Source organism: Pseudomonas ovata (assembly GCF_003131185.1).
Taxonomy (GTDB): domain Bacteria; phylum Pseudomonadota; class Gammaproteobacteria; order Pseudomonadales; family Pseudomonadaceae; genus Aquipseudomonas; species Aquipseudomonas ovata.
On record NZ_QFFU01000007.1, the window covers coordinates 167890 to 225560 of the forward strand.

Here is a 57671-nt window from a genome sequence, read left to right on the forward strand (position 1 = left end):
ACCGACCTTGCGCAGCATGGCCCAGGCCCGTTCGATATGGCGTGGCTCACTGCTGTGTGAAGCGCACATCAAGGCCAGGTCCGCCTCGTCGAAGCCGAACCGCTCAAGGGCACCGGTTTCAATCACTGCCAGGGCCTGTGCCGGCTTGGCGGCTGAACGCGCCAGCGTCATCCGCTGCGGATCACCAAAGCTGTAAAGCAGGCGCCCTGCTTCATCTACCACGGCCACATGGGCACGATGCACATTTTCCACGCAATGCCCGCGATAGGTCACCAGTGCCACGTTATTGGCTTGCATCGCTTTGCTCTCATCAAATACAAAATAGCTTGTTGATTTTATTGAGCAGGACACGCCCGTTGAACCCTGTTTGAGTTTAGAAGCATTGATCCCTGGCGCAGAGGTCAGGCCATAAAAATCTGTATGGCGCGGGATGCACGGTCAATACGGCAAGTACCAGGGCTACCCTGTCTTACACGCTGGGTATAAAGCGTTCAGGCACTCGGTAACGTTACCGCACCTGCGTGTACAAACGTCGTAACGCAAGCGTATCGTTTACCTCTCTCCAGCCCTGAGGGACATGAGTATGCCAATGGACACCGCCTTGGCGTTTGCAATCGAGACCGCCGAAAAGGAGTACCTGCGTACGCGTGTAGAGAACCTGACGCACATCGCCGGCAATCCTTATGGCGCCTGGGTATTTGCCAGCGGCGGGCTGGAAGGCTTTCATGTCCAGGCCAGCCCCAGCCCGATGCTCAACCGGGTCTACGCCAGCAGCGAGGCAGACGTCGAAGCCCTTGTGGATCGGCTTGTCCGGTCAAGCGCACAGTCAACCGTGACGCCCCTCACAGGTGCACCCAAGTCACTGGCACCCTGTTGCCTGATGGCAGGCCGTCAACTGGAGCGTTTGAAAGGCTGGACGCACTTGCAGCTTGTCTCACCGATCGAACAGGCGGTGGTCAATGCGCACAACGTCGACATTGAACACGCCACGGGGCCGGACCTGACGGCCTTTACGGCGCTGCATGCCAGCGGCTTTCATACCCGGCCTGCCCTGCTGGCCGTCAATCAGGCATCGTTTACCGGCAAAGGGCCCGGCGGCGCCCTGAAAATACTCGTGATCAAGGAGGCCGGAGAGGTCGTGGCGGGCGCGGCACTGTACCTGGCCAGCAACGGCGTGGCCTACCTGGGCACGGCGGTCACTCATAAGCAGGCGCAGGGTCGTGGCTATCATTCGGCCCTGATCGCTCATCGCATAGCGCTGGCCCGGGAGCGGGGAAGCGACTGGGTCGCCGCCACCGCCCTGGCCGGTTCCCGCAGTCGACGCAACCTGCAACGCGCCGGACTGAAGGTTTCCCATGAGCAGGGTCTTTATCGATTGAAGGACCTTTGACATAAGTGTGTTTTACCCGGCATGCCTGCGACGGACAGATGCCGGGAAACACTTGAATCCAGAACCCCCTCAAGACAATGAACATGATCAAGCCAAGCAATGACTTCAGCGGCGCCCTCAGCACCTTCGCGTATTTCATGGCCAGTGGCAGCCACTACATGCTCAAGGGCGTGGAGTACCTCGACCTGTACGGCAATGAGCCGAGCGCCATCGAGATGGTCTTTGCGATTTTCGCCAACGTCATCGAGATGGATGACCAGGGTAACGTGCTCAACTTCACCTACGCGCAGAAACGCGCGACTGACTACCTCAGGTCATACTGCGACCCCTCATTCGAGGTGACGCCGCCGCTCGAAGACTGGGAAACCGAGCTTTACGGGCCGCCTTCGAGCGACCGCTGAGCGACGTGCCTGGCCGGCTGGATGGATCGACAGCCTGTCAAGACAGGCTGTCATCTACCCAAAAGAAGCGCCTCAGATCGGCCTGTCGACCACCCGCGCATTCCACAGCGTCTTGTACTGCTTGCGCCAGCCCGGGCTGTCCCGGTCCAGCCACGTCAAGGTGGCCTCGATGCTGTCAGGGGTCATCATGAAGGTATTGATGTGGTCCTCCACCCGCTCTTCGGACAGGTGCAGCGCCTCCAGGTATTCATTGAAGGACTCGGCCAGCACCACGAACTCATCGCCTTGCTGGCGCCGACCGGTCCAGGCCGGCAGGCCGGCAACCATGGCCGCAACGTCGGTACGACCGTCACGCAGGTCCAGCAGCAGGAAGCTTGCGCCACCATCGCGGCCGATCGGCAGCAGACCGGCCTCGGGGAAGTCGGGATCCAGGCGCAGTTGCTCCAGCTCGTAGGGGTTGAATTCGTAGCCTTCGCCCGGCACCAGTCCGAACAGCGAGAAGCTCAGCACCTCTTCATCTTCGTTGGCCATGACCGCGACCACGTCGTATTCCAGCGTGGCGCCGTTGCAGGTCTTGAGAAACTGCCGGTAGTCGTCCGGCAGGCGTGCGCCGAGCGTGGCTTCCAGTTGCGCGATGTCCGCGTCGCTGGCCGCGGGGCGAGCGTCCTCAAACGTCAATCCACGGTATTCGATCATTGTGGCCTCGCAACAGTGCCGGACGGGATTGGGGTGGGTGAAGTCTGGAGCATTCGTTAGTCCTTCAACGTCATGGGCGCGGGCTTGCGTTTTGGGTCAGACCGTCGTGCGGCACGTTTGTTTACGGTGGGAGGGTGTTTTAAACCCCGATACCGTTTACTCAAGACATAAAGAGCCCTGCGGTAAAGACGAAGATACAGGCCCTGCGTTGCCGCTTTTGCGCTTCAAGCCGACGTCACAGGCTGAGCGAGACGCGCGTCTGTCGTAGCTAAAGACTTTTCAGCACCGCCGCCACAATCGCCTCCGGGCAATCTTCCTGGACCAGGTGACCGGCGTTGTCGATGAGGATGCACTCACGGTCGCTGATCAGCCGGGCCAGCGCCTGGCCCTTGGCGTAGGGAATCCACTGGTCATTGCGACCCCACAACACGGTGACCGGACAATCGAGCCGGCCATACAGCGCCTCGATTTCATCGGTATGGCTCTGGTCCATCTGCGCAATCTGCCGGTAGAAGGCCGGTTGCCCTACCGCTCCGAGCCAGGGCGCACTGTAGATGTCCAGCGCCTGGGCCGACAACGGCTGGTGCGCAGCCGTCTGCAAGTAGGCGTGCAGGAGCGCACGGTGCATGTAGTCGGGCATACCGGCAAAGGCTTGCTCGTGCAGGCGCACATGCTGGACAAACGGCGAGCCCCAGGGCGCCAGCGCCACGGCATCGAAGATCGTCAGCGAGGCATAGCGCAGCCCGTTCAGGTAATAACCGCGCAGTGCGGTGGCGCCGCCGAAGTCATGGGCCAGGACATCGGGACGCTCAAGGCCCCAGGCCTTGAACAGCGCGGTCAGCACACGGTTCTGCACCGCCAGCGAGACGTCCTGGCCAGCGCGTTGTTCGGACTGGCCGTAACCGACCAGGTCGAAATAGTAGACCGTGCGCCGGTCGGCCAGCAGCGGCACGATCCGGCGCCAGACCTGGGATGAAAACGGTGTGCCGTGGATCGCCACCAGCGCCGGTCCCTGGCCCATCTTGCCCCAGCGTACGGCGCTGCCTTCGACCATCAGGGTGTTCGGTAAATCAAGCATGAGGCCTTCTCCATATTGTCATTTAGCTAAATGACGATATGATGCCAGGCATGAACCGATCAAGACAAATCACCGCCATGGCCAGCGAGCAACGCTTGAAGATCCTTCAGTTGCTGGCGCAACCGCAGGTCCACTTCAATCAGCAATGGTCAGCGGACCCGGTGGCATTCGGCGTGTGCATGACGCTGATTGCCGAAGCGCTCGACATCGCCCAGCCCACGGCCAGCCGGCACCTGGCGATCCTCAAGGACGCCGGGTTTCTGACCGTGAAAAAACACCTGAAGTGGTCATATTGCACACGCGACGAGGCGGCTATCAGCGAGTACCTGCAGTGGCTGGGCGAGCATCTGGCGGTGCAGGTGCGAGGCCGTTAGCTGACCCATCCAGGTCATTGTGTGAGGGGGCTCTGGTGCCATGCCGGACCACCACGACCGCGTGCGAAGCGCTCGCAGACACCTGCGAAACGCCACACATTTACGACTGCTACGCAGCCGATCGCCGGCAAGCCGCCTCCCACAGGTCCAGTGTTTGCTGCGCAACAGCGATCCGCCTTGGCTCATACCGTAGGAGCGACCAACGGTCGCGAGTGCAATCTGCCAGCCACTGATACATTGAATGTGCGACCCCATTCGCGACCGCGTGCGAAGCGCTCGCAGACATCTGCGAAACGCCGCACATTTACGACTGCTACGCAGCCGGTCGCCGGCAAGCCGCCTCCCACAGGTCCAGTGTGTGCTGCGCAACAGCGATCCGCCTTGACAGGGTGCCAAGGCGACAGATTATCCCTGCTAATCCGATAGGTAACCTCGATACGGACATTTCCTGAAAATAAACCTTGCGAGCTAAATATAAGCGAGCTAAATTGTTAGCCGCATATTTAGCGCGCAAGTATTTACTACGCATTAATTCAATCAAGGAAATGACCATGAACATCTTTGGCAAAACACTCGCAGGCTCCCTGCTCGCCCTGTCGATGGGTCACGCGTTCGCCGCCGACAGCGGTGTCGAGCACACGACCCAGGCATTCCTCGACGCCTTGAACGCCGGGGGCGGCAAGCCTATCGAGCAGCTTTCGCCAAAAGAGGCACGCGCCGTGCTGACCGGTGCCCAGGCGGGGGTCAAGCTGACCTTGCCCAAGGCCAACATCAGCGAAAAGACCATTTCGGTCGATGGTCAGGACATCAGCCTGACCATCGTGCGGCCCGCTGGCGCCAGGGGCACCCTGCCAGTGTTCATGTATTTCCACGGTGGCGGCTGGGTGCTGGGGGATTTCCCGACCCACGAGCGGCTGGTGCGCGACCTGGTCGAGGGCTCCGGCGCGGTGGCCGTGTTCGTCAATTACACGCCCTCGCCCGAGGCGCACTACCCGACCGCGATCAACCAGGCGTATGCCGCGACCCGCTGGGTGGCCGAGCATGGCCAGGACATCGGCGTGGACGGCAAGCGTCTGGCGGTGGCGGGCAACAGTGTCGGTGGCAACATGGCGGCAGTGGTCAGCCTGATGGCCAAGGACAAGGGGACCCCGGCCATCAAGTACCAGGTGTTGCTATGGCCGGTCACCGATGCCAGTTTCGAGACCGGCTCGTATGAGCAATTTGCCGAAGGCCATTTCCTGACCCGCAACATGATGAAGTGGTTCTGGGACAACTACACCACCGACCCCAAGCAGCGCGCCGAGGTCTATGCCTCACCACTGCGGGCCTCGGTAGAGCAGTTGAAAGGCCTGCCACCGGCCCTGGTGCAGACCGCCAGCGCCGACGTGCTGCGTGACGAAGGCGAGGCCTATGCGCGCAAGCTGGACCAGGCCGGCGTACCGGTCACTTCGGTGCGCTACAACGGCATGATTCACGACTACGGCCTGCTGAACGTGGTCAGCCAGGTGCCGGCCGTGCGTTCGGCCATGCTGCAGGCCTCGCAGGAACTCAAGGTTCACTTGCAGTAATCGACACGCCCGTGTACCAAAGCCCCAAGCCTGAACCGGGCTTTGGTACATCAATCACATAAAGGCGAACGTGCCTGCGCAGCCTGAGTAAAACCGCTCACCCTGCTCTATCTGCCCGCCTATACTCCGCCGTCGCCCTGCGCCGGGGCCTTGGTGCCTGAGAGCATTGGCTATGCATGGTACTGGCCCATAACAGCCGGATCATGCTGTTCGAGTGATACCGGCGGTGTTGTTCAGCGCTGATCCTGCGTGCCCTCGCCGGCCGTGTCGATGCTGATCACCACCGACATTCCCGGGCGCAAGCGCCTGGCCAGTTCCTGTCCGGCGTCCACGCTGATACGCACCGGGATGCGCTGGGCGATCTTGACGAAGTTGCCGGTGGCGTTATCGGCCGGCAGCAGGCTGAACTCGGAGCCGGTGGCCGGCGAGATGCGCTCGACCCGGCCGGTCAGTTTCTGGTGGTTCAGCGCGTCCACGGTAAAACTCACCGGCTGGCCCAGCCGCACGTGGGCCATCTGGGTTTCCTTCATGTTGGCGATCACCCACAGTGTGTCGGGCACCAGAGCCATCAGTTGCGCCCCGGAATTGACATAGGCGCCCAAACGCACGCCAATCTGCCCCAGTTGCCCGTCGCGCGGTGCAGTGATGCGGGTATTGTCCAGGTCGATGCGCGCCAGTTCCACGGCCGCCTGGGCGTTGGCGACCTGCGCAGTCAGCGAGTCGCGGTTGACGATCACGGTCTGCAAGTCTTCTTTGGCGATCTGCACGGCGGCGCGCGCTTCGGCAATGGCGGCCCGGGCCTGCGCATCGGCGGCGCGGGCGACATCCAGTTCGCTGCGTGACACCGAGCCGTCGGTGACCAGCGCCTGGCTGCGCTTGAGGTCGGCGGCGGCTTTCTGGCCTTGGGCAAGGCTGCTTTGCAGGCTGGCTTCGCGCTGGACGATGGTGGCCTGGGCGCTGCGCCGTTGCTGCAGGTTATTGGCCAGCGCCGCCTCCTGCACCCCGACCTGGGCCTGGGCCTGTTCCAGGCGCTGGCGGTAGATGCGGTCATCCAGGCGCACCAGCAGGTCGCCGGCCTTGACGTGCTGGAAGTCCTGCACGGTCACCTCATGCACATAGCCGCTCAGCTGCGGGCCGATCAGGGTGGTCTGGCCGTGCACCTGGGCATTTTCGGTGCTCTGTATCGGGCTGGTGAACGGCGGCAGTTGCCAGGCATACAACACGATCAGGATGCCGCCCAGCGCGATCAGGGCGAACACGGTGGTGGATAGCACCCGGGCGCGGGTCGAGCGCGGCCGGCTGGTGGGTGGCGAGGTCAACGGCGCCGGCGGCGGACTGCCGGACGGAGTCGTCGCCGAGGCCGGAGTGGATGCAGGTGAGTCGTTGCGGGTGATGTCGTTCATGAAGTTTGCGCACTACTTGAAGGTACGGGGGCCGCCGACAGCGGCGCGACAGGTCGGGTGGTCATTTTCAGCCAGAGCACGCGCACGGTGATCCACAGCATGGTCAGGACCGCGATCAGGGCGATGAGCATGAACACATCGTTGTAGGCCAGCACATTGGCCTCGCGGGTGGCGGTGCTCGACAGTGCGCGTATCGCCTGGGCATTGCGCGCCGCCGGGTCGGCAATCACTCCGGCATAGCTGGCTGCGCTGCCTTGCAGACGGGCCTGCACCAAGGGATCGAACAAGGTCAGGTGCTCGACCAATTGGCTGGAATGGAATTTCTCGCGCACCACCTGGAACGTGCCCAGCGCTGCCGAGCCGATCAGGCCGCCCAGGTTCTGGGTGATCCCGAACAGCACCGAAAAGCTGACCATGTTGCGCGGATTGGCCAATACGCCGCTGATGCCCATCACCAGCGTCGGCCCCAGGAAGAAGGTGCCACCGAAGGCCAGCAGGAACTGGCTGAGGTACATGTTTTCCGGGCGCGTCTGGTAGGTCGAACCGCTGTCCATCCACGCCCCGACCGCCATCATCGCCAGTGAAATCAGCAACGGCTTGACCAGGTGCGCAGGGTTGATGGTCAGGGCGCTGACCGCAAGGCCGGCAATGCTGCCGGCCAGCATCACCAGGTACAGGCCGTGCAGTTGTTCACTGCCCAGGTTCAGGGTCTGGAAAAAGCCCACCGCCCCGACCGATTGTTCCGACAGCACCACGCGAAACAGCACCACCGCCAGGCCCAGGCGCAGGATCGCGCCACTGCCCAGCCAGCGGGTGATCAACAGCGGGTTGCGGCGGTTATGCTCGATGGCCAGGCCCGCGCAGATCAGCGCGATGGATGCTGCCGACGCCAGGCCGATCCAGGGTGCTTCCAGCCACCACTCGATGCGCCCCAGCGACAGCACCGCGCACAGCAGCGCCACGCCACTGGCCAGCAGGCCGAAGGTCAGGAAATCCAGTTTCTCGAAAGCCTTGAAGCGATCGCCCGGCGGCAGCTTGAGCATCAGCACGCAACCCAGCGACAGCATGGCCATGCCCAGCTCGAACAGGTATAGGCCGCGCCATTCGGCAATCTGCAACAGGTCTTCGGAAATCAGCCGGGCCATGGGTGTGGCCAGTTGCGCGGTGCCCAGGCCCAGCACCAGGGCCTTGAGCCGCCACTTCTGCGGGAAGGCCTGGATCATGTAGTACAGCCCCAGCGTACTCAGCGCCGCACCGACCATGCCGTGGGCGGCGCGCACGGCAATCGCCGAATCGATGTCATTGACGAACAGGTGCGCCAGGGTCACCAGCGCGTACAGCACCAGGAACAGTTCGGTGAAGGCCCGCAGGCCGTACTGCTGACGGAACTTCACCAGCAGCAGGTTCATCGAAACGTTGGTCATGATGTAGGCGGCCGGCAACCAGGCAATGTCCTGCGAGGTCGCGCCCAGCGCGCCTTGCAGGTACGGCAGGTTGGCGACCACCAGGGCATTGCCCAGCCCGCCGGTCAGCGCCACGATCACGCCCACCAGCGCATAGGCCCAGCGTTTGTGCGTGGGGTGCAAGGGTGTTGAAGGCGAGCCCGGCATGGTCGGGCGCTCGTGGGGCTGCCACTGGCGGGGCGCGTATTTGTCTTTCATGGGCAGGCTTTGTACCAGCAGACCGTGTGGATTCAGGGGTGTGACATTGGCAAGGGCCGGAATACTCAGCCACGCGGGCAAAAACCCGGCACTGAACGCAGTTAAGCCTGACCGGGTGTAAAGCACCAGAGGGTGTCCGGACTTACAGCTATGCTGTGGCTACCCGCTTTAGAAGGCGGCGCGCCCTTCCCGGCTGAAGCGGGTAGCCGCCCGGCCGGTCCTGCAGTCCGGCATCGTAAAACAAACAGAACAAGGAGTTCGTCATGAGTTCACCGGCTTCACCCTCGCGCACTGCGGCGCAGGCCAGCGAGAAATCCGTGTTGATCGATGTGCGCAACCATATCGGCCACCTGGTGCTCAATCGCCCCGCCGGGCTCAACGCCCTGGACCTGCAGATGGTCCGCACGCTGAAGCTGCAGCTCCAGGCCTGGGCCGAGGATGACGACGTGTATGCCGTGGTGCTGCGCGGCGCCGGTGACAAGGCGTTCTGTGCCGGTGGTGACATTCGCGCCCTGTACGACAGCTACACCGGTGGTCATGACCTGCACTTGCGGTTTTTCGAAGAAGAGTACGCGCTGGACCTGGCCATCCATGACTACCGCAAGCCGATAATGGCGCTGATGGACCGGCTGGTGCTTGGCGGTGGCCTGGGGCTGGTGCACAGCGCCGACCTGCGGGTGGTGACCGAGCGCAGTTCACTGGGCATGCCCGAGGTGGCCATCGGTTATTTTCCCGATGTCGGCGCCAGCTATTTCCTGCCGCGCCTGCCCGGTGAGCTGGGCCTGTACCTGGGGATTACCGGCGCCCGCATCGGCGCGGCCGACGCGTTGTATTGCGGGCTGGCCGACTGGCACATGCCCAGCCAGTCGCTGGGGCGCCTGGACCACATGCTCGATCACCTGAAATGGAAATCCACCCCGCTCAAGGACTTGCAGGCGGTCATGGCCCGCCTGGGCAGCCAGCGCTTGCCCGACCCACCGTTGCAGAGGCTGCGGCCGGCCATCGATCATTTTTTCGCCCTGCCCGACATCGCCAGCATCATCGAGCAATTGCAGCAGGTCAGCGTGGCCGACAGCCGGCAATGGGCGCTGGACACGGCCAGAATCATGCAGGGCCGCTCGCCACTGGCCATGGCCGTGACCCTGGAACTGCTGCGCCGGGGTCGACAATTGTCCTTGCAGGAGTGTTTTGCGCTGGAGCTGAGCCTGGACCGCCAGTGGTTCGAACATGGCGACCTGATCGAGGGTGTGCGCGCGCTGATCATCGACAAGGACAAGCAACCGCGCTGGCAGCCGGCCACGGTGCAGGCGCTCAAGGATGAAGATGTGCGGCGTTTTTTCACCGAGTCGGAGAACTGATCATGCATGACCTCGAACTGAGTCAAGAACAGGTGATGATCCGTGACATGGCCCGGGACTTTGCCCGCCATGAAATCGCCCCGCACGCCCGGGCCTGGGAGCAGGCCGGGTGGATCGACGATGAACTGGTGGCGCGCATGGGTGACCTGGGGCTGCTGGGCATGATCGTGCCGGAACAGTGGGGCGGCAGTTATATCGATTACGTGGCCTACGCCCTGGCGGTGGAGGAAATCTCCGCCGCCGATGCGGCCACCGGCACCTTGATGAGCGTGCACAGCTCGGTGGGCTGCGGGCCGATCCTCAATTACGGCAATGACGAGCAGAAAAACACCTGGCTGGCACGGCTGGCCAGCGGCAAGGCCATCGGCTGCTTTTGCCTGACCGAACCGCAGGCCGGCTCCGAGGCGCATAACCTGCGCACCCGGGCCGAAGCGGACGGTGATCACTGGGTGCTCAACGGTGCCAAGCAGTTCGTCAGCAATGGCCAGCGGGCGCAGCTGGCGATTGTCTTTGCAGTGACCGATCCGGCACTGGGCAAGAAGGGCCTGTCGGCGTTCCTGGTGCCCACCGATACGCCAGGATTCAATGTCGAGCGGCGCGAGCACAAGATGGGCATTCGCGCCTCGGACACCTGCGCCATCAGCCTGACCGATTGCCGCATCCCGGCGTCCAGCCTGCTGGGCGAACGCGGCAAGGGCCTGGCCATTGCCTTGTCCAACCTGGAAGGCGGGCGCATCGGCATTGCCGCCCAGGCCCTTGGCATTGCCCGCGCGGCGTTCGAGGCGGCGCTGGTGTATGCCCGCGAGCGGGTGCAGTTCGGCAAGCCGATCATCGAGCACCCCAGCGTGGCCAACCTGCTGGCCGACATGCACACGCGCATCAATGCCAGCCGGCTACTGGTACTGCATGCTGCCCGCCTGCGCAGCGCCGCCCTGCCCTGCTTGTCAGAAGCCTCGCAAGCCAAACTGTTTGCCTCGGAGATGGCCGAGCAGGTGTGCTCCAGTGCGATGCAGGTCCACGGTGGCTATGGCTACCTGGAGGATTACCCGGTGGAGCGTTATTACCGCGATGCGCGCATCACCCAGATCTACGAAGGCACCAGCGAAATCCAGCGCCTGCTGATTGCCCGGGAGCTGCGCCATTACCTGGCGTAGCCACCGAGCGCGCAGCCGATACCGGGCTCACAGGCATGCGGCCCGGTACTGCCAATCGCTACGGCACCTTCTTGTGCCGCCCCAGCACCGTGACCAGCAGGGCCACCGTATCGGCGTTGGCCAGCATGACGTCGGTACGCTTCTCGACATCGGCATAGAACACATCGCGTGCCTGTGACAGGCTCTTTGTACCGGTGATGTCCAGAATCCTGCGCAAGGACTTGCCGTCGCGCTTGCCCAGGTCTTTCCAGGTGCCGTCATGCTGGTGAATGCGAAACAGCCGGTCTGCGGAGGTGCGATGGGACAGGCCGTTCTGGTGCACAACGATGTCCTCCTTCATCGCATGGCGATAGGCCGAGTTGTCTTCGAGCAGGTCGACAAACGGCATGTGCGCCTCGACATAGGCAATGTCTTCGGTGGCGCAATACAAGTGCGACAGTTCATGCAACAGAACCGCCGAGCGAAAATGCGCCCCCAGGTGGAAGCTACCGCGCCTTGTCACACTGGGCTTGAGCCGGCACACCGGCTCGATGAAGAATTTTTCCGTCAGGTAGATGCGCTTTTGCGGCTCGGTCAGAAAGGTGAAGGCCAGCGTATTTTCCCCATTGGTCCTGCGGGTACCGACGATAAAGCGTTGAGAGTTGAACGGTGACAGGGAACTGTCCATCAATTCGCCATACAGCCGCCTGACCACGCTGTCGACAGTGTCGTAGAGACGGGTGTCCGGGTGGGGGGCGCCGAAGAAGTCGGCCAGGAGGGCCGTGACCTGCTCATGATGGCCACCGTCAGCGGTACGATAGGCCAGATTGTCCAGGCAGTTTTCCAGGTACTGGCGCGCCTGCGCATGGCCCTCGACGATATCCTGGGCCCGAGTACGGTATTTCTGACGAATCTCCGCCATGCCGCGCGCCTCGACGAGCAGGGAGTGTTCCACTTCGGCCTCGACCAGGCTGCTCTGTATGCGGGTGACGATCCCGCCGCCGCCTCTGAGCCCGCCTTGCAGATCCAGTTGCCACTGTTGTTGCAAATCGAGGGTAATGCGCGGCCCCGTATTGTCGCCACCGACGATGTACCAGCCATTCTCGTCCTGGGCCACCTCGTAGACCGCGCCGGCCAGGGGCACATACGTTCTGTCATTGGCCGGGTTCAGGTAGACATTGAGCAATGGGTCCTTGGACAGCGTATTGAGGTTCACTTCATGGACCCGAAACGGGCGCAGCCGCGACCATAACTGCGACGTCATGCGGTTATTGCCCCAGCCGAACGACTCGAAGTTCGGCGAAGGCTGCCTGTCGGTGATCACGGGCACGCCTTCAGGGTCCATCACTTCAGGCTCGGCCATCTCTTCTTCCCTGGCACGCCGCGCAGAAATCAGCACGCCAAGGCCGGCCAGCAGCTCGGACGCCGCCTTGCCCCAGTTTTCCTGCACCACGTCGAGGGCCGAAGCGTGCAGTAGGCCCTGGCTCTGCCACACACCGACCAGCGCGCCCAGGCGCCCCGGCAACAAGGCCAGAAGCTGCTCGGCACCCAGTGCCCAGAGAAACTGTGTACGGCTGCGGTCAGCCTCGTGGTTGGTCACACTCAACTGGTCGAACCACCATTGCAGGACCTGCCCGGCACTGTCGAGCAAGGCTTGCAGCGCATTGCCCTGCAGCGGTGCCACGGCCAGTGCAACCGGCTGCGGAGTCGACCAGGGCACATCCAGCGTCGACTCGGTACTGAATGGCACATGCGGTTCCATGAACCCACCATTGTCGTATAACCGACGCCCTGCCGGGTCGAGGCGATCGAGAATGAAGGCCTGCATGGGCGCATGCATGTGAATATCGTTCAGCAAGGCGTCGGCATCAGCGTACTCCTTGAGCAGGAAATCGGCGTTGAACAACGCATACAACAACCACGGGCCCGGCTGCGGTGCACGGGGCGCAATGATGAACGCGCCCAGCACCGGATTTACAGGCAGACCGGGAGCCGCCTGCAACTGCAAGGGGCTGATGATGATGTCGTGCCCCAGCACCGGCAGCCGCCCCGTGCCATCGGGCATGCTCAAGACATTTTCGATGAAGCGATAACCCTGCTCGCTCAGGTCGTCGACGATGCGCATGGCATAGGTACGCAGCAGCTCCAGGGGCGGTATCTGCTCGGCGTAGAACTTCAGGCGCACGGCATAATCGGGATCGCCGGGCGAGAACTTGTCACTCAAGAGCTGCCGGTAATGGGTCGAGATATCCAGGTCGCGGATCAGTTGCTCCAGGTAGGCAGACGTCAGCGCGTCCTGCAGATCGCCTGACTCGTTTGTCGAGACCGAAATCAGGCCACCCTGGCTGGCCGAGAACCGCTCGATGGCGTAGTCGGTCAGGCTGGCGCTCACCTGGGTCGTCGCCGCAGGCAAGCCCTGGGGAACCTCACCAGTCGCCACCGGCGCTGCGGTGTAATGCGTCAGGGTCACCTTGATTCGGTCGGGGCTCAGGGCGTGCCCGGGAAAGTCGGCCTGCAGCCGGGCCAGCAATTTCGTGCGGGCGTACTCACGCGGTTCCGGAATATCAAAGAGAAAATCCTTGCCTGAATGACACGCCACATACCAGTGCTGGACGATGCGCCTGAGTTCGAACAACTGCTCCAGCGTGGCCTGCTTGACCCAGGCCGGCAGCAAGGCATCGGAAAGCAGCACCTGCAGCGTGATCCCGATCCGGTCGAGTAATTGTCGGTTGCCTGTATCGTACTCTCTGGCCTGCAGGGTATTGCGCAGTTCATCGGCTGGCAGCTTCCAGCGCCGGGCCTGGCGCAGGGCATGCGCCACGTCCTGGCATTGCCGATCGATATCGGCCTGCTGCAAGGCCTGGATGAAATGCCCTTCCACCGGCTGCAACAGCACCTTGAGCGATAAGGGGCCCTGCTGGCTGTCCAGGCAAGATTGCAAGCGGGCCCGGTCGGCCTGGCCGAGCTGGCTCATCCAGGCCGCACGCGCCACCGGCCGGGCAAAGTCGGCGACCAGGTGATCCTCTAGCGCCTGCAGCGAAGCATGCGTGGCAAGCCCCGCGCACAACGACCACGCGACGTAATGCCCGGGACTTGCCGCCCGGTGCAGGACCAGCATGTCATGCACCAGCACATCGGGCTGGCCGGGGTCAAAAGAGAGATGAACCTGGTTGACCACGACTCGTTGCTCACCCTGGGCCGCGCGCAGGTAAGCGATCGGTCGATCCAGGGCCTGACGAAAGATCTCCAGGCTCGGCAAGTCGGGATCTTCGACGCGCAGCCCCATGGCCAACTCCAGGTGCAGTGCACAATCACGAATCTGAACGCCCTGCATCGGCAAAGGCAACCGGGTGTCGAGCCAGCGCAGGGGGCGGGAGAAAAAGCGCTGCAGGTGCAGCTTATAACGCTCGGCAAACACTTTGCATGCCTGTGTGAGGATCTGTTCGAGCAGCGCGACGGGCAGCTCCGGCACACGCTGTATCGTATGTTCGGTTGTGCCGCTCAATACCCTGGCATCGCCAGGCAGTGGTTCGGATAAGTGCCCGCTGAGCCGCTCGAGCGCCAGGGAAACAAGCCGGACGTTGCCCATGCCAGCGACTTGAACCCACAGGTCGCGGGCATCCGGGTGCGCGTCGCCCAGCACCGCCAGATAACCATTCAGCACTTCGCGCATGCAGCCACCCACGCCGCTGTAGAACTGGCCCTGGCGCTCGACGAACAGGTCCAGGACCCTTAATTGCTGGCCCCAGGAGTCCGGCGAAATGAGAATGGGCGAGTCGATCAGCCACGGATGGTCGTCGCTGCCGTCCTCCAGATCCGAGGCCCAGCGTTTCTCGAAGCTGCCCTGGCCACCGGCCCAGCGCGTGTTGTCATGCACGCCCATCAGGCGATGATCCAGCAGCGCGCGGATGTCCAGCGCGTCATCCACCCGGACGGCAGCGCGCTTGTGCTCGATGGCCGGTAGATCAAGCACGTGCGCCAGGCTGCGCTTTTGCAAGGCAATGATCGACTCGAGCTGCCGGGTGAACAACGACTCTTCGATCAGGTCCAGGCGCACATGCTCGATTCCCGTTGCCTGCAAGGCACCATGCTCGTTCAACGAAGTGAAATGCACGACCTCGACAAATCCCTGGTCACTGCGAAAGTGTGCTTCGAGTTGCTGGCGATTGGCGAAGCGTCGTATCCCGTAGCGCGAAGAGAACAGGTACAAACCCGGCAGTTCGGTATTGATCAGTTCCAGAAGAAAAAGACCCGACAGCTTTATTGCGCCCTGCCCGCTCACCATGATCGACACCTGCCAGGCCTGACCGGCCTCGCCACCGCTGCGCAATGCGGTGTCACGCAGACGCCGCAGTTCCAGCTCGCTCAATTGCTGGCGAGCACGGGCGTGCAACAGACCGTGACGAAACGCGTCGGCCAGGGCGCTTGTGACGAATTCACGCACCGTCAGGCCATCGGCCCGCAGCGCGTTCCAGTATTCATCCAGCGCGACCTGATAAGGCCGATCCAGGTCGATGCCGGCCGCGGTCAGTGCCGACTGCCAGGGCAAGGCCTGAGCCTCACTCAACAGCTCGCCCCGGGGCCCCAGAAACTGCCGTGGCGTCACGCTGCCAGCCCCATGGTCGACAAACGCCGCCTCGGCCAGGGCTTGCGTACCCACGACCCGAACCCCCTCAAGGCCGGTTTCGCTGAGCAGTTGCAGCGGGTGCTGGAAAACATCGATGTCGATCTGCAGCCGGGACTGGATTTCATCCTGCAACTTGCGGGCGATGACCGTCTGCATTGATGGCAGGTCGTCGAGCTGGCGGTTCAGGGCGTCAAGATGAGCGGCCTGCTGCTCAAGGATCGCCTGCGCCCGGCGCGTAAAGGGATCATCTGGCACATGCTCGACCTCCAGGACCGCCGAACGCCCCCCCAGAAAACGCTGGATGAGCGCTGCGTTCAGTCGGGTACGATCATCGAAGCGTTCGATCCCGAACAGCAGGGTGTGCAGGAAGATGGGCGCCGTCGGCAGCAAGGGATCGCTGATCACCCAGGCTGCGGTCAGTTCGGCGCCCAGTTCAAGGCCTGTTTCGCTGACCAGGCGCTCAACGCGCAGCCTCGGTAACGTGGCATCGTGGTCTGGCGTATCGAGCAGCCCCTGCAGCCAGTCGTGTTGGTCTGCGCTGATCTGTGAAGTACTCAACGCTTGCCTGAGGTGCAGGGAAAAGCGCTTTTTCAGCGCCGGGCCATGAAAATAGGGTGTCTCGACAGCGGACATGCAAGGTTCCTTTTGCAGGGTCTGGCCGGCTCCGGCACCCGCCACAGGCGTGATGACGGAGCCGGCAAAAAGAACCGGGATGCTATCGACAGGTACCGCGCGTGCTGCGCTACATAAGGCAATAATTCAGCGCCAGCGCTGCTGCCCCAGCAGGCTGACCAGCATGGTCAGCGAATCGGCGTTGGCCAGGATGATCCGGCGCCTCGCATGCGGGTTGGCGAAAAACTCCCGACGGGCAGCCGGCAGGTCGGGCTGCCCGGTGAGCAACAGGACAGCCGCAAAGGCCGGTCCATCCTCGACGCGCAGATCGCGCATGCCGCCGGCTTCCCTGACCTGGAACAACTGCCCTGGCGGCGTCCGGTGCGACAGCGAAGACTGGCGCAGTTGCTGCAGACGCTGTTTGTAGTGAGCCAACGCCGGCAGGCTTTCATCGAGCCGCTCCAGCGGCGGTGCGCTGGCATCCAGATAGGCAATGTCATGGGTGTCGAGGACCAGATGGGAGATCTCGTGCAGCAGGGCCATGGCCCGAAAGTGATCGCCCGGATTGAACGCCCGACTGCCAGGCGGGCCCTCCACGAGGCGATAGGGCGGTGTGGCAAAGAACATCGGACCAAGAAAAAACCGCGCCTGTGGATCGCCGACGATCACAAAGGCGGCCAGGGTCTCGCGGCCTGGCTGGAGGGCACCGGTGACGAAACGCATGGAATCCAGGGGCGACAGCGAAGGCTCCGACAGCGCCATGAACAGCTCGCTGACCCGCGCCCTCAGGCTGTCGATCAGCACCATGCCCGGCACCGGTACGCCGAAGAAGTCACGCAATACAGCCTGCACCGGCGCGGACAAGCCTTCGGCGAACGGCACGTTGAGGTTGAACAGCACATTGCGCAGGTACGCCAGGGCCTGGTAGCGCGCCAGGTTGATCTGCCGGGCGTGATCACGGGACCGGCTGCGGATTTCAGTGATGCCACTGGCCTGCACGATCATGAGTTCATCAATGCGGTCCTGCAGCTCCTGATGCTCATCCGTGCGATCCGGCAAACCGCCGCCGCGCAAGCCCTGTCCGAGATCGAGTTCCCATTGCTGGTGACTGTCCAGGCGAATGGCAGGACCGTCGCCGCTACCGCCAGTGATCCGCCAGCCACTGTGCTGCAGGGCGACCTCATAAACCTGCCCGGCCACGGCGGCATACTGGCGTGCAGTGACCGGGTCCTGATAGAGGTTCAACAAGGCATCACGGTGCAGGCTGTTCAACTCGATGTCATGCACCTCGAACGGGCGCAGTCGCTGTTTGAGTTCGGGCGTCAATGCCGAATGGCGCCAGGAAAACTCCGGAAAGTCCAGGGCCGGCTCCCGGCGTGGGTCGCGCAACGCCGGGTCGGCCTCTTCATGACGCGTCGTCACCAGCATGCCCAGTGCCGCCGAGAACTCGGACAGCGCCTCTCCCCAATGCCGCTCGTAGGCAGCACTGGCCGACGCACGGAACAATGCCTGGCTTTGCCAGGCGGCCAACAAGAGGCCCAGCTTGCCGGGCACGAAGGCCAGGATCTGTTCGACCCCCAGCGCCAGCACATGCACGAACGACGCCCAGTCGGCTTCGGCACTGGTGACGCTTTGCTTGCGGCTCAAGTCCTGCAACAACTGCAGGGTGGCCTCGAACAGGTGCCGCAGGGCATTGCCCTCCAGCACCTCGGTGCCCAAGGCGACCTGCGCGGGCCTGACCAGTGGCACGTCGCTGAACGACTCGGTGCTCCAGGGAATGTGCGCCTCATGCAGGCCATCGTTTTCATAGCGTTTGCGCACGACAGGCGCCACCCGGTCCAGTATCAACCGCTGCAAGGGAGCCACCGTGCGCAACTGCGCCAACAGATCGTCCAGGTCACGAAATTCCTTGAAGCAGAACGACGCGTTGAACAGTGCATGCAGCACCACCGGCCCCTTGCGGGTGTCCAGCGGCGCGATCAGGTAGAGGCAGGCCACCGGATCAGGCGCCATGTCGGGGCGTGGCACCAGGGTCAAGGGGCGCAAGACGATGTCACACCCGTGCACCGGCTGACGCGCCTGGCTGTCGGGCATTTCCAGAATGCACTGGATGAAATCGAAGGCGGTCGGGCTGAGCGAGCCCTGCATTTTCATTTCCAGCGCCACCAACGACAGCAGGGTCGGCACCTGACGAATGAAACGTTCCCGGCGCTGCGGGTAGTGCGGATCGGTCGGTGCCAGCCGTTCGGTCAACAGCCTCCGGTAGTGCATGCCCAGGTCCAGTTCATGCACCAGCGCGGCGACATAGCCGGCTGTCAGCCCGGCCGGGTGCGTCATGTCCGGCGGCACACTGACGCTCAGGCTGGCGCCCTGCAGGTGGGCGAAGTGGTTCAGGGCGAAATCCACCAGGCTTTCACTGTCGACCTGCGTGGCGGCCGGGATGGCCGAGGGAATGCTGCCCAGCGGCACCGGGGCCGCAATGTAATGGGTCACGGTCACGATAATGCGCTGCGGGTCCGGCGCCCCATCGGGGAAATCACGGGCCAGGGCGACCAGCAGGTGCTGACGGGCAAAGCCGTGGAGCGACGCGATACCGCTCAGAAAGTCTTCGTTGCGATCTACGTCATGGCCGTAACGGCTCAACAGGTCGGCATAGACGTCCATGTCGGCCATCGAGGCCGAGCGCAACCACGGCGGCAGCATGGCCAGGAGCACTTTGTTCTGGATGCGGAGGGCCAGGTTATCCAGACAGACCAGCAAGCGTCGATCCTCACCGGCCAGGTCGATGTAGCGCCGGCACAGGGGGGCCGCCAGTCGTTGGCTGCGGGCCTGTTGCAGGGCATTGTCGACGCGTTGTTGCTGGCGCTGCTGTTCATCGTGCTGCATGCGGCGAATGAAATGCCCGTTCTCCGGCGCCCGCTGCAAACGGAACGAATGACCTGCCCCCAACTGCTCATCGAGGTGGCGGCGGTCAGGCTCATCAAGCAGCGCCAGCCAGCGTCCCCGTCCGGCCGGGGGCGCCATGCGCCGATTGAGCCATTGTTCAAGCGCGTGCATCGAGGCCAGAGGTTGCAGGCCGGTGATCGATGACCAGAACAACAAGGCCTGTTGTGGCTGACCGGCCAGGCTGATGACCCAGGCATCGGCCATGGCCAGCGGCAGCGCCCGGCCATCGGCCAGCAGGATCAGCGCCCTGGCCTCGACCTGCGCATGCCCCAGGGCCGGACGCGTCGTGGACTGCGGGTGGTCCAGCACATGCTGCAGCCAGTCGGCGTGCAGTAGCGGAAACGACTCGGTACGGCGCGCCACGGCCAGTTCCAGGCGTAACAGGGCTTCACGCAGGGTGCACAAGGTCTGGCCCGGCAGTGTCTGGGTGTGCCCCTGGCGCAACGCATGTGACTGGAAGGCCTCGACACTGTTGGCACACAGTTCGTGCAGACGCCCGGCGGCGCGGGCCAGCAGGTGGTCGAGCAGCGGACGGTTGAAGGCCATCAGGGGTTGCCAGCTGTCATGCACTGGCAACTGGCCAAACGCTGCACTGCCGGTCGGCAAGGGCCCCGGGCGGGCACCGCTCATGTGCTCCAGCAGCAGGTCGATCAGGCCCAGCCGTTGCGCAGTGACCACCGGCGCAGCAGGCTGTACGCCGACGTGGTTGTCTTCGTGATTGTCGCCACCGGTTTCGACCCAGTCGATTTCTATCTGCGCTGCACTTAACGGCTCAGGCGCACCCAGCACCGCCAGCCACGGGCTCAGCGCCTGCCTGGCCAGGCTTTCCAGCCGCGGCCGCCGGTCATCAAGCGCAGCCAGCTGCGTGACCAGTCGGTTGACCTGCTCCAGCCAGATGGCCGCAGGCTCATGCGGGGCAGCGGGTACCTGGGTCTGCGCCGACGGCGGTAGCGGCCAGGTGCTGGCAAAGGAGGAAGGCGCTGCCGCCCAGCGCCGACTGCCTTCGATGAAAGGCAGGCGGCCATCGAGCAGACTGCGTACATCCAGGGCGTCGTCGAGCATGGCCTGTTGTTCCTGCGGCTCACGGCGAGCGCGCCTGAAAGCTTGATCCAGATTGCGCTTTTGCAACGCGACCAGCGCGTCGATGCTGTCCAGGAACAGCGGCGCGCTCAACGGATAGGCCTGCACCTCAAGCCCACCGGTTGCCGGCCACAACGCCTGATCATCCAGGGAAAGATACCCCTGCAACTCTGCGCGCCCGGCCTCGCTGCTGGCCAGCGAAACCAGGGCTGGCCAGTCGCTCAGATAGCGCAATCCCCTGGCGGGGCAGTACAGCACATCGCCCTGTGTGCCGAGATGAATCAGGTACAGGCCGATCAATTTGAACGGTCCCTGCCCGCCCACACTGACCGCCAGCCGACTGATCGGGACCGGCGCGGCAGTATCGAGCAGCCGCGTGCCCACCTGCACCAATGCCTCGGCCCACGAGTGCCCGGCGTGCTGCGCCTCGAAGGCCTGGTGGGTCAAGGCGTCGGCCAGGGCTTGGGCGAAGCGCGTGCGGCGGTTCACCCCATGCGCATCGTGGGCAAGCCAGAAGTCATCGAGTCGGCTGTCGACGTCGTGCTTGAGGTCGGTGGATGCCGGCGCGTCATGCCACTGCGGCAAGTGTTCCAGTTCACGACTGAGTTCGCTCAGCATCTGCGCCTGGTGATCGACGATGCGCAGCATACGCGGTGCCAAGACCTGCGAGCCGAGTACCTGGTACTCGAACACCGGTTCGCGGCCGGCAAGCACGGCAAAGCGCTGCTTCAAGCGCTCTGCAAGCGCTGCCCGGTCAGTGAAGCGCTCAAGGCCCCAGGCCAGGGTGTCCAGATAAAGTGTCTCGGCAGCTTGCTGCCGACGCACGATCAGCAGGGCCGAGGCCAGGCCCAGGGGCACCGGCGAGCCATCCTCGAGCAACAAGGTGTAGACAGCAGGCGCGTCGGCGGCGTCAGGCGCAGCAGCCTTGAGGCCGTCCAGGGACAGCAGCCAGTTCAGCTCAAAGGCATCGAGGGTTCCCTGGTCCCTGGCGTGGCGCAGGTTGTGTGCAAACCTGTCGCGCAGCGACTCGACATGAAAGTAAGGGGTGGGTGACATGGCAGCGTTCCTTTTGCACAAAAGGCCACCGCACACGCACGCAGCGTGTGGATGGCCGAAAAATGAAAAAGGAGCCTAACCAGAGTGTGATGCAAGGCTGCCGTACATATGGCTGCCTTCAGGACTTGCGGTTTTTTTCCACCCAGGCGGCGAAGGTGTCGATGAATGTCTTCAGAAACCCTTGGGTGCGTTCGTTCAGGGTACCGTCTTCATTGAAACCGGCACCGATGTTGCCCAGGTAGGCTTCAGGCTGTTGCAGGCAGGCGACATCGAGAAACACCAGCGACTGGCGCAAGTGGTGGTTGGCGCCAAAGCCGCCGATGGCACCCGGCGAGGCACTGACGACCGCGCCTGGCTTGCCGCTGAAAGCGCTCTTGCCATAGGGGCGCGAGCCGACGTCGATAGCGTTTTTCAGGGCGCCGGGCACCGAGCGGTTGTATTCGGGGGTGACAAACAGCACGCCGTCGGCGCTCGCCAGGTGCTCGCGAAAGGTGCTGTAGGCGGCTGGCGGGTTTTCACCGTCGATGTCTTCGTTATACAGCGGCAAGTCGCCGATTTCGACAATGTTCAGCTTCAGGCTTGCGGGGGCAAGCTCGGCCAGGGCCAAGGCGATTTTGCGGTTGATCGAATCTTTTCTGAGGCTGCCGACCAGAACGGCAATAGAATGCACCTGACTCATGGAAACTCCTGCTGCGAAGGGGGGGTGAAGACTATGAGTTATAGATGAAACGCTGGTTGAGTTGTATGAAGCCTGTGCTTTTCTTTTCAGTCATGAAAAGGACAGCGTGGCTGCCGAACTCAAAGGCCTTTTAGTGGTCTACAGGCGCGATTCACACGCAATGTTCGCGGTTCTTACAGAGGTTCAAGGCAAATGGCTGCAGTTATGGTCGGACAGTTTCAGGCAAGAGATGCCGAAGGGCGCGTCTACCCGATGCATGAATTCCAGGAGGCACGCAGCGATGCCGAAGGTGGCGCGCATGTAGTGACCACCTACCGCCTGGCGATCGGAGACCGCATCAATCACCTGGGGGGTGACGAGTTCGAGCTGGTGCAGAATGGCGTCAAGCTAACCCGTATCCGCTAATAGCCAACAGCGCACTGAGTCGCTGCCGTGACTCAGTTGGACGTGAAGATCAGGTACCAGAAAATGCCGGTTTCACGCGTCTGCGGGTCGATGCCGCGATAACACAGGTGATCGACGCTGCCGACCACAAAGCCGAAGGTCTCGTACAACCGACACGCGGCCAGGTTGTTGTTCTGGGTTTCCAGCACCACCCCTGCCAACTCGCGCGCCTGGCTCCACTGCCGCGCCCTTTCCAGCAACGAGCGCGCCACCCCCAGGCGCCGCGCCGGCCGGTCCACGGCCAACTCGTCGATATAGCCAAAACCGTTCCAGTGCGCGCGCAGCACAATGTGTCCCACGGCGTGCTCGCCCAGCCAGGCGACCAGCACCGTGGCCTGGGTGGACTGGCGCCGGTCACACAATTGCGGGCAGTCGAGGCCGTAGTCCTTCTCGAAGGGCTCGACTGTTTCCAGGGCCCAGGCGGCTACCGGTTCACCGACCCTGGCATCGGCATAGCCGTGCACCATGAAGGCGAACTGGCCGTTGAGCAGATAATCCTCGAACGTCTCGTCCGCCAGACGGATGTCCAGATTGGGCATGGCACAGATGTCGTTCAGGAGACTGCCGACTGACCGGCCTCCTGCATCTGCACCCACAATGCCGGCGCCCCGGCCGCCTTGGCGATGATGGCCAGACGCGCCTCGTGTTCGGCCAGCTCGCTCTCACTGGCGCGAATGACCCGCGAGGCCGGGCGGCTGGCCGGCAAGCGCCGGATTTCACTGGGTCGGCTGGAGTCGCCATCACCACTCTCGGTGCCCTGCCCGGCCAGTAACAAGGTGGTCTGGCCACCGGTCATGGCCAGGTAGACGTCGGCGAGAATCTCCGAGTCGAGCAAGGCGCCGTGCAGCTCACGGCCGGAGTTGTCGACGCCATAGCGCTTGCACAGGGCGTCGAGGCTGTTGCGCTGGCCAGGATGACGCTCACGGGCCATCTGCAAGGTATCGAGGACCGTGCAGTACTGGGTGATGTCGGTCTTGTCGGCCTGGCCGATCAGGGCGAATTCGTTGTTGATGAAGCCAACGTCGAACGCCGCGTTATGAATGATCAGTTGCGCGCCACGAATGAATTCGTAGAACTCGTCGGCGACCTCGGCAAAACGCGGCTTGCCGACCAGGAATTCGTTGGTGATACCGTGCACGCCGATGGCGCCTTCGTCACTCTCGCGATCCGGCTGCAGGTAGACGTGGAAGTGCCGGCCGGTCAGGCGACGACCGATCAGCTCGACGCAACCGATCTCGATGATGCGGTGGCCATCGGTCACCGGCATACCGGTGGTTTCGGTGTCGAGCACGATCGAACGGTTATCGGTATTTTGCAATGTCATGGTTCGTTGCCTCTTGTGCAGGCGGCGATCTTAACATGGGGTTACGAAGCAGTGCGTGGGGTGGGCCGAGTGGCAAGCGGCTTCAGCCGTGCATGTATGGCCTCCAGAGGCCCGTCAGTGCAGCGCAACTTGTGGGAGACAGCCCTGCTGGCGATGGCTATGGAACAGACGCAGCAGATATATCGTCCTTGCTGGCCTCATCGTCGGATCGCCGCCCGCAGCAAGCCGCCTCCCACAGGATTGATGTCGCCCAAGGGCTCATGCCTGGCACCTGACCGTGGGAGACGGCCTGTCGGCGATGGCGGCGGTACAGACTCAGCGGATGTGACGGTTGCCGCCCAGAGCCAGGCGATGCCGCACCCGTGTGCATTCAGGCCTTGGCGCGCACTTCGTCGACGCCACGGTTGGCCAGCTGGTCGGCGCGTTCGTTGCCCGGATGGCCGATGTGCCCGCGTACCCATTGCCATTTGACCTGGTGCCGATTGACCTGCTCGTCAAGCTGCTGCCAGAGGTCGGCATTCTTGACCGGCTCTTTGGCGGCGGTTTTCCAGCCGCGTTTTTTCCAGTTGGTCATCCACTCGGTGATGCCCTTCATGACGTACTGCGAGTCGGTGACCAGCGTCACTTCGCAGGAACGCTTCAGCGCTTCCAGACCACGGATGGCCCCGGTCAGCTCCATGCGGTTATTGGTGGTGTTGGCTTCGCCACCCCAGAGTTCCTTTTCCTGGCCCTTGCAGACCAGCAACGCGCCCCAGCCACCCGGGCCGGGATTGCCCTTGCAGGCACCGTCGGTAAACAGTTCAACCGATTCGCTCATCAATGTTTTCCCAGCTAATACTTCAAATACAGGGCCTGGGCGGGCCAGCCTCAGGGCTCGCAACCGTCGCGACTGACCTTGGCCAGCGGCATCGGGATCAGCGTGCTCACAGGCTCGCGTCGCGCCTGACGCAGCGGGCGCAGGCCCACGACCAGCTTGCGCGCCACCAGCAGATAGAATCCGCCGCCCGGTGCCTGGTTGTTGTGGCCCCAGGCTTCCAGCCCGTGCAGGCGCGCCTGCCAGTTGGCCGATGCAAACGGCGGACGATAGCACCCGAAGCGGCGCTTCTCCAGCGCAAAACCCAACAGGTTGAGCCAGTCGGCCACCCGCGAAGGTGAAATGCAGCGCGCCTTGCGCAGGGCGCCGCGGCTGAACAGGCGGCGCAGTCCCCAGGTGCTCCAGGGGTTGATGCCGATGATCACCAGGTGTCCGCCGGGGCGCACGCTGCTGGCCGCCTCACGTAACAGGCCATGGGGTGAAAGGCAGAAATCCAGGCCATGCTGCAGCACGACGATGTCAGCGGCATGCTCGCTCAGGGGCCAGGCCTGTTCTTCACAGACAATCTCCATGCCGGGCAACGGCGCCCCCAGGCGCACGGTGCGCTGCACCTGCGGCGCCAGCGGCGGGTTCTGGGCATTGGGCCCGTAGTGCACCAGGTAACCACCGAAGAAACGCGCCAGTTCCTCTTCGACGACACGGCGCTCTTCTTCGACCAGCATGTGCCCCAGGGGACCGGACAACCATTCACGGGCCGCCTGGGTCAATGCCAGCCATTGCGGGTCGGCCTGGGCAAACGCTTGATCGGTCATCGTTGTGTTTCCTCCGGGAGCTGACGGCTCGACGTGTATGCGTGCAGTGCCTAAGATGCACTATTGTTTCTCGCCAAGCGAACTGCGCCATGATACAGATCCACGCCTTGCACGCTTTCAGTGACAATTACATCTGGTTGTTACAAGACCCGACAACCCGCCACTGCGCGGTGGTCGACCCGGGTGACGCCACACCGGTGCTCGACTGGCTGGCGCACAATCCGGGCTGGCAACTGACCGACATCCTGATCACCCACCACCACAACGACCATGTGGGTGGCGTGGTTGCCATCAAGCAGGCCACTGGCGCACGCGTGTCGGGGCCGGCCGGTGAAACCATTCCGGCCCGTGATGTGGCGCTGGCCGACAATGACCAGATCAGCACACTGGGCCTGAGCTTCGATGTACTGCTGGTGCCCGGGCATACGGCAGGTCATATCGCCTTCTACCACAGCGACCCGCACCAGCCCTTGCTGTTCAGCGGCGACACCTTGTTTGCCGCCGGCTGCGGACGCCTGTTCGAGGGCACGCCCGAGCAGATGCACCAGGCCCTCACCCGCCTGGGCGCCCTGCCCGACAACACGGCCGTGTACTGCGCCCATGAATACACCTTGAGCAACCTGCGCTTTGCCAGGGCCGTGGAGCCGGACAACCCTGACGTGGCCGAGCGCTTCGAGCAGGTCACCCAGCTGCGCCGCGAAAACCGCATCAGCCTGCCCTCAAGTCTGGCACTGGAACACTTGACCAATCCGTTTCTCAGGGCCCATGTAACATCCGTTAAAGAAAAAGCTGACGAGTGGAGCGGCAAGGACAATACGTCGCCCTGTGCGGTTTTCGCCAGCCTGCGAGCCTGGAAAAACGGGTTCTGAGGTGACCACCTGGCCGCTCAAAGTTCCCTAAAGGTTGACCAGTGGCGGCGCGCTTTCTAGAATCGCCCGACATTTTTGCCTGGATACACCCCGGACAATGTCGTCATCTACTGGAAAACCCGCGAGTTCCGACACATTGACGCGCCTGGCTCAAGCCATCGCGGTGACGGCAAGCGCGCTGTTGGCAGGCTGTCAGACCACCGGTCACGTCGAGCCCGACACCCAAACGACCTCGACCTGGCGCAGCCAGCCCAACCTGGCGGCAGGCATCAAGCAGAAGCCGATCTTCGCCCCCACGCCTTCGCCGCAGGCCGCGCCGCAGGACGTGTGGGAGCGTATCCGCCTGGGCTACCAGTTGCAGCAAAGCAACGAGATGAACCCGCGCATCGACCAGCAACGCCTATGGTTCGCCAACAACCCTTCGTTCCTGGAAAACGCAGGCGAGCGCGGCAGCCTGTACATGCACTACATCGTCGAGCGCCTCGAAGAGCGCAACATGCCGCTGGAGCTGGCCCTGCTGCCGGTGATCGAAAGCGCCTACAACCCGATGGCCATTTCCCGCAGCCAGGCAGTCGGCCTGTGGCAGTTCATTCCGTCCACGGGGCGTTATTTCAACCTGCGCCAGACCAGTTTCTATGACGGGCGCCGCGACATCCAGGCCTCGACCAACGCCGCGCTCGACTACCTGAGCCGCCTGCACGACATGTTCAACGGCGACTGGATGCTCGCCCTGGCGGCCTACAACGCCGGCGAAGGCACGGTCAGCCGGGCCATCGAGCGCAACGAAAAACTTGGCCTGCCCACCGACTACTGGAACCTGCCGCTGCCCCAGGAAACCCGCGACTACGTGCCCAAGCTGCTGGCCCTGTCGCAGGTGGTGCTGACCCCGGCCGCGTACGGCGTGAACCTCAACCCGATCGCCAACGAGCCGTATTTCGAAGTGGTCGAAGTGAACAAGCGCGTCGACCTGTCGCGCGTCGCCAGCCTGGCCAATATCGATGAAGACGAGCTGATCCAGCTTAACCCGGCCTTCAAGAAGCGCATGACCGTCGACGGTCCGCAGCACTTGCTGGTGCCGACCGCCAAGGCGCAACTGGTCACCGCCAACCTGCCGAACCTGAAACCGGCCGAGCTGATGGAGTGGCAGCACTACCGGGTTCGTCGTGGCGACACCCTCGACAGCCTGGCCAAGCGTTACCAGGTGTCGGTCAGCTCGCTCAAGAGCAGTAACCGCCTGGCAGGCAATGCCCTCAAGATCGGCCAGTCGCTGAACATTCCCGGGCAACCGGGCGGCATCGCCCAACCCGCCTTCGACGTGGTGGCCAGCGAAGACAAGCCGGGGCGCTCGCGCACCTACCGGGTCAGGAACGGCGACAACCTGACCACCATTGCCCGCACCAACAAGGTCGATGTCGAAGACCTGCAGCGCTGGAACAAGCTCTCAGGCCATCGCCTGAAGATCGGCCAGTCCCTGGTAATCCAGGACACCGCCAAGGCCGCCCCGGCCCGCAGCAGCACCAAGGCCACCGCCGTGGCCAGCACGGCGGTGGACAAGGAAGGCAAGCCGGTGCAGTACAAGATCAAGAAAGGCGACTCGATGTACCTGGTGGCCAAGCGCTTCAATGTCGAGATGAAGCACCTCAAGCGCTGGAACCCACGCTCGGGCCAGGCCCTCAAACCCGGCCAGACCCTGACCGTCTACCTGCCGCATTGATCGACCCGCGCGCCCTCCCCGCCAAAGCCTGCGGGGCGCGCGCGGTCTTTTGCAGGCCCCGACAAGCTGTTACTGTTAGCGCCCTGAAAGCCCAAGCCGTATGGATCGTGATACGTCCCATCCTGTTAGCCATCAGCCTGGGCTTGAGCTCGAACGCCAGCGCCGCCATCAGCGAAAGCCATGGCTACGCCCAGTTTGGCGTCCTCAAGTACCCGGCCAGTTTCACCCATTTCGATTGGGTCAACCCCGAGGCGCCGAAAGCCGGCACCTTGCGGATGATGGCATTCGGCACTTTCGACACCCTCAATCCCTATACCCTCAAGGGCAGCAGCCCGGTCGCGACCGGCAATTTCCTGCAGTACGGTGTCAACGAGCTCAACGAACCGTTGATGGTCGGTACCGGCCCGTATGATCCGTCAGGCGACGAGGCCACCTCCAGCTATGGCTTGATTGCGCGCAGTGTCGAATACAGCGAGGATCGCAGCTGGGTGGTCTACAACCTGCGCCCCGAGGCACGCTTTCACGATGGTCACCCGATCACCGCCTATGACGTGGCGTTCTCCTGGCGCACATTGCTCAAGGACGGCCACCCGCAATACCGTACGGCATTGCAGGAAGTGCAGCGGGTCGACATTCTCAATCGCCATCGCATTCGCTTCGTGCTCAAGCGTGTCGGCAATCCGCTGCTGATCATGCGCCTTGGCGAGATGCCGGTCCTGCCGCAACACTACTGGAAGGACCGTGATTTTCGCCTCACCACCTTCGAGCCGCCCCTGGGCAGCGGGCCGTATCGCATCACGCAGGTGCAGCCGGGCCGTCAACTGGTGTTCGAGCGGGTCAAGGACTATTGGGGCAAGGACCTGCCGGTCAATCGCGGCAAATACAATTTCGACCGGGTCGAGGTCGAGTTCTATCGCGACAGCGAGGTGGCCTTCGAAGCCTTCAAGGCCGGTGAATTCGACATTTATATCGAACACCAGGCCAAGAACTGGGCCAATGGCTACAATTTTGCCGCTGTAAAAGACGGCCAGGTAATCAAGGCGGCGATCCCGCACCGGATTCCGACCCAGACCCAGGGGCTGTTCTTCAATACCCGTCGCGCGACTTTCAGCGACGACCGGGTGCGTGAAGCGCTGGGCCTGCTGTTCAATTTCGAATGGACCAACCGGGCGCTGTTCAGCGACGCCTACCAGCGCTCGGCCAGCTATTACCCCAACAGCGAATTTGCCGCCACGGGTGTGCCGAGCGGGCGGGAATGGCTGATGCTGGCGCCGTATCGTGAGCGCTTGCCGGCCAGCCTGTTTACCCAGCCTTTCGAGCTGCCGCGCACCGACGGCGGCGGCCTGCCCCGGGAAACCCTGCGCAAGGCCCTGAGCCTGCTGAACGAAGCCGGCTGGCAGTTTTCCGGGCAACGCCTGGTCAATGCCGAACAGCAACCGTTGCGTTTCGAGATTCTGCTGGTCAACCCCAACCTTGAGCGCATCCTGCAACCTTATGTGCAAGACTTGCGCCGCGTCGGCATCGAGGCCGGGCTGCGCACCGTGGACCGCGCCCAGTACAAGCAGCGCCTGGACCGGTTCGAGTTCGACATGATCCTCATGACCCTGCCGCAGACCCTGAGCCCGGGGCTGGAACAGTGGCAGTACTTTCATTCCAGCCAGGCCGCCGTCAATGGCAGCAAGAATTACGCCGGCATCAACAGCCCGGTGGTCGACGGCCTGCTCAACCAGCTGCTGGCCGCGCAAAGCCGTGAAGACCAGGTGGCGGCCGCCCGCGCCCTGGACCGGGTGCTGCTGGCCGGGCACTACATGATTCCCAACTGGTACCTCAATAGCCATCGTCTGGCCTGGCGTGATCGCTTCGCCAGGGTCACAACCCCGCCCTACACCCTGGGCCTGCGGGCATGGTGGCTCAAGCCTCTGGAGAACTCTCGATGAACCCGATGCGTTTGCTGCTCGCGCAGGCAGGCGGCCTGTTGCTGGCCACCCTGGCCTGCACGGCCCTGGCTGCGCCCCAGCATGCCGTGACGTTATACGACGAAGCGCCCAAGTACCCGGCCGACTTCAAGCACTTCGATTACGTGAACCCTGACGCCCCCAAGGGCGGCACTTTTCGCCAGGCCGGCCGGGGTGGCTTCGACAGCCTCAACAGCTTCATCAGCAAGGGCGTGCCGGCCGAAGACCTCGACCTGATCTACGACACCCTGGCGCGTTCAAGCCTGGATGAGCCACTGACCGAATACGGCCTGATCGCCAGCAAGATCGAAAAGGCCCCGGACAACACCTGGGTACGTTTCTACCTGCGTCCCGAAGCGCGCTTTCATGACGGCCACCCGGTGCGCGCCGAAGACGTCGAATTCACTTTCAATACCCTGATCAAGGACGGCGCGCCGATGTTTCGCGCCTACTATGCCGGGGTCGATCAGGTGATCGTCGAAGACCCGCTGCGGGTGTTGTTCAAGTTCAAGGACAACCACAGCCGCGAGCTGCCGTTGATCCTCGGCCAGTTGCCGGTGCTGCCCAAGCATTTCTGGGCCACCCGCGACTTCACCAAGAGCAGCCTGGAGGTGCCGCTGGGCAGCGGACCGTACAAGGTGGCCGAGGTCAAGCCGGGGCGCTCGATGCGCTACGAGCGGGTCAAGGACTACTGGGGCAAGGATCTGCCGATCAACCGCGGCCTGTATAACTTCGATGTCATGACCTATGACTATTACCGCGACAACACCGTGGCCCTGGAGGGTCTGAAAGCGGGGCAATTCGACTACTGGCAGGAAAACACCGCCAAGAGCTGGGCCACCGCCTACGACATTCCGGCCGTGCGCGAAGGGCGCCTGATCAAGGAAGAACTGCCCAACGGTAACCCGCAGGGCATGCAGGGCTTTGTCTTCAACCTGCGCAAGCCGGTGTTCCAGGACCCGAAAGTGCGCGAAGCACTGACCTTGCTGTTCGATTTCGAGTGGACCAACAAGCAACTGTTCAACGGCTCCTACACCCGCACCAAAAGCTATTTCGACAACTCGGAAATGGCCGCCACCGGCCTGCCGGGACCTGACGAACTCAAACTGCTCGAACCGCTGCGCGACAAGGTGCCGGCACGGGTTTTCACCGAGCCGTTCAGCCTCCCGGCCACCGATGGCAGCGGCATGATCCGCCCGCAATTGCGCCGTGCCTACCAACTGCTGCTGGAGGCCGGCTGGAGCATCCAGAATGATCGGATGAGCGATGCACAAGGCCAGCCGATGAAGCTGGAGTTCCTCATGGCGCAGCCTGAGTTCGAGCGCGTGCTGCTGCCTTACAAGCGCAACCTCAACGACCTGGGCATCGAACTGGTGATTCGCCGCGTGGACGTGGCCGAATACGTCAACCGCCTGCGCTCGCGCGATTTCGACATGATCGTCAGCAGCTTTCCGCAATCGTCATCGCCGGGTAACGAGCAGCGCGAATTTTTCCACTCAGCCAGCGCCGACCGCTCCGGCAGCCGCAACCTGATCGGCCTGAAGGACCCGGCCATCGACGCTCTGGTCGACGGCCTGATCCGGGCCGACTCGCGCCAGAACCTGGTGGCCTACACCCGCGCCCTCGACCGTACGCTGCTGTGGGGCTTCTACATGGTGCCCAACTGGCACATCAAGAGCTGGCGGATCGTTTATTGGGACCACTTGGCGCACCCCAAGGCCAAGGCGTTGTCGGATATCGGTCTGAGCAGCTGGTGGGCCAGGCCGGACGTCAAGCCGGCCCCTCCGGCCGCACCGCCCCCGTCGCCCGAAGGCGATGCCAAGCCTGAGGAACGCTGACATGCTGGCTTATATTTTTCGGCGCCTGTTGCTGATCATCCCCACGTTGCTGGGCATCCTGATCATCAACTTCGTCATCGTCCAGGCCGCGCCCGGTGGCCCGGTCGAGCAGATGATCGCCAAGCTCGAAGGCTTCGATGGTGCTACCAGCCGTATCGCCGGTGGCGGTTCGGAAGTGGGGGTGGCCGGCTCCAACTACCGCGGCGCACAAGGCCTGGACCCGGCCCTGGTCGAGGAAATCCAGCGCATGTACGGCTTTGACAAGCCGGCGCCGGAACGCCTGTGGATCATGATCAAGAATTACGCCCAACTGGATTTCGGCACCAGTTTCTTTCGCGATGCCAAGGTCACCGACCTGATCATGGAGAAGATGCCGGTCTCGATCTCGCTGGGGCTGTGGAGCACGCTGATCATGTACCTGGTGTCGATTCCGCTGGGCATCGCCAAGGCGACCCGGCACGGCAGCCAGTTCGACGTCTGGACCAGTTCGGCGATCATCGTCGGCTATGCCATTCCGGCGTTCCTGTTCGCCATCCTGCTGATCGTGGTATTCGCCGGCGGCAGCTACCTGGACTGGTTTCCGCTGCGTGGCCTGACCTCGAACAACTTCGACGAACTGAGCACCACCGGCAAGGTGCTGGATTACTTCTGGCACCTGGTGCTGCCGATCACCGCGCTGGTGATCGGCAACTTCGCGACCCTGACCCTGCTGACCAAGAACAGCTTTCTCGATGAGATCAGCAAGCAGTACGTGGTCACCGCCAGGGCCAAGGGCCTGAGCAATAACCGTGTGCTGTACGGCCATGTGTTTCGCAACGCCATGTTGCTGGTGATCGCCGGCTTCCCATCGGCGTTCATCGGCATCTTCTTTACCGGTTCGCTGCTGGTGGAGGTGATCTTCTCCCTCGACGGCCTGGGCCTGATGAGCTTCGAGTCGGCCATCAACCGCGACTACCCGGTGGTGTTCGGCACTCTGTTCATCTTCACCCTGCTGGGGCTGGTGGTGAAACTGATCGGCGACCTGACCTACACCCTGGTCGACCCGCGCATCGACTTCGAAAGCAGGGAGCATTGATATGCCGTTGTCCCCTCTCAATCGTCGCCGCTTCGAGCGTTTCAAGGCCAACAAGCGTGGCTGGTGGTCGTTGTGGCTGTTCATGGCGCTGTTCATTCTCAGCCTGGGCGCCGAACTGATCGCCAACGACAAGCCGCTGGCCGTGCGCTACGACGGGCAATGGTTCTTCCCGGTGCTGGAGCGCTACCCGGAAACCACCTTCGGCGGCGAATTCCCGCTGGAAGCCAACTACAAGAGCCCGTATATCCAGGACCTGCTGGCGGCCAAGGACGGCTGGACGCTGTGGGCGCCGATTCCGTTCAGCTACCAGAGCATCAACTACGACCTCAAGGTCCCGGCTCCCGCCCCGCCATCGCGCGAGAACCTGCTGGGCACCGACGATCAGGGCCGCGATGTGCTGGCACGGGTCATCTACGGCTTTCGCATCTCGGTGCTGTTCGCCCTGACCCTGACCCTGATCAGTTCGGTCATTGGCGTGATTGCCGGCGCCCTGCAAGGGTTCTATGGCGGCTGGGTCGACCTGGTCGGCCAGCGCTTCCTGGAGATCTGGTCGGGCTTGCCGGTGTTGTACCTGTTGATCATCCTGGCCAGCTTCGTACAACCCAACTTCTGGTGGCTGCTGGGCATCATGCTGCTGTTTTCGTGGATGAGCCTGGTGGATGTGGTGCGCGCCGAGTTCCTGCGCGGGCGCAACCTGGAATACGTGCGCGCCGCCAGGGCCCTGGGGATGCGCAATGGCGAGATCATGTTCCGGCACATCCTGCCCAACGCGATGATCTCGACCATGACCTTCATGCCGTTCATTCTCACCGGCGCCATCGGCACCCTGACCGCGCTGGACTTTCTCGGCTTCGGCCTGCCGGCCGGCTCGCCGTCGCTGGGCGAACTGGTCGCCCAGGGCAAGGCCAACCTGCAGGCCCCGTGGCTGGGGATCAGCGCCTTTGCCGTGCTGGCCCTGATGCTCAGCCTGCTGGTATTCATCGGTGAATCGGCCCGCGATGCCTTCGACCCAAGGAAATGACATGACCCAGGACAATCTGATCGAAATCCGCGATCTGGCGGTCGAGTTCGTCACGGGCGACACCCGCCAGCGGGCGGTCGAGGGCATCAGCTTCGATATTCGTCGTGGCGAAACCCTGGCGCTGGTCGGCGAAAGCGGCTCGGGCAAGTCAGTGACCGCGCACTCGATCCTGCGCCTGCTGCCCTACCCCATTGCCAGCCACCCGTCGGGCAGCATCCGCTATGCCGGCCAGGACCTGTTGAAGCTGGACGAAAAGCACTTGCGCCGCCTGCGCGGCAACCGCATCGCCATGATCTTTCAGGAACCGATGACCTCGCTCAATCCGCTGCACTCGGTGGAAAAACAGATCAACGAGGTGCTGGCGCTGCACAAGGGCCTGACCGGCAAGGCGGCCACTGAGCGCACCCTGGAGCTGCTGGCGCTGGTGGGCATCCCCGAGCCACGCAAACGCCTCAAGGCCCTGCCCCACGAGCTGTCAGGCGGTCAGCGTCAGCGGGTGATGATCGCCATGGCCCTGGCCAACGAGCCTGAACTGCTGATTGCCGACGAACCCACGACTGCGCTGGATGTGACAGTGCAGTTGAAAATCCTTGAATTGCTCAAGGAGCTGCAAGGCCGCCTGGGCATGGCGCTGCTGTTGATCAGCCATGATTTGAATGTTGTGCGGCAAATAGCCCATCGGGTATGTGTCATGCAGCGCGGTTCCATCGTCGAACAGGCATCGTGCGAAGAACTGTTTCGTGCTCCGCAGCATCCGTACACCCAGACGCTGCTCAATGCCGAACCCAGCGGCGGACCTGTAGACACCGTGCCTGGCAAGCCATTGATTGAGGTCGAGGACCTGCGGGTCTGGTTTCCGATCAAGAAGGGCCTGCTCAAGCGCACCGTCGATCACGTCAAGGCCGTCGACGGTGTGAGCTTCAGCCTGCCGCAGGGCCAGACACTGGGCATTGTCGGGGAAAGCGGATCGGGCAAGTCCACCCTGGGCCTGGCGATCTTGCGCCTGCTGTCCAGCGAGGGCGCCATCCGGTTCCAGGGCCAGCCCTTGCAAGGGTTGTCGCAGCAACAGGTTCGCCCGCTGCGCCGGCAGATGCAGGTGGTGTTCCAAGACCCGTTCGGCAGCCTGAGCCCGCGCATGTCGGTGGCTGAAATCGTCGGTGAAGGCCTGCGTATTCATGGCATGGGCACGGTGGCCGAGCAGGAACAGGCCATTATCGAGGCATTGACGGAGGTGGGGCTGGACCCGCAAACCCGCCACCGTTACCCTCACGAGTTTTCCGGTGGGCAACGGCAGCGTATCGCCATTGCCCGGGCCCTGGTGCTCAAGCCGGCGCTGATTCTGCTGGACGAGCCCACCTCGGCGCTCGACCGGACCGTGCAGCGCCAGGTGGTCGAGCTGCTACGCTCGCTGCAACTCAAGTACAACCTGACGTACCTGTTCATCAGCCATGACCTGGCTGTCGTCAAGGCGCTGAGCCACCAGTTGATGGTGGTCAAGCAAGGCAAAGTGGTCGAACAAGGTGCAGCCGAGGCTGTTTTCGCCGCACCGCAACATCCTTACACACAGCAGCTGCTGGAAGCCGCCTTCATGGCGCCAGTGGCTGTCGATTAACCTGAAGAGGAACAACACATGGGTTTTCTCGCCGGTAAGCGCGTCCTGATCGTCGGTGTCGCCAGTAAACTGTCCATCGCATCCGGCATCGCTGCCGCCATGCATCGTGAAGGTGCAGAGCTTGCTTTCACCTACCAGAACGACAAGCTCAAAGGCCGTGTCGAAGAGTTCGCCGCAGGCTGGGGCTCCAATCCCGAGCTGTGCTTCCCTTGCGACGTCGCCAGCGACGAAGAGATCGCCAAGGTCTTCGAAGCCTTGGGCAAGAAATGGGACGGCCTGGACATCATCGTCCACTCGGTCGGCTACGCGCCGGGCGATCAGCTCGATGGCGACTTCACCAACGCCACCACCCGTGACGGTTTCCGCATTGCCCACGACATCAGCGCCTACAGCTTCATCGCCCTGGCCAAGGCCGGCCGTGAAATGATGAAAGGCCGTAACGGCAGCCTGCTGACCCTGTCGTACCTGGGCGCCGAGCGCACCATGCCCAACTACAACGTGATGGGCATGGCCAAGGCCAGCCTGGAAGCCGGCGTGCGTTACCTGGCCGGCAGCCTGGGCGCCGAAGGCACCCGCGTCAACGCGGTATCGGCAGGCCCAATCCGCACCCTGGCGGCCTCGGGCATCAAGAACTTCCGCAAGATGCTGGCTGCCAACGAGGCACAGACCCCGTTGCGCCGCAACGTGACCATCGACGAAGTCGGCAATGCCGCCGCCTTCCTGTGCTCGGACCTGGCGTCGGGCATCAGCGGTGAAATCATGTACGTCGACGGCGGTTTCAACACCACCGCGATGGGCAATATCGAAGAGTAAGCGACGGCTTGCCCTGCAATAAAAAAGGCCGCCCTTCGGGGCGGCCTTTTTTATGCGGGCTTTGAGCTGCAAGCTACTCGCTGCAAGCGAATCGCATTGACCTGAATGGCCTGTTGAATCAACACGATCTGCTTACAGCTTGAGGCTTGAAACTGGCCGCTCACCGCGGCCTTCAGTACTTCTCGATCTTGGCCTTTTCTTCCAGCTCGGCGCGGTAGGCCGCGAAATCCTGCTGGCCGGCACGCGATGCCAGGAAGCGACGGTACTGGGCCTTCTCTGCGTCAGACGGTGCGGCGGCCTGGTTGACGCCTTTGAGGCGCACAATCACGTAGCTACCATCGGCAGCGGTCAAGCTGGCGTATTCGGGCTTGTCCTGACCTTCAGGCTTGGGCATGCGGAACAGGGTCTGCAGCACGGCAGGATCGACACCTTCCTGACCACGGGTAACCGCCTCCAGGACTTTCCACTCGATACCGTCCTGACGCTCGGCCAATGGAATCTTGCCGTCGCGCAGACCGCTCAGCAGGGCTTCACCCTTGGCCTTGGCGGCAGCACTGGCCTTTTCCTTGATCAACTGGGTACGGATCGATGCGCTCACGTCAGCCAGCGGCAGCTGTTGCGGCTGCAGGTGTTCCTTGGCGCGAACGACCAGTACGGTGTCCGGATCAAGCTCCAGCGCACTGCTATTGGCACCCTCTTCCAGCACTTCAGGGCTGAATGCGGCCTGGATCACGGCACGGTTGGCCGTCAGGCCTTCACCGCCCTCGCGACCGAACGGTGCAGTCGTCTGAACCTTCAGACCCAGATCCTGGGCCGGTTGCGCCAGATCGGACGATTCAAACGCCGAATCCTGCAACTGCTTGGTGGCCTCGACGAACTTCTGTTCGACCTGCTGGGATTTCAGATCGGCGGTAAGCTTGTCTTTCAGGCTGGCCAGGCTTGGCACCGATGGCGCCTCGACGCCCAGCAGCTTGATCAGGTGCCAGCCGTAGTCACTGCGCACCGGCTGCGAGACCTGGTCCTTGTTCAAGGCGTACAGCGCCTCTTCGAAGGCCGGGTCATAGACGCCCTTGCCGGCATAACCCAGGTCGCCACCCTTGCTCGACGAGCCCGGATCCTGCGAGAACTCCTTGGCCAGGGTGGCGAAATCTTCACCCTTGGCCAGGCGCTGCTGCACTTCCTCCAGCTTGGCCTTGGCCTGCTGGTCGTCGACCTTGCCACCCACTTCGATCAGGATGTGCGCGGCACGACGCTGCTCGCTCAGGTTGGCAATTTCTTTCTGATAGGCCGCCTGCAGGTCTTCGTCCTTGACCTGCACCTTGTCGAAGAACGACGATTTTTTCAGCTCGATGTAGTTCAGCACCACCTGCTCGGGGCTCATGAACTCCTTGGCGTGCTGGTCGTAGTGCGCCTTGACCTCATCCTCGCTGACCGAAACGGCTGCGGCATTGACCGGTACGGTCAGGATGGCAGAGTCGCGGGTCTGCTTTTCGAGCCGGGCAAAGGCCTCGACCTGGGCGTCGGTGACGAAGGCACTGCCTGCGATGCCGGCGCGCGCCTGGGCAATCAGCATTTCCTGGGTCAGCATCTGACGGAACTGCAAGCGGCTGTAACCGAGCTGACGGATGACCTGGTCGAAGCGATCGGCACTGAACTTGCCGTCGACCTGGAATTCAGGTGTCAGCAACAGTTGCTGGTCGACTGCGGCCTCGGAAAAGGCGAACTTGTCGTCTGCCGCTGCCTGCAGCAGCAGTTTGCGGTCGATCAGGCCCTTGAGGGCCGATTCGCGCAGCAGTTTTTCGTCAAGCAGCGCAGGATCGAAATCCCGACCCAACTGCTGAGCCAGTTGCTGGGTCAGTTGGCGGCGTTGCATATCGACGGCCTGGCCCAGTTCGGCCTGGGTCACCTCTTCGCCATTCACTTCGGCAGCGTTCTGCTTGCTGCTGGAGGAAGTGAACAACGCTTCGATGCCCGTAAGGGCCATCAGCGCAACGATGATGCCGATGATGGTCTTGGCAATCCAGCCTTGTGAATTGTCCCTGATGTTTTGCAGCATGCGTCCCCCAGAACGGTTGAACTCACGAACCAACCGCGGAGCGTGGGTAGAAAGCGGATAGAAGAAAGGCGCATCCGAGGATGCGCCTTCTCGTAAATCGCGAAGCATAGGGTCTCGAACCCTTCGCAAGCGGTCCGCGAACAATCGCGGACCCGCGCGCGCATCAACGCTTCAGGAAGCTCAGTTGACGGCTTCTTTCAGCGCCTTGCCAGCCTTGAACACCGGCTTCTTGGCCGCCGGGATTTCCAGCGTGTTACCTGTTTGCGGGTTGCGGCCTACACGAGCAGGACGATCGGTGACGGAGAACGTACCAAAGCCAACCAATACAACAGAGTCGCCAGCCTTCAGAGCGCCAGTGACGGATTCGATCACAGCATCCAGCGCACGGCCAGCAGCAGCTTTCGGGATATCAGCAGATGCAGCGATAGCATCAATCAGTTCCGACTTGTTCACGCTAAGTCCCCTTATCTCTATATGGAGTATGTTTCTAAGTTTTTGGTTTAAGCAAAACGTGCGCTGAGTGGCCTGCATGCATCCGCTTGAAGGAGCCGCTTTATATCAAGCGCTCCAAAAAGCTGTCAAGAAAGGCCACCCAGACTTAATGCGTGCTAATTCTTTCCTTAGAGTCAGACTCGCGCTTCTCGTCCTTTGCCACTCTCTCGGGAGCCACATCCGGCAAGGGCTCAGGCGCGTATTGCAGCGCAATTTGCAGGACTTCGTCAATCCATTTAACAGGCTTGATCTGCAGGTCCTGCTTGATGTTGTCAGGAATTTCCTTCAAATCGCGTACGTTTTCTTCAGGAATGATTACGGTCTTGATTCCGCCCCGATGTGCGGCCAGCAATTTTTCCTTGAGGCCACCAATGGCCAGTACCTGCCCCCGCAAGGTGATCTCACCGGTCATCGCCACATCGGCACGCACCGGAATCTGGGTCAGCGCTGACACTAGGGCCGTGCACATGCCGACACCTGCACTCGGGCCGTCCTTGGGCGTGGCGCCTTCGGGCATGTGAATATGCACATCGTGCTTTTCATGGAAGTCCGAGGCAATCCCCAGGCTCTTGGCACGGCTGCGTACCACGGTCTGCGCGGCGGTGATCGACTCCACCATCACATCGCCCAGCGAACCGGTCTTGATCAACTGGCCCTTGCCCGGCACGACAACCGACTCGATGGTCAGCAACTCGCCGCCCACCTGGGTCCAGGCCAGGCCTGTCACCTGGCCGATCTGATCCTGCTGCTCGGCCAGGCCGTAGCGGAACTTGCGTACGCCCAGGTAGTGCTCAAGGCTCTCGGCCGTGACACGAATGGCAAACTTCTTCTCCTGGGTGTGCTCCTTGACCACCTTGCGGCAGACCTTGGCGATCTGACGCTCCAGGCCACGGACACCGGCTTCGCGGGTGTAATAGCGGATGATGTCGCGAATGGCCTTGTCTTCGAACTCAAGCTCGACCTTCTTCAGGCCGTTGGCCTGGATCTGCTTGGGCGACAGGTACTTGACGGCGATGTTGATCTTCTCGTCTTCGGTGTAGCCCGGCAGACGGATGACTTCCATGCGGTCCAGCAGAGCCGGCGGGATGTTCATCGAGTTGGAGGTGCACAGGAACATCACGTCCGACAGGTCGTAATCGACCTCCAGGTAGTGATCGTTGAAGTTGTGGTTCTGCTCCGGATCAAGCACCTCAAGCAATGCCGAGGCCGGATCGCCACGCATGTCGCTGCCCATCTTGTCGATTTCATCGAGCAGGAACAGCGGGTTGCGCACCCCTACCTTGGTCATTTTCTGTATCAATCTTCCTGGCATCGAACCGATGTAGGTGCGGCGATGACCACGGATTTCCGCTTCGTCGCGTACGCCGCCCAAGGCCATGCGCACGAATTTGCGGTTGGTCGCACTGGCGATGGACTCGGCCAGCGAGGTCTTGCCGACGCCCGGTGGGCCGACCAGGCACAGCACAGGGCCACGGATCTTCTTGACCCGCTTCTGCACGGCGAGGTACTCGAGAATGCGTTCCTTGACCTCTTCCAGGCCATAGTGGTCGGCGTCGAGGATTTCTTCGGCACGCGCCAGGTCCAGGCGCACCTTGCTCTGGGCCTTCCACGGCACCTGCACCAGCCAGTCGATATAGGAGCGCACCACGGTGGCCTCTGCCGACATCGGCGACATCTGCTTGAGCTTGTTCAGCTCGGCCGTGGCCTTGGTCATGGCGTCCTTGGGCAGGCCAGCAGCATCGATGCGCTTTTTCAGCTCTTCGATTTCGTTGTGGCCTTCGTCGCCGTCGCCCAGCTCTTTCTGAATGGCCTTCATCTGCTCATTCAGGTAGTACTCGCGCTGGCTGCGCTCCATCTGCTTCTTGACCCGGCCACGGATGCGCTTCTCGACCTGCAGCAGGTCGATTTCGGCATCCAGCAGGGCCAGCACGTGCTCGACACGGGCAGACAGGTCGATGATTTCGAGGATTTCCTGCTTCTGCTCGATCTTCAGCGCCATGTGCGCGGCCATGGTGTCGACCAGGCGGCCCGGCTCTTCAATGCTGTTGAGCGACGACAGGACTTCGGCAGGGACTTTCTTGCCCAATTGCACGTATTGCTCGAACTGGGCCAGCAGGCTGCGCACGAACACTTCGGACTCACGGTCAGGCGCATCGACTTCGTCGATCAGCGCGACTTCGGCCCGGCAGTGGCCGTCAACTTCGATGAAACGCTCGACATAGCCGCGCTGCTCACCTTCGACCAGCACTTTTACGGTGCCGTCGGGCAGTTTTAGCAGTTGCAGCACGGTGGCAATGGTGCCGACGCCATACAGGGCTTCTTCGCCGGGATCGTCGTCAGCCGGATTTCTTTGCGCGAGCAACAGGATCTGCTTGTCACCCGTCATCGCCGCCTCAAGGGCTTCGATAGACTTCTCGCGCCCCACGAACAGCGGGATAACCATGTGCGGATAAACCACAACGTCACGCAATGGCAAAAGAGGCAATTCGATGGTGGTTTTCATGATTTCGCCTCTACAGCGGCCAATTGGCCGTGGACAGATGGAATGAGCTTGGGACCAAGATGGGGGCAGTACCGGAAAAAAACAAGCCTTAGTGTCTTGGTACGGTAATAGTTGTGATCTGCCTTCCCATTCCTTGCACGGCTTGCCAGGCAGCGGGCTGTACCACCGCCCTGACACGCCCCTCGTTCAGGCTGTATCAGGCGAGCGAAAACGCAAAAGGGGACCCGAAGGCCCCCTTTTTTCAACGCTCACGCAGCCAGCAAGACGGTGTTACGCGTCAGGAACAGCCTTGGCCGTGGGCTCGTTGTTTTCATAGATCAACAGCGGCTTGGAGGTTCCTTCAATGACGCTTTCGTCGATCACCACTTTACTCACGTCGTTTTGCGACGGGATTTCGTACATGGTGTCGAGCAGCACGCCTTCGAGGATCGAACGCAGGCCACGGGCGCCGGTCTTGCGTTCCAGCGCGCGGCGGGCCACGGCCTTGAGCGCATCGGAACGGAATTCCAGGTCAACCCCTTCCATCTCGAACAACTTGCCGTACTGCTTGGTCAGCGCGTTCTTCGGCTCGGTCAGGATCTGCATCAATGCCGCTTCGTCCAGCTCGTCCAGGGTCGCCAGGACCGGCAGACGCCCGACGAACTCGGGAATCAGGCCGAACTTGACCAGGTCGTCCGGCTCGACTTCGCGCAGCGATTCGCCGACCTTCTTGCCCTCTTCCTTGCTGCGCACTTCGGCGTTGAAGCCGATGCCGCCGCGGGTCGAGCGGTTCTGGATGACTTTTTCCAGACCCGAGAAGGCGCCGCCACAAATGAACAGGATGTTACGCGTATCCACCTGCAGGAATTCCTGCTGCGGATGCTTGCGACCGCCTTGAGGCGGCACGGAAGCCACGGTGCCTTCGATCAGCTTCAGCAGGGCCTGCTGGACGCCTTCGCCGGACACGTCACGGGTAATGGACGGGTTGTCGGATTTGCGCGAGATCTTGTCGATCTCATCGATATAAACAATGCCCATCTGGGCCTTCTCTACGTCGTAATCACATTTCTGCAACAGCTTCTGAATAATGTTTTCCACGTCCTCGCCCACGTAACCGGCTTCGGTCAGTGTGGTGGCGTCGGCAATGGTGAACGGTACGTTGAGCAGGCGCGCCAGGGTTTCGGCGAGCAAGGTCTTGCCCGAGCCGGTAGGCCCGATCAGCAGGATGTTGCTCTTGCCCAGTTCAACGTCGTCATTTTTCTTGTCGCGTTGGTTCAGACGCTTGTAGTGGTTGTACACCGCTACTGCGAGAACCTTTTTGGCACGCTCCTGACCGATGACGTACTGGTCAAGGATGCCGCTGATTTCTTTAGGCGAAGGCAATTTATGCGCGCTGCTTTCAGCCTGTGCTTCCTGCACCTCCTCGCGGATGATGTCGTTGCACAGGTCGACGCACTCGTCGCAGATAAAGACCGAGGGGCCGGCAATCAATTTACGCACTTCATGCTGGCTTTTGCCACAGAAGGAGCAATAGAGCAATTTGCCGTTGTCCTCGCCGTTGCGGGTGTCAGTCATTCGATCGATCCAATCCGTTAGGCTTGCAACACAAGATGAAGGCTATCGAGGGCTTTTTCAAGTCCACAGGCGGTCAGTTGCACGGACCGCCTATAGCCCGGTTGCTCAGGCAGGCATTTCGCGCTTGGTGATGACCGAGTCGATCAGACCGTATTCGGCAGCGCGATCCGCACTCATGAAGTTGTCGCGCTCGGTGTCACGCTCAATGGTAGCGAGGTCTTGACCGGTGTGTTCGGCCAGCAACGAATTGAGACGATGACGGATGTGCAGGATTTCGCGGGCATGGATGTCGATATCCGTGGCCTGCCCCTGGAAACCGCCCAGCGGCTGATGAATCATCATACGCGAGTTCGGCAGGCAGTGACGCTTGCCCTTGGCGCCGCCCGCGAGCAGGAAGGCGCCCATGCTGCAGGCCTGGCCGATGCAGATGGTGGAAACGTCCGGCTTGATGAACTGCATGGTGTCGTAGATCGACATGCCAGCCGTGACCGAACCACCCGGCGAGTTGATGTAGAGATGGATATCCTTGTCCGGGTTTTCCGCTTCCAGGAACAGGAGCTGCGCAGCGATCAGGTTGGCCATGTAGTCTTCTACCGGGCCGACCAGAAAGATGACGCGTTCCTTGAGGAGGCGCGAATAGATGTCATACGCGCGTTCGCCACGGGCGGACTGCTCGATAACCATCGGGACCAGGCCGCCAGCGGCCTGGATGTCAGGGTTCTGCTGAAAATAAGAATTGCGGGACATGTCCTGCATTCACTCCCAAATAGTCGAGTCTTCAATACGCACAAACCAGCGCGAAGGCTGGCTTGTGTGTGTTATCGAACGAAAGGAGAAAGTCAGTCGGCTTGTGGAGCTTGTACCGGCTTGACTGCTTCTTCGTAGGAGACCGAGGTGTCGGTCACGCTAGCTTTCTGCAAAACAGTATCCACAACTTGTTCTTCCAGCACAACAGAACGGACTTCGTTCAGTTGCTGCTCGTTCTTCAGGTACCAGGCCACGACCTGCTCAGGCTCCTGGTAGGCCGAGGCCATTTCCTGGATCATTTCACGAACGCGGGCTTCGTCAGGCTTGAGGTCGAACTGCTTGACCACTTCAGCCACGATCAGGCCCAGCTCGACGCGGCGCTTGGCCTGCTCTTCGAACAGCTCGGCCGGCAGTTGGTCAGGCTTGATGTTGCCGCCGAACTGCTGAACAGCCTGCACGCGCAGACGGTTGACTTCGTTTTCCAGCAGCGCTTTTGGCACTTCGATCGGGTTGGCCGCCAGCAGACCGTCCATGACCTGGTTCTTGATCTTGGATTTGATGGCCTGACGCAGTTCACGGTCCATGTTCTTGCGAACTTCGGTACGGAAACCTTCGATGCCGGTTTCCTTGATGCCGAACAGCTTGAAGAACTCTTCGTTCAGTTCAGGCAGCTTTGGCTCGGAAACGGTGTTGACGGTCACGGTGAACTCGGCGGCCTTACCGGCCAGCTCCAGGTTCTGGTAGTCCTCGGGGAAGGTCACGTTCAGCACGCGCTCTTCACCGGCCTTGGCACCAACCAGGCCGTCTTCGAAGCCCGGGATCATGCGGCCGGAGCCCAGAACCAGCTGGGTACCGGTGGCCGAACCACCAGCGAAGACTTCACCGTCGACCTTGCCGACGAAATCGATGTTCACCTGGTCGTCAGTCTGCGCGGCACGGTCGGTTTCTTCGAAACGCACGTTCTGCTTGCGCAGCACTTCCAGCATGTTGTCCAGATCGCTGTCGGCCACGTCAGCCGACAGGCGCTCTACATTGATCGACTCGAAGCCCGAAACGGTGAACTCGGGGAACACTTCGAACGTGGCGACGTATTCCAGGTCCTTGCCCTTTTCGAACGATTTAGGCTCGACCGAAGGCGCGCCAGCGGGGTTCAGCTTCTGCTCGACCACGGCTTCGTAGAAGGTGGCCTGGATCAGTTCGCCCAGCGCTTCCTGACGAGCGCCATCTTCGTAGCGCTGACGGATCACGCTCATTGGCACCTTGCCTGGACGGAAGCCCGGGATCTTGGCCTTGCGTGCAGTCTGTTGCAGACGCTTGCTGACTTCGGTCTCGATACGCTCGGCAGGCACGCCAATGGTCATGCGGCGCTCAAGAGCAGAAGTGTTTTCAACAGAAACTTGCATGGATATTCCTCGTTGCACAGACGGTAGCCGGCGTTTCCGACCCTAGAATCAAGGGCATGCATTCTAGTGGGTCAAACTCAAGAAGTCACCCTGCTTAAAAAGCTCAAGTAAAGAGGATGTGGCCCTGCTGCCGACAAAAGGCCGAAGCCTGACTGCAAACCCCTCAAAAAGCCCTCTGGCACGCGCCCGGACAGCAGGTAGCCATGCGCCAACCCGCCCGCTCGTGGTGCCTGGGCCACTCATACCGTTCGACGGATAGCATCGGTTGCAAAGCCGAGAGGGCGTGCCCTCTACACCCGGAAACACAAAATCTGCGCAAAAAAAAGCGCCAGGTCATGGACCTGGCGCTTTTTTGAATATGGGGTGGACGATGGGGATCGAACCCACGACAACAGGAGTCACAATCCTGTGCTCTACCAACTGAGCTACGCCCACCATATCGCATGGAGAAACTCACCCATCGGGAGCCTTCCAGCAGCGTTGCAGAAGCCTTGTGAAGCCTTGTGAAGCCTTGTAACGACCTGAAACCTGCCTTGCCGCAAAGGAAAAGCACCCAGTGCATTTCCTAAGCCGCTGATATTAAAGGGCCAAATTCTTCAGCGCAAGAGAAATGTAATGTTCAACGCGCTAAAAGATCCTGTCGAGCACTTGCACCCGACCCAAGCCAATGCCAGGACGACCTGATGGCATAACCTTCCGCCTACCATTCTTCTGTGGCACAGGCGTCATGAATCGACACCACTCCAGCCGAAGCACTCCGCCAAACAGGCCACCGAAAGACCGGCAACAGAGCCCTGTTCCGGGCTTAGCGCGACCGACCCACGTCCGACCTGATACCGTACCATTCCAAACCGGCATGGATAGATCAAAGCATGAGCGCGTGGAAACCCTTGGCAGTCGCTGTCATCGCCTTGTTCGGCACACCCGTAATGGCAGCCGAAAACAACAACCCGTTTCAAGCCGCACTGATGCTCACCACGGTAGTGCCGGCTGTCATCGTCTCGGGAGCGACGGCCGCCACATCCAGCATTCCCGATCTGTTCAAGTCCGCCAAGGGCGACGCCCTGGCATTCATCGGTTCTGATGGCGAGATTCGTGGCGCCCAGCTTGAGCAAGCCTCTCGACACTACCGCCTGACCTACGGCGCGCCATTACTGTCTGACATGCAATTGGCTCAAGCCATCGCCACCTCTTTCTGACCGCGGCGGGCCTTTTGTATGCCTCTACCCCAGCCGCCGCATGGAGAGCGTCATCTGCGCCATCAGATCCCTTTGCTCTTTCAGCGAAAGCACGACCTGAGCAATCGAGCGACTGGTGGCCAGGTCAGACAGTGGGATCTTCGCCACATACAACTCGATCTCGCCCGAATGAGGATTGATGAGCTTCACTGACAAACTGTCATTGGCCACACTGGCGCACTGGCACTTACTGGGCAGAAAGGCGGTTTCAAGCACGCGTTGCAACTCGATTTTCGAATACATGAGACTTCCTTGCCAGAATGTGATCTGGCCAACTATAGACGAAGGCAACGGTGGTTCGTATGAATATTGACCGCCGCAACGCCACATAATTCAGAATGCCGCTCAGGCCCGCGCCGCCTGCCCATCTCATTTTTCCAGCAGAAAAGCCGGATCGGTCAGAAAACCGAAACTGCTATTATCGGGACATTCCAGAACAGGAGCCCCCTAATGAAACCATGGATTGGATTGGCACTTGGCATAGCGCTGAGCGGGTGCGGAACCGTTCGTACAGTGTCGAATGAATCGAAAGCCGTGGACGACCTGGCCAAGTGGCAGACCGACTGCCATCAGATCCCCCGGATTTACAGCGGCGTCGCGTATCAGTTCTGCAATCTGAATGGCCCTGCGCGATCAGGACCTCACTGGACAGCATTCTCTATCCTGCTAGACATGGCGGCGTCAGGCGTTGCCGACACAGCCCTCCTTCCTTACACCGGTTATCAGCAATACAAGCGCGGCAGCGTGCCCATTCGAAGACTTGAGTACTGACAAGGCCTGGTCGGCACAGCAGGATACGCCAGGACTCTCAGCCAACATACCTGACAGAACGTACTGAATAATGGACTGAGAAAGTGTGGCTGGTGCCGAAAGATCACGAAACCCGGCGCAATAAAAAGCCCGCACAAGGCGGGCTTTTCAAGGGTTTGCGCAAGCCGGCGAAGGCCTGCGAAACCTGGGTTGGTGCGGAAGGAGAGACTCGAACTCTCACGTCTTGCGACGCTGGAACCTAAATCATGCTGGTACTGTTAAATACTTTTTAATTCAGTAGGTTACGGCGCCCGCACCTGTCATAACCGTTCGGTTTTAACGATTCATGTCACACCGTGCCGCCGTGTGTGACACATTATTGCTACAGCACCCTTCCCCGGCGTCCTGCCGAAACAAATCCCCTCCTTTATATAGCTTCCCGATTCACCGGCTGAGTGAGCCATAAGCCCTCTCGCAAGCCAGCCCAGCTATTCTTGCCCGGTCATAAGCCTTTGCCAGCTCTCCCGCTCTCTTGTCAGCCCGGCTGAGCAGGTCTGATAACACCAGGGCGGCGCGTCTGGCTGCCTCGCCTCGTTCGGTAGCTCCGGTATATTCGGAGGTGCAACTGGCTCGGCTGGCCAGGTCCTGGGCTGCGACGTGCAGCCGGTCACCAGCAGCATCAGCCCGACCGCCTCCCTCCCAAGTCACAGTAAGCGCAACCACTGGTCACTCTGTAATCAGACTGAAATCATCAAGCAGTAAGAAGGATGCATGGAAGTGGCCCTGAACCATGGTTTTTCGCCGGTCACACCTAGGTCGTTTCACTAACGCACCCGACCTGGGTGCACCAGGAACCTATGGAGCCTCATATGCTTACCGAATACATGATCATCCGTCCCGATGGTACTGAGGAAACGCACGCCGTCGACCTGCCGCAGAATCCCGCACCGGCAGACCTGAACGCAGTGATCATACCGTTCATCGGTACCAGCCAAAGCTATGAACGAGCGGCTGTGCTGTTCGAGGGCAAACGCGCCGACATGTTCGTGAGCGAAGTCAGCCAGTTCCTGCCGCCTAACCCCAGCGCCACGGCCATCTATCGCAACAACACGCTGACAGCACATCCGGAAACAAGCCCCGAATCATTGCCCTATGTAGGCGGGACTGTAGTGCTGTTCAAGCGGCGGGTATGTTCCTGATCAGCCTTAAATGCCGATCTGCAAAGCCGGATGCAAGAATCCGGCTTAGTGGGTCAGGTTGCACTTTTGCAGTGCAGCGGGGCCGACCCTTTGTTCTCGCTCAATCAGCTACTCAGGCGTAGCCAAGCTGCTGGCGAACTCGGCCAGGAGCAAGATGAATTGCTGTCTCTTTCAGGTCCTGGAACTCGGCGCCGTCGACCGACTGAGGCGAAAGCTGGAAAGCCTCATCTTTATTGCTTGGATTGCCATCCAGATCCCAGGAAACAAATTCCTCTTCGCCGGCTTCAAAATGCACATACCCCTCAAGGGCGTGCGTGCTGGAAAGGTTAAGCCCCGACACGAAGGCTTGCTCACCAGACGTCAAACGGAATTGCAAAGCTTCGATTTTGATTGTTGCCACTGGCCAACTCCTTTTCTTGGATCCAATCCGATCCTTGGCGCAACATTATGGCAACCCGACATTACGCCATGCAACCAAATGGTCCGAAGTGGTGCATACCGTCTATCAGTATTCATTATCGCAGCCCCTGATACGCCTGCTCGCACGTCACTCCCCTTGCTCTGCCTTCATCAGCATATCCCGCCAGATTTTCCGCTCTTTCATCAGCGCGCTTGAGCACGTCGGCAAGCACCATGACGGCGCGGGTTGCTGCTGCGCTTGTAGCGGCAGTGCAGGAATGGCTGCTGCCTTGACGCTTGGCGGCAAGGTCGTCTGCGGCCCGGCGCACGCTGTCATCAGCGCGAGCATCGGCAAGATCAGTGCGAGCCTGGTCAATGAGTTTCTGGCCATCTTGAATCGCCTTATTGATGGAGTGCTGCCTGGTTTGTTCTTTCTCTCGCTCGGCGGCCTGGGCCAGCGCCCAAGCCTGCTGGTCACCGGCGTCCCTGGCATTCCATCGGATCTGCCAGTCTGCCGCCTCGACTGAACGGCCGTGGTCATAGGCCAGATAAAGCGCGCCGAATGCCAGGCCGATGGCCAGCAGCACGCCGGCCGCTGCCAGCCAGAGCCGGCCGGCGCCGGCAGTGGCCGGGGCGATCACGCCAGCTCCTCCATCGCCTGCATATAAAAGGCATCCCAAGTGTTGCGGTGCGGCTTGCCCGGGCGCCAGGTGCGGATATACAGAGCCCAGGCCTGGTGGACCTCACCCACTGCCGGCAGCGGCGCCGGATCGGTCCAGAGCAATAGGCGGGCAAATACAGCAGCCAGCACGTCATCGTGCTCGAGCGCGGCGTGCACTGCCTCGGCGCTCGGTGCAACGCCGCGTGCCTGGCAGACGGAAATGGCCAGAGCCTTGGTGGTCGAGTACAGCAGCACGCCACGGACACCGCCGCCCTTCTCGAACTGCCAGAACCCGCGAGCTGGGCCATTACCCATCTGCCGGCGGTGTTCGAAACGGCTTTCCTGCAGGCCGATGCTCAGCAGCATCTGCTCAGCACGGCTACCAGACATTTTCGCAGGCAGCAGTGCGAGCGCCTGGGCAATTGCCGAGGCGCGGATTTGTTTCAGCATGAGTTTCTCCAGGCGAAAAAAGCCCGCTCAGTAGCGGGTTTCGGTAATGCGTACTTCTATCTATCAGGCGGCGATGAGGTCGGAGTAAACGCCAGACAGGTAGTTAATGTTGTCCTGAATTTGCTGATCCGTTAGCGGCCCTGACCAGACCGCCAACAGTTTCACCGTCAGGTTTCCAGCCCAGCTTGAGGCGCTGAGATAGCCCGGCCCGATGAGCATGGTTCGGCCAGCGGCTGATGCTGCCAGGCGCGCCTGAGCCGTCGAAACACCGGTGGTCAGCACGCCCTGGTCCTGCACGAATACCTTGGTAGATCCGTCCTGGTTCACGCGCACTGCAAACTCGGCGTGCCTTGATGCGCTCATGCCAGAAGGAAGCGCCATAGGCTTTGGAACCAGCGTATTGCCAGTGGCATTCAGGAATGTGCCGAAAGACGGAACGCTGGTACCGACGTTGCCGAACAGCGCAATCGATTCGCCCTGCACGGCCGCGCCGTTCATGTAGTTGTTATAGAGAAGCTGGCCGTCGTTGTAGCTGGCGGCCAACAGGGGCAGGCACAGCGCGATGACGGTGTATTCATCGTCCTGAGCAAGCCTGGTGTCAAAATACCCGAGCTTCGACACCACCACGCCATCGTCGCTGGTGGGCAAAGTTCCGTGCGCAACCAGGGGAAGCGACGGGTTTGCATGATTCACCAGATTCATTTCGCTGCGAGAGCCGAAGGTGTACAGGCCGACCAGGCCGGCAGCATCTGGAAAGGCCGGAGCAACGAAGTCGCGCAGCTTCGGGTATGCAGAGCCCGGCAGGGTGACGCCGGAAAGCTTGAGAACAGTGGTCATGTAGGCCCCTTATTTGAGGAACTTGGAAGAGAGTCGAGACGCCAGCGCATAGGCGCCGTTGTCGTTCAGGTGAAGGTCATCGACCCACATGCCCAATGCATTCATCTTCGCGTATGAGGCCCACTCTTCGTTCATGTTGTAGAACTCGTGGCCGCTGGCGATGCAGAAGGTGTACAGGGCGTTTCGGTAATCGGTCAGCGGTCGAATCGCAACACCGTTCGAGTCGGCCGGCGCAATGAAGATGAAGGCCGCGTCGGGTGAGGCAATGCGATACTGGCTAACGAGCTCGACAAGGGCGGCGATGTATTTCTCGACGGTCGAAGAGGTGCGCCGGTAGTCGTTCGTACTCAGGATCACAACCACTACGTCCGGAGCGAAGTCGACGGCGATCGGGCTGATATTGCTGGTGAAGCGTGCAAGCTGCTCACCGTCCAGGCCGGCATTACCAGCCTTGAGCAATTCAATGCCGACCGCTGCCGGTGTTGAGGCGCGAAAACCGCAGATGACCACCGTGCCGGCGTTGCCAGTAGTGTCGAGTTCAAGACTATGCACTGCATCAGCCAGCCCTGTGATGCTGACCTTGCCCAGTCCACCCGACGTGTCGGCCACTACCGCAGTCCATGCGCCGCCATCTACACGCCAGCGAAAGGTGCCGCCGTGTTTTCGATAATAGATGTCGAAGTTCGTAGCCTTTGCGCTGCCGATGGCCAGTGTGGCTGTCGTGGTGGTGGCGGTGATGTACATGCCATCCACACCGGTGCCGTAAGCCGGAACCGCACCGGTCGAGGCGTCATAGAGCGTCCAGCCGGTCTTGGCAAGCGTGAGGCCGTTGAGCATGTAGGTGCCGTTGACGCTGATCCAGCCCTCCCCGGCTTTGCCAAGATCGCCATACAGCAATGTGGCGAGCTGCTGGGGAATAGCGACATACTCAGTCCAGCTGTCGCCGGTCAGCAGTAGTCGAACCTGACCGGTTACAGCCTTCTTGATCTTCGCCACCTTGGAGCGCCAGGAATACAGGGAGCGACCGTCAGTGCTTGCTGGTCGTTGCGATGCACTTGGCTGATTGAGCGGCGCAAATCCTCGGTCAAGCCCTAAGGTGGCGATCAGGCTTGGGCTCAGGCCGAGCGCGGCAAGAAGCCCGTCTTCCAGCCAGATCGGCACGTTTCTGTTCTCATCCGTGAAAACAGGCACCAACTTGCTTGCGGTGGGCACGCTTTCCGTGCCGGCAATATAAGCCACGTCTTTTGAAAGCCCAGGACCGAAACCAAGCGCTTCCAGTGCGCCATCCGCCAACCATACCGGCACTTTTTCATCCTCATCGACTGCAATTGGAACGAACCGCGGAAGCACTTCAACCTGCGGCACTGCCGATGTCAGAGCGCTTGTAGACGCCGGCTGATCCTCGAACCGGAGCCACTCACTGGTGGCCAGGCTCCAGTAGTACCAGCCGTTTTTCGTAGAGTCGGGATCATCATCAACAACCGCCACTACGGCGTCTCGCACCTGAGGATCGGCGATCATTGCCGCATAAGTTGGGTAGCGCTTGTTGTTGAGGTCGTCGCCTAGATCGGCGGCTGTCTGGAGCATTTCCGCATTGGCAGCATCGCGAGTTGAGTTGACGGAGGATTTTGCAGCAGTAACGATCGGATCAACTTCCGCAACGGCAGTGGCAATCAGCGTATTCAGCTTCACGATAGAGTAACGGCTAACCCCAAACCGGTCGGTAAACGAAAGCGCCGGGCCATTCATTGCAATATCAAGATTGTGCGCGTTATCGGACAGGTCTTTTGGGCTTGAGGAGCCCAGTGGGTTTCCGGTGTTGTAGGCCATGTGTGAACTCCAGGCACAGGGAATCGCACGGCAAACTGGCCGCGTGAAAATGGTTTCGGTTTAAATTCCGGTCAGGCTGGCTATTCCGGCCATTCGTCGTTGATTGCTATGTCGATGATCGGCGAACCAATCACGATGTCGGGAAAGTCGCTCCAGCCGCCGCGCAGAATTGGCCGCTCCCACAGCTCAAGATTCGCAGTGAATGACCAGTGGTCGACACCGAACAGGGTCGGCCCCTCGTAAATATCGACGAATCGGGCCTTGTATGTGCCCATCCCGCCAGGCACAAGCAGTGGGCACTCAAACCATGCTGCACCGGAGTCGATTTTTTCATCAAACCACGACTCAAACGCCAAGGCCTCTGAGCTGCTGAACATCCAGCGAACAGCAGCCACCGTCGGCACGCTTTTATAGGCCCGGCGCGTCTGCGTGCGGCCTGACATCTTTGTAGAGCGGCGCAATGGGCTGGTAGGCGTGAAGCCGTACCCGTCACGCAAAGGAGACGGTAGCCCGGCCGGATACGCGACCAGGGGTATTGGGTCAGCTAGGGGCATAGTTGTCGTCGTCCAGGTAGTAATCATCCCTGTATTCAATGGCGGAGAAGTCACAGGAGCCGTCATCGCTCGGGCTGATCTCGCTCATCATTGCGCTGTAGCCGACCTGAGTTGATGCGGCGAACAGCAAGCGTGCCGGCTCAATGGATAAGTCGGTGACCAGGTCGAAGTCCAAGGCGCTGGCCGGGATGCTCATCAGGTATTCATCCATGAAGCTCGGCACGATCAGCGGTGTGGCTGTGCCGTCATGACGCCTGATCATGATCCGCGGATTCTCGACGCTCCAGTCCAGCGGCTCGCTGACCTGCAGCACGATCGTCTCGCCAGCCTGCTCAGCCGCCACAATCAGCGCAGACTGAGAGGTTCCAGGAATGTCGTCAGCCAGCACGATATGATCCATGCGCTCATAGCACAGCGCCTCAAGGTCGGTTTTCCCTGAGTACGACCAGCGCTGATAGATGTGCTTGCGCAGGGCTCGCATGCCTACGCGCCAGGCCCTGTCCCGATCCAGCACCCCATCAAGCGTGATGCTTTCGACCTTCAGTCCCGGACTGTCGACACTCATTCGGCAAGGAACCGTCTCCTCGCTCCATGTATTGCCATCCCGATACTTGACGTCGACCCCGTCGAAATCATCAATGCTGGGCGCTGTGAAGCTGGCCGTCAGCTCTTCAACGAGTTCGTGGTTGGTGATGGTGCCCCTGGGCGGTTGCACGCCCTCTCGGATTGCACTGATAAGGCCTTCGGTCAGTGTGAGGTGGCTCATGCCGGCGGCGAAGATGGTCTGCAGGACCTCTCGCACCGAAGACTGATCGGTGTATTCGAAGTCGAAGGTTTCGCCCCGTGGCGTCCAGTAGTTCGCCTCCAGTTCCAGCAGCTTGTCGATGTCGACCTCGTCGGCGCTGATGCCCAGGCTCGAGAGCACATGAATCGCGGCATCGCTGATCGACCGCCCGGTACCGCCCTCATAAAGCCGCTCAGCCACAAGCGAGACGCGGCGGTCGGACTGTGCGCCTAAGCGGTCACCGGTGCGGATTGTCAGCGCGATTGTAGTCACGCCTTCATACGCCGTCGGCGCGGCCAGCTGCGAGCGCAGGCCGTACCAATAGATGGTGTCCCGCGTGTTCCCGCCATCCTCTGGCGATGCACGGCGCAGCCTGAACTGGGGGCGCAAGGCATACGGATAGTCAACTGCGAACGAAATTCCTAAGGCGTCCTCGCTGTTCTCGGTGATCTCATGGGTGATTCTTGTCCAGGCACCACCAATCGATGCGTCCCGCCACTCGACAAACACTGTGACCGTGGCCGCCCGGCGGTGCCCGTTCGATTTGTACCAGGCCAGCCCGCCCGGGAAGTGAAGGTCGTACTCGGATCGCAGGGTAAGCTCTTGCTCCGGCGTGGCCATGAATGGGCCGAGCCAGTTCACGTCCAGAGTGCCATCAGACCCCAGCGAGAAATCCAGCAGCGTGCGAGCCGCAAACCCTGACCAGCCGGTGTCAACAACCCCAGTATCGGTCAGGCGCTGCACGGTCATCGTCAGCCCGTCGATTGCCGTGATGTTGTAGCGGTGACCACGATAGCCGAGCGCAATCCGCTGCATGCCGTCTTCAAGCCCGGCAAATGGCGTACCGTTCTCATAGTTGAGTTCGATGTAGGCCTGCTGCTCAGCAGAGCCACCGGAGGATGCCGACCCCACTGTGTAGGCCGGCCCTACACCAAACAGGGCGACAGGCGCGCTTGACTGCGAGATAACCCCGCCCTTGTACGGGCTGGCCGGCTCAGCGATCAGCAGCCGCCCTGAGTTGTCCTGGGCGGTAAGGCCCATGCCACTGAGCTGCGAAGTGATGGCCGCGACAATCCCGGACATGTTCACGTAGTTCGATGCAAGGCTGATCGTGCGCGTGACGCCCCGATAGGTCAGTGTCCAGGTCACCGAGTTGGCCCCGGAAAAGTCGTATCGGGTAGGCGCAGCGCTGGCCTGTACGGATGACGGCGAACCGCCAGAGCCGGCAACGGGTGGAACGTATGGCGAATAGTTCGCCACCACCAGGTCATAGTCGATGTCCGTGGATAGCGTGACCTTCATCCCTGCGAAGGGCGCCAGGTCTTCCAGCGGGCCGGCGATTCTGTCGTAAGCGCCCACGCTCGACACCGTGTAACTGTTCGGCGTGCGCATGGTGACCGTCACGCCCGCATCCCATGCCTCGGGGAACTCTGGATCTTCGCCGGCAAGACTGACACTCAGGCCGCCCAGCACCAGGGCGTCAGCAATGACGGACGTGCCGCCGGATGCCGTCGACGCGGTGTCGAGCCCGGAGGTGCCAGCATCAGTGCCGCCCACTTCGCCCACCGAGTACCAGTTTTGTGCGCGCGGATCGGCTGCCAGGCTCTCGCCGGGTCCGTAGATTGTGTAACTGGCGTCGGTGCCGAATGCAGCAATGGGCGTATCGCCGATTTTGATGCTGCTCGGCAGGATCGTATGCGTTCCGGCTCCTACGCACAGGCACAGACTGGTGTGCAACTCGTTACGGTTCACGAACCGACTGACCGGCTGGACAACATAATCCGGATAGACCTTGAACCGGCCGAGAATCTCTCGCACCGGCTCGTTGACTTTCGCCCTGTTCGCTTTCGCAGGGTTGAGGTCAATGGTGTCGCCCTGGCCCGGCGTTGTTGCGCCGGGAGTGTTCATGGTCAGGACCAGGACAATGGCCACGACAGCAATGGCCAGGGCGGCCCATGCAGCAATAGCACCGGCACCCAGACCGCGTGCCTCGGGATAAATGCGCAGGTCGGCGTCAGGCATGACGACAAAGCCTTCCCACTCATCAACCGGCAGCGTTACGCCGTCGACATCAATGCAGATGGGGTGTTCGCGCTCCAGGGTGAAGTCCGGCGCCAAGGTTTTCAGCCAGTCGATCAAGGGGAATGGCTTGGTGACCGGATGGCTTTCGAGTGGCTCGCCGTGAAGCCGGCTCGGGTAGATCCTGATCATCTGTAGTACTCCACCTTGACGAACTTGCGTTCGAACCTGCGAAGAGGCGTCAGCGTGACGTTGCGGCGCGGGTTGATTTCCAGCACTTCAAGCGCCCCGTTGATTTCCAGCACAATGGCGACGTGATCCTGCACCCGGCCCCGGTAAGCGGCGACAACCGCACCGTGCCCGGGCTCGCAAGGCGTCACCGCCGTCCGGATCATCTCGTTGCAGGCACTGGCAAACCCGCCGTCGGCCTTGCGCATCTCCGACCAGTCCGGCCAGGCCGGCAGCCCCAAATCGCGCCGGACTTCCAGCACCAGCCCGTAACAGTCAACATGCGGCCACAGTCGGCCGCCCTCGACGTACTGGCCGAGGGTGTATTTGTCTGTATTCATAGGTAGCGAAGTCCAGGGTAGCGGTTGAGGGTGTAGCGGTTGCGCGGCCAGGCCGTGTCGAGCAGGTCGAAGTATCCGGCCGTGAAGCTGACCTGAGTTGCCGTTACCGATCCGTTTTTGATGCGGAATCGGTGCGGGGCATGGGCCGGAGCCCCGAGGTCGTCCGATGTGTAAGCCCTATAGGTCAGGCTCATAGTGCGGCCGGCAGCCAGTGACTCGCGCACGAGCCTGGACGCCACGCCATCGATGTTACTGATCGCAAATTGCAGATCCTGCGTGCCGTCGTCATTGCGCGCCGGCAACGCCAGGTCCATTCCGCACGGCGTACAAGTGACCACCTCGCCAGACTCCAGCGTGACGGTGAGCTCGTCCCAGCCCTTGGTGAGCCAGAACGTGCTGATGCCGTCGGTGATCTGGAGGACTTCGTGGATGATCTCCGGGCCGGCGCTCGCATAGAGCCGCTTTAAAATACTCATCGCGGCTTCCTCTGCACATTAAATCCACCTGTTAACGCCCTGGTGATATCGCCATTGCCCCGCGCCAAGTCGCCGGCGATTTGCCGTTTCGCCTCCCGAATGAACACCTGTAAGTCGTTACCCTCCCGACGAGTTTCGACCTGGTTCGATCCGTAGTTATGAATGGAGACATTCCCTGGCCCTGCTGATCCGGGTGCTGGCTCGGCACTGTTCGCTCGCTGTAAGTAGCCCGTCAGATCACGGTTCTGGGCAGGGCTGAGTACGCGCTCACCACCATCGAGCAACCAGGTGCCTTCACGCGGAATGTTGTCCATACCGGCGTGGGCCTGACCGGAAAGGGAAGAGCCTACGGCAGTCATGAGCACGCCAGCAGCAGCTGCTGCTGCAATCGCAGCTCCAGGCGCAATCGCAGGGCCCACAAACGGAACGCCGATCATTGCTGTAAATGCGTTCAAGCCTGCCATTGCGACTTGCGCCGCCGCGTAAGACAGCAGCGAAGTGCCAATCGACTGGATGAAGGTGGCCGCAAACTCCTTGGCGTTCAGCTTGCCGGTCTCGGCCCACTGCACAATCATGTCGGTAAGGCCGTTGAACGCTTGGGCGCCTACACTTTGCATGTTGCTGTACAGGTCCATCGACGCTTCTGCTTGTGACGCGAAGCCACTGAGCGCGCCTGCGGTGCCGTTCTGCTGCAACTGGTCGACCTGGGCGTAGTATTTCTCTTGCATGCCCAGGCGCTTTGCCAAAGCGTCATTCAGAATCGCTGTCTCGCGGTCATAAGCGCTGTCAGTAATATC

At 61.6% G+C, this 57671-nt stretch carries 47 protein-coding genes, 1 tRNA gene and 1 pseudogene (2 of these 49 only partly in view); 18 read left to right on the forward strand and 31 right to left on the reverse strand.

The window, feature by feature from the left end:
• Positions 1 to 297 carry the 5' portion of an asparaginase gene (locus tag DGA31_RS12455; RefSeq protein ID WP_109512746.1) on the reverse strand. Its footprint begins 765 nt before the window's first position, so the window shows 297 of its 1062 coding nt (coding positions 1-297); the start codon lies at positions 295 to 297; the stop codon falls past the left edge of the window.
• 292 nt (positions 298 to 589) lie between these two features.
• Between DGA31_RS12455 and DGA31_RS12460 the strand changes: the two genes are divergently transcribed.
• Both DGA31_RS12460 and DGA31_RS12465 read left to right on the forward strand, forming a co-directional pair.
• Positions 590 to 1390, forward strand: coding sequence for a GNAT family N-acetyltransferase (locus DGA31_RS12460; protein WP_109512747.1), 801 nt, complete (start codon positions 590 to 592; stop codon positions 1388 to 1390).
• Positions 1391 to 1473: 83 nt separating this feature from the next.
• Positions 1474 to 1791 (forward strand): DUF7677 family protein, encoded by a 318-nt coding sequence (locus DGA31_RS12465; protein ID WP_109512819.1) that lies wholly within the window; start codon positions 1474 to 1476, stop codon positions 1789 to 1791.
• A gap of 72 nt (positions 1792 to 1863) precedes the next feature.
• Here the strand turns inward: DGA31_RS12465 and DGA31_RS12470 are convergent, their stop codons facing one another.
• Both DGA31_RS12470 and DGA31_RS12475 read right to left on the reverse strand, forming a co-directional pair.
• Complete coding sequence (locus tag DGA31_RS12470; RefSeq protein ID WP_056840362.1) at positions 1864 to 2487, reverse strand: SMI1/KNR4 family protein; 624 nt, start codon at positions 2485 to 2487, stop codon at positions 1864 to 1866.
• A 268-nt stretch (positions 2488 to 2755) separates the two neighbouring features.
• Entirely contained in the window at positions 2756 to 3565 is an 810-nt protein-coding gene (locus DGA31_RS12475) for an alpha/beta fold hydrolase (RefSeq protein ID WP_109512748.1), read from the reverse strand.
• A gap of 50 nt (positions 3566 to 3615) precedes the next feature.
• Here DGA31_RS12475 and DGA31_RS12480 point away from each other — a divergent pair, with 50 nt between their 5' ends.
• Together DGA31_RS12480 and DGA31_RS12485 are read left to right on the forward strand one after the other, a co-directional pair.
• A complete protein-coding gene (locus DGA31_RS12480) occupies positions 3616 to 3939 on the forward strand; it encodes an ArsR/SmtB family transcription factor (RefSeq protein ID WP_082481751.1) in 324 nt (107 codons plus the stop codon).
• Between the two features lie 551 nt (positions 3940 to 4490).
• Positions 4491 to 5507: an alpha/beta hydrolase gene (locus DGA31_RS12485; RefSeq protein WP_109512749.1), complete on the forward strand. Its 1017-nt coding sequence runs from the start codon at positions 4491 to 4493 to the stop codon at positions 5505 to 5507.
• 233 nt (positions 5508 to 5740) lie between these two features.
• Here the strand turns inward: DGA31_RS12485 and DGA31_RS12490 are convergent, their stop codons facing one another.
• A complete protein-coding gene (locus tag DGA31_RS12490; protein ID WP_109512750.1) occupies positions 5741 to 6910 on the reverse strand; it encodes an HlyD family secretion protein in 1170 nt (389 codons plus the stop codon).
• Positions 6907 to 8571 (reverse strand): MFS transporter, encoded by a 1665-nt coding sequence (locus DGA31_RS12495; RefSeq protein ID WP_109512820.1) that lies wholly within the window; start codon positions 8569 to 8571, stop codon positions 6907 to 6909. Before DGA31_RS12495 ends, DGA31_RS12490 begins: the two co-directional genes overlap by 4 nt.
• 263 nt (positions 8572 to 8834) lie before the next feature.
• Between DGA31_RS12495 and DGA31_RS12500 the strand changes: the two genes are divergently transcribed.
• Together DGA31_RS12500 and DGA31_RS12505 are read left to right on the forward strand one after the other, a co-directional pair.
• On the forward strand, positions 8835 to 9929 hold the full coding sequence (locus DGA31_RS12500) for an enoyl-CoA hydratase/isomerase family protein (RefSeq protein ID WP_109512751.1): 1095 nt from the start codon (positions 8835 to 8837) through the stop codon (positions 9927 to 9929).
• A 2-nt stretch (positions 9930 to 9931) separates the two neighbouring features.
• Positions 9932 to 11083 carry an acyl-CoA dehydrogenase family protein gene (locus DGA31_RS12505; RefSeq protein WP_109512752.1) on the forward strand — a complete coding sequence of 384 codons (1152 nt, stop codon included), beginning with the start codon at positions 9932 to 9934 and terminating at the stop codon, positions 11081 to 11083.
• Positions 11084 to 11141: 58 nt separating this feature from the next.
• Here the strand turns inward: DGA31_RS12505 and DGA31_RS12510 are convergent, their stop codons facing one another.
• From DGA31_RS12510 to DGA31_RS12520, 3 genes are all read right to left on the reverse strand, one after another.
• Positions 11142 to 16322: a dermonecrotic toxin domain-containing protein gene (locus tag DGA31_RS12510; protein WP_109512753.1), complete on the reverse strand. Its 5181-nt coding sequence runs from the start codon at positions 16320 to 16322 to the stop codon at positions 11142 to 11144.
• 126 nt (positions 16323 to 16448) lie between these two features.
• The gene (locus DGA31_RS12515) at positions 16449 to 21383 is read right to left on the reverse strand and encodes a dermonecrotic toxin domain-containing protein (RefSeq protein ID WP_109512754.1); all 4935 of its coding nucleotides are present in this window, start codon (positions 21381 to 21383) and stop codon (positions 16449 to 16451) included.
• Between the two features lie 118 nt (positions 21384 to 21501).
• Entirely contained in the window at positions 21502 to 22062 is a 561-nt protein-coding gene (locus DGA31_RS12520) for an NADPH-dependent FMN reductase (RefSeq protein ID WP_109512755.1), read from the reverse strand.
• Between the two features lie 192 nt (positions 22063 to 22254).
• On the opposite strand from DGA31_RS12520, the gene DGA31_RS12525 reads away from it, so the two are divergent.
• Positions 22255 to 22467 carry a hypothetical protein gene (locus DGA31_RS12525; RefSeq protein ID WP_056840371.1) on the forward strand — a complete coding sequence of 71 codons (213 nt, stop codon included), beginning with the start codon at positions 22255 to 22257 and terminating at the stop codon, positions 22465 to 22467.
• Positions 22468 to 22499: 32 nt separating this feature from the next.
• Here the strand turns inward: DGA31_RS12525 and DGA31_RS12530 are convergent, their stop codons facing one another.
• The 4 genes from DGA31_RS12530 to DGA31_RS12545 all read right to left on the reverse strand — a co-directional run bounded on the left by DGA31_RS12530 (position 22500) and on the right by DGA31_RS12545 (position 25456).
• Positions 22500 to 23045, reverse strand: a complete 546-nt coding sequence (locus tag DGA31_RS12530; RefSeq protein ID WP_109512756.1) for a GNAT family N-acetyltransferase — start codon at positions 23043 to 23045, stop codon at positions 22500 to 22502.
• A 14-nt stretch (positions 23046 to 23059) separates the two neighbouring features.
• Positions 23060 to 23830: a DNA polymerase III subunit epsilon gene (gene dnaQ / locus DGA31_RS12535; RefSeq protein ID WP_056840373.1), complete on the reverse strand. Its 771-nt coding sequence runs from the start codon at positions 23828 to 23830 to the stop codon at positions 23060 to 23062.
• Positions 23831 to 24200: 370 nt separating this feature from the next.
• Positions 24201 to 24647 carry a ribonuclease HI gene (gene rnhA / locus DGA31_RS12540; protein ID WP_109512757.1) on the reverse strand — a complete coding sequence of 149 codons (447 nt, stop codon included), beginning with the start codon at positions 24645 to 24647 and terminating at the stop codon, positions 24201 to 24203.
• Positions 24648 to 24697: 50 nt separating this feature from the next.
• Positions 24698 to 25456: a class I SAM-dependent methyltransferase gene (locus tag DGA31_RS12545; protein WP_109512758.1), complete on the reverse strand. Its 759-nt coding sequence runs from the start codon at positions 25454 to 25456 to the stop codon at positions 24698 to 24700.
• A gap of 89 nt (positions 25457 to 25545) precedes the next feature.
• On the opposite strand from DGA31_RS12545, the gene gloB reads away from it, so the two are divergent.
• The 8 genes from gloB to fabI all read left to right on the forward strand — a co-directional run bounded on the left by gloB (position 25546) and on the right by fabI (position 36353).
• Positions 25546 to 26325, forward strand: a complete 780-nt coding sequence (gloB, locus tag DGA31_RS12550; protein ID WP_109512759.1) for a hydroxyacylglutathione hydrolase — start codon at positions 25546 to 25548, stop codon at positions 26323 to 26325.
• A gap of 97 nt (positions 26326 to 26422) precedes the next feature.
• Positions 26423 to 28039 carry a lytic transglycosylase domain-containing protein gene (locus DGA31_RS12555; protein WP_109512760.1) on the forward strand — a complete coding sequence of 539 codons (1617 nt, stop codon included), beginning with the start codon at positions 26423 to 26425 and terminating at the stop codon, positions 28037 to 28039.
• 107 nt (positions 28040 to 28146) lie between these two features.
• Positions 28147 to 29976, forward strand: coding sequence for an extracellular solute-binding protein (locus tag DGA31_RS12560; protein WP_109512761.1), 1830 nt, complete (start codon positions 28147 to 28149; stop codon positions 29974 to 29976).
• Positions 29973 to 31832, forward strand: a complete 1860-nt coding sequence (locus tag DGA31_RS12565; RefSeq protein WP_056840379.1) for an extracellular solute-binding protein — start codon at positions 29973 to 29975, stop codon at positions 31830 to 31832. Before DGA31_RS12560 ends, DGA31_RS12565 begins: the two co-directional genes overlap by 4 nt.
• Before the next feature lies 1 nt (position 31833).
• Positions 31834 to 32907: a microcin C ABC transporter permease YejB gene (locus tag DGA31_RS12570; RefSeq protein ID WP_109512762.1), complete on the forward strand. Its 1074-nt coding sequence runs from the start codon at positions 31834 to 31836 to the stop codon at positions 32905 to 32907.
• Between the two features lies 1 nt (position 32908).
• On the forward strand, positions 32909 to 33928 hold the full coding sequence (locus DGA31_RS12575) for an ABC transporter permease (protein ID WP_056840381.1): 1020 nt from the start codon (positions 32909 to 32911) through the stop codon (positions 33926 to 33928).
• A 1-nt stretch (position 33929) separates the two neighbouring features.
• Positions 33930 to 35540 carry an ABC transporter ATP-binding protein gene (locus tag DGA31_RS12580; RefSeq protein ID WP_056840382.1) on the forward strand — a complete coding sequence of 537 codons (1611 nt, stop codon included), beginning with the start codon at positions 33930 to 33932 and terminating at the stop codon, positions 35538 to 35540.
• Between the two features lie 18 nt (positions 35541 to 35558).
• Positions 35559 to 36353 carry an enoyl-ACP reductase FabI gene (gene fabI / locus DGA31_RS12585; RefSeq protein WP_056840383.1) on the forward strand — a complete coding sequence of 265 codons (795 nt, stop codon included), beginning with the start codon at positions 35559 to 35561 and terminating at the stop codon, positions 36351 to 36353.
• A 172-nt stretch (positions 36354 to 36525) separates the two neighbouring features.
• On the opposite strand, the gene DGA31_RS12590 is transcribed toward fabI, so the two are convergent.
• The 7 genes from DGA31_RS12590 to DGA31_RS12620 form a co-directional block, all read right to left on the reverse strand.
• Positions 36526 to 38409, reverse strand: coding sequence for a SurA N-terminal domain-containing protein (locus tag DGA31_RS12590; RefSeq protein ID WP_109512763.1), 1884 nt, complete (start codon positions 38407 to 38409; stop codon positions 36526 to 36528).
• Positions 38410 to 38589: 180 nt separating this feature from the next.
• The gene (locus DGA31_RS12595; RefSeq protein WP_056840806.1) at positions 38590 to 38862 is read right to left on the reverse strand and encodes an HU family DNA-binding protein; all 273 of its coding nucleotides are present in this window, start codon (positions 38860 to 38862) and stop codon (positions 38590 to 38592) included.
• A 145-nt stretch (positions 38863 to 39007) separates the two neighbouring features.
• Positions 39008 to 41404, reverse strand: a complete 2397-nt coding sequence (lon, locus tag DGA31_RS12600) for an endopeptidase La (RefSeq protein WP_056840385.1) — start codon at positions 41402 to 41404, stop codon at positions 39008 to 39010.
• A 270-nt stretch (positions 41405 to 41674) separates the two neighbouring features.
• On the reverse strand, positions 41675 to 42958 hold the full coding sequence (gene clpX / locus DGA31_RS12605; protein WP_109512764.1) for an ATP-dependent Clp protease ATP-binding subunit ClpX: 1284 nt from the start codon (positions 42956 to 42958) through the stop codon (positions 41675 to 41677).
• A 105-nt stretch (positions 42959 to 43063) separates the two neighbouring features.
• Entirely contained in the window at positions 43064 to 43705 is a 642-nt protein-coding gene (gene clpP, locus DGA31_RS12610) for an ATP-dependent Clp endopeptidase proteolytic subunit ClpP (protein ID WP_056840807.1), read from the reverse strand.
• 92 nt (positions 43706 to 43797) lie between these two features.
• Positions 43798 to 45108: a trigger factor gene (tig, locus tag DGA31_RS12615; protein WP_056840387.1), complete on the reverse strand. Its 1311-nt coding sequence runs from the start codon at positions 45106 to 45108 to the stop codon at positions 43798 to 43800.
• A gap of 359 nt (positions 45109 to 45467) precedes the next feature.
• Positions 45468 to 45543: transfer RNA gene (locus DGA31_RS12620), tRNA-His, on the reverse strand.
• A 437-nt stretch (positions 45544 to 45980) separates the two neighbouring features.
• Here DGA31_RS12620 and DGA31_RS12625 point away from each other — a divergent pair.
• Positions 45981 to 46307 (forward strand): DUF2388 domain-containing protein, encoded by a 327-nt coding sequence (locus DGA31_RS12625; protein ID WP_109512765.1) that lies wholly within the window; start codon positions 45981 to 45983, stop codon positions 46305 to 46307.
• A 24-nt stretch (positions 46308 to 46331) separates the two neighbouring features.
• On the opposite strand, the gene DGA31_RS12630 is transcribed toward DGA31_RS12625, so the two are convergent.
• On the reverse strand, positions 46332 to 46589 hold the full coding sequence (locus tag DGA31_RS12630; RefSeq protein WP_109512766.1) for a DUF1652 domain-containing protein: 258 nt from the start codon (positions 46587 to 46589) through the stop codon (positions 46332 to 46334).
• A gap of 207 nt (positions 46590 to 46796) precedes the next feature.
• Here DGA31_RS12630 and DGA31_RS12635 point away from each other — a divergent pair, with 207 nt between their 5' ends.
• Positions 46797 to 47117 (forward strand): YceK/YidQ family lipoprotein, encoded by a 321-nt coding sequence (locus DGA31_RS12635; protein WP_109512767.1) that lies wholly within the window; start codon positions 46797 to 46799, stop codon positions 47115 to 47117.
• A 423-nt stretch (positions 47118 to 47540) separates the two neighbouring features.
• Here DGA31_RS12635 and DGA31_RS12640 read toward each other — a convergent pair.
• Positions 47541 to 47780: pseudogene (locus DGA31_RS12640) on the reverse strand (DUF2514 family protein); the annotation flags it as partial.
• A gap of 185 nt (positions 47781 to 47965) precedes the next feature.
• Between DGA31_RS12640 and DGA31_RS12645 the strand changes: the two are divergent.
• Complete coding sequence (locus tag DGA31_RS12645) at positions 47966 to 48295, forward strand: hypothetical protein (protein ID WP_109512769.1); 330 nt, start codon at positions 47966 to 47968, stop codon at positions 48293 to 48295.
• Between the two features lie 112 nt (positions 48296 to 48407).
• Here the strand turns inward: DGA31_RS12645 and DGA31_RS12650 are convergent, their stop codons facing one another.
• The 10 genes from DGA31_RS12650 to DGA31_RS12695 all read right to left on the reverse strand — a co-directional run.
• The gene (locus tag DGA31_RS12650) at positions 48408 to 48695 is read right to left on the reverse strand and encodes a hypothetical protein (RefSeq protein ID WP_109512770.1); all 288 of its coding nucleotides are present in this window, start codon (positions 48693 to 48695) and stop codon (positions 48408 to 48410) included.
• A gap of 115 nt (positions 48696 to 48810) precedes the next feature.
• Positions 48811 to 49335: a DUF2514 family protein gene (locus DGA31_RS12655; RefSeq protein ID WP_338322863.1), complete on the reverse strand. Its 525-nt coding sequence runs from the start codon at positions 49333 to 49335 to the stop codon at positions 48811 to 48813.
• Positions 49332 to 49805, reverse strand: coding sequence for a hypothetical protein (locus DGA31_RS12660; RefSeq protein WP_109512771.1), 474 nt, complete (start codon positions 49803 to 49805; stop codon positions 49332 to 49334). The genes DGA31_RS12655 and DGA31_RS12660 overlap by 4 nt, the downstream gene beginning before the upstream one ends.
• Positions 49806 to 49868: 63 nt before the next feature.
• On the reverse strand, positions 49869 to 50642 hold the full coding sequence (locus DGA31_RS12665) for a hypothetical protein (protein WP_109512772.1): 774 nt from the start codon (positions 50640 to 50642) through the stop codon (positions 49869 to 49871).
• Between the two features lie 9 nt (positions 50643 to 50651).
• Positions 50652 to 52472 carry an SGNH/GDSL hydrolase family protein gene (locus DGA31_RS12670; RefSeq protein ID WP_109512773.1) on the reverse strand — a complete coding sequence of 607 codons (1821 nt, stop codon included), beginning with the start codon at positions 52470 to 52472 and terminating at the stop codon, positions 50652 to 50654.
• Positions 52473 to 52552: 80 nt separating this feature from the next.
• Positions 52553 to 53026: a hypothetical protein gene (locus DGA31_RS12675; RefSeq protein ID WP_338322864.1), complete on the reverse strand. Its 474-nt coding sequence runs from the start codon at positions 53024 to 53026 to the stop codon at positions 52553 to 52555.
• Positions 53013 to 56021 carry a host specificity factor TipJ family phage tail protein gene (locus tag DGA31_RS12680; RefSeq protein ID WP_109512774.1) on the reverse strand — a complete coding sequence of 1003 codons (3009 nt, stop codon included), beginning with the start codon at positions 56019 to 56021 and terminating at the stop codon, positions 53013 to 53015. Before DGA31_RS12680 ends, DGA31_RS12675 begins: the two co-directional genes overlap by 14 nt.
• Positions 56018 to 56398: a nitrite transporter gene (locus DGA31_RS12685; RefSeq protein ID WP_109512775.1), complete on the reverse strand. Its 381-nt coding sequence runs from the start codon at positions 56396 to 56398 to the stop codon at positions 56018 to 56020. The genes DGA31_RS12680 and DGA31_RS12685 overlap by 4 nt, the downstream gene beginning before the upstream one ends.
• A complete protein-coding gene (locus DGA31_RS12690) occupies positions 56395 to 56874 on the reverse strand; it encodes a DUF1833 family protein (RefSeq protein WP_109512776.1) in 480 nt (159 codons plus the stop codon). Before DGA31_RS12690 ends, DGA31_RS12685 begins: the two co-directional genes overlap by 4 nt.
• Positions 56871 to 57671, reverse strand: partial view of a phage tail tape measure protein gene (locus tag DGA31_RS12695; protein WP_109512777.1) — the final stretch only. The gene runs 3207 nt beyond the window's last position; 801 of the gene's 4008 nt are visible here — the last part of the coding sequence; its start codon lies off the right edge, out of view; it ends in the stop codon at positions 56871 to 56873. Before DGA31_RS12695 ends, DGA31_RS12690 begins: the two co-directional genes overlap by 4 nt.

Bases quoted from the DNA above. Each gene is read 5' to 3' on its own strand.
- DGA31_RS12460 (WP_109512747.1), top strand. From the start codon at position 590: ATGGACACCGCCTTGGCGTTTGCAATCGAGACCGCCGAAAAGGAGTAC.
- DGA31_RS12465 (WP_109512819.1), top strand. From the start codon at position 1,474: ATGATCAAGCCAAGCAATGACTTCAGCGGCGCCCTCAGCACCTTCGCG.
- DGA31_RS12470 (WP_056840362.1), bottom strand. From the start codon at position 2,487: ATGATCGAATACCGTGGATTGACGTTTGAGGACGCTCGCCCCGCGGCC.
- DGA31_RS12475 (WP_109512748.1), bottom strand. From the start codon at position 3,565: ATGCTTGATTTACCGAACACCCTGATGGTCGAAGGCAGCGCCGTACGC.
- DGA31_RS12480 (WP_082481751.1), top strand. From the start codon at position 3,616: ATGAACCGATCAAGACAAATCACCGCCATGGCCAGCGAGCAACGCTTG.
- DGA31_RS12485 (WP_109512749.1), top strand. From the start codon at position 4,491: ATGAACATCTTTGGCAAAACACTCGCAGGCTCCCTGCTCGCCCTGTCG.
- DGA31_RS12490 (WP_109512750.1), bottom strand. From the start codon at position 6,910: ATGAACGACATCACCCGCAACGACTCACCTGCATCCACTCCGGCCTCG.
- DGA31_RS12495 (WP_109512820.1), bottom strand. From the start codon at position 8,571: ATGAAAGACAAATACGCGCCCCGCCAGTGGCAGCCCCACGAGCGCCCG.
- DGA31_RS12500 (WP_109512751.1), top strand. From the start codon at position 8,835: ATGAGTTCACCGGCTTCACCCTCGCGCACTGCGGCGCAGGCCAGCGAG.
- DGA31_RS12505 (WP_109512752.1), top strand. From the start codon at position 9,932: ATGCATGACCTCGAACTGAGTCAAGAACAGGTGATGATCCGTGACATG.
- DGA31_RS12510 (WP_109512753.1), bottom strand. From the start codon at position 16,322: ATGTCCGCTGTCGAGACACCCTATTTTCATGGCCCGGCGCTGAAAAAG.
- DGA31_RS12515 (WP_109512754.1), bottom strand. From the start codon at position 21,383: ATGTCACCCACCCCTTACTTTCATGTCGAGTCGCTGCGCGACAGGTTT.
- DGA31_RS12520 (WP_109512755.1), bottom strand. From the start codon at position 22,062: ATGAGTCAGGTGCATTCTATTGCCGTTCTGGTCGGCAGCCTCAGAAAA.
- DGA31_RS12525 (WP_056840371.1), top strand. From the start codon at position 22,255: ATGGCTGCAGTTATGGTCGGACAGTTTCAGGCAAGAGATGCCGAAGGG.
- DGA31_RS12530 (WP_109512756.1), bottom strand. From the start codon at position 23,045: ATGCCCAATCTGGACATCCGTCTGGCGGACGAGACGTTCGAGGATTAT.
- dnaQ (WP_056840373.1), bottom strand. From the start codon at position 23,830: ATGACATTGCAAAATACCGATAACCGTTCGATCGTGCTCGACACCGAA.
- rnhA (WP_109512757.1), bottom strand. From the start codon at position 24,647: ATGAGCGAATCGGTTGAACTGTTTACCGACGGTGCCTGCAAGGGCAAT.
- DGA31_RS12545 (WP_109512758.1), bottom strand. From the start codon at position 25,456: ATGACCGATCAAGCGTTTGCCCAGGCCGACCCGCAATGGCTGGCATTG.
- gloB (WP_109512759.1), top strand. From the start codon at position 25,546: ATGATACAGATCCACGCCTTGCACGCTTTCAGTGACAATTACATCTGG.
- DGA31_RS12555 (WP_109512760.1), top strand. From the start codon at position 26,423: ATGTCGTCATCTACTGGAAAACCCGCGAGTTCCGACACATTGACGCGC.
- DGA31_RS12565 (WP_056840379.1), top strand. From the start codon at position 29,973: ATGAACCCGATGCGTTTGCTGCTCGCGCAGGCAGGCGGCCTGTTGCTG.
- DGA31_RS12570 (WP_109512762.1), top strand. From the start codon at position 31,834: ATGCTGGCTTATATTTTTCGGCGCCTGTTGCTGATCATCCCCACGTTG.
- DGA31_RS12575 (WP_056840381.1), top strand. From the start codon at position 32,909: ATGCCGTTGTCCCCTCTCAATCGTCGCCGCTTCGAGCGTTTCAAGGCC.
- DGA31_RS12580 (WP_056840382.1), top strand. From the start codon at position 33,930: ATGACCCAGGACAATCTGATCGAAATCCGCGATCTGGCGGTCGAGTTC.
- fabI (WP_056840383.1), top strand. From the start codon at position 35,559: ATGGGTTTTCTCGCCGGTAAGCGCGTCCTGATCGTCGGTGTCGCCAGT.
- DGA31_RS12590 (WP_109512763.1), bottom strand. From the start codon at position 38,409: ATGCTGCAAAACATCAGGGACAATTCACAAGGCTGGATTGCCAAGACC.
- lon (WP_056840385.1), bottom strand. From the start codon at position 41,404: ATGAAAACCACCATCGAATTGCCTCTTTTGCCATTGCGTGACGTTGTG.
- clpX (WP_109512764.1), bottom strand. From the start codon at position 42,958: ATGACTGACACCCGCAACGGCGAGGACAACGGCAAATTGCTCTATTGC.
- clpP (WP_056840807.1), bottom strand. From the start codon at position 43,705: ATGTCCCGCAATTCTTATTTTCAGCAGAACCCTGACATCCAGGCCGCT.
- tig (WP_056840387.1), bottom strand. From the start codon at position 45,108: ATGCAAGTTTCTGTTGAAAACACTTCTGCTCTTGAGCGCCGCATGACC.
- DGA31_RS12625 (WP_109512765.1), top strand. From the start codon at position 45,981: ATGAGCGCGTGGAAACCCTTGGCAGTCGCTGTCATCGCCTTGTTCGGC.
- DGA31_RS12630 (WP_109512766.1), bottom strand. From the start codon at position 46,589: ATGTATTCGAAAATCGAGTTGCAACGCGTGCTTGAAACCGCCTTTCTG.
- DGA31_RS12635 (WP_109512767.1), top strand. From the start codon at position 46,797: ATGAAACCATGGATTGGATTGGCACTTGGCATAGCGCTGAGCGGGTGC.
- DGA31_RS12645 (WP_109512769.1), top strand. From the start codon at position 47,966: ATGCTTACCGAATACATGATCATCCGTCCCGATGGTACTGAGGAAACG.
- DGA31_RS12660 (WP_109512771.1), bottom strand. From the start codon at position 49,805: ATGCTGAAACAAATCCGCGCCTCGGCAATTGCCCAGGCGCTCGCACTG.
- DGA31_RS12665 (WP_109512772.1), bottom strand. From the start codon at position 50,642: ATGACCACTGTTCTCAAGCTTTCCGGCGTCACCCTGCCGGGCTCTGCA.
- DGA31_RS12670 (WP_109512773.1), bottom strand. From the start codon at position 52,472: ATGGCCTACAACACCGGAAACCCACTGGGCTCCTCAAGCCCAAAAGAC.
- DGA31_RS12675 (WP_338322864.1), bottom strand. From the start codon at position 53,026: ATGCCCCTAGCTGACCCAATACCCCTGGTCGCGTATCCGGCCGGGCTA.
- DGA31_RS12680 (WP_109512774.1), bottom strand. From the start codon at position 56,021: ATGATCAGGATCTACCCGAGCCGGCTTCACGGCGAGCCACTCGAAAGC.
- DGA31_RS12685 (WP_109512775.1), bottom strand. From the start codon at position 56,398: ATGAATACAGACAAATACACCCTCGGCCAGTACGTCGAGGGCGGCCGA.
- DGA31_RS12690 (WP_109512776.1), bottom strand. From the start codon at position 56,874: ATGAGTATTTTAAAGCGGCTCTATGCGAGCGCCGGCCCGGAGATCATC.